The organism is Myxococcus guangdongensis (genome assembly GCF_024198255.1).
Taxonomy (GTDB): Bacteria; Myxococcota; Myxococcia; order Myxococcales; family Myxococcaceae; genus Myxococcus; species Myxococcus guangdongensis.
Window position 1 is genome coordinate 1 of the sequence record NZ_JAJVKW010000001.1, and the last position, 57,460, is coordinate 57,460.

The window sequence follows — 57,460 nt, forward strand, 5'->3', positions numbered from 1 at the left end:
CCCTGCCGGTCTGCGCTTCTCAGCGCTCCCTGACTGGGGCCTTCTCAAAGATTGACTGCGGTTTCCGCAATCCTTCTCTTCTTCTTGGGCTTGCTATTTGGTTTTCAAAGACCGAGTCGCTTGTTTCTACCGCGACTTTTTGCTATCTTTCTTCTTGTCCGCCGCTTGCTGCTTTCGGCGGGCTGCATCTTTTATTCAGGTCCGCGTCAGCTGTCAACTTCGACTTGCGTCCCCTTGGCTCTCTCGAAGTTCTCAGCGCCGCCCAGTGGCTTCCGCTGTTTCTCTTCGTGAGGGGCGCGGCTTCTACCTCTTCGCCGCATCCCGTGTCAACCGCTGCTTCGTTGACCACCCCGTCGTTCCCGCCCGCTTGCTGCCGGGCTTCCTCGTCGGGGCGCGGCTTCTACCACCGCCGCATCTTCTGTCAACCCACTGCGCTGACCGCCGTATTTCCGATGTCGTCCTGCCTTCGCCCGAAAGACTCCGCGCCAGTGCGCGGCTTCGTTGCGAGGGGCGCGGCTTGTACCACCGCCGCGACTGAAGTCAAACCGCTGACAAGCTGCCCTCCCCCGCCGACCCAGCTCAGTGCCGTCTCCCATGAGACGACGTCCTGCCCCACCACCCGCACGCCCACTGAACCACTACCATCCGGTCGACCATGTATGGAGCGCTCCGGAGATTGTCAACTCGCTGTCACGAGCCGCTCCGGACGCTTGCCTGCCCCCTGACAGCCCGCTTAGGGCCACCTTGAGGCGCACGGTCCTATCCATTTTGAATCAGAGAACCACAGCGCCCGAGGCGCTGATTCCACGGCGTTTCCGACGTGGCTCCCGGTGACGCGAAGGCGACCTGCCCTTTCGCGCCTCGCCGTGAGGTGGGCGGCTTATCCACCAAGCCAGGGAGCAGCGCAAGAAGTTTGCTTCTCGTCACTTCCGCGCCACCCGGAGGACACCTTCCCCAGGCTCAGACGCCGAGCTTCAACCGGGAGACGTCCGCGCGACCCCGGCGGCATCCCTCGGCGACGACCACGGCCTTGAGCTCACTGTAGGCCCGGTCGAAGTCGTCATTCACGACCACATAGTCGTACGCGGCGATTCCCCGCTCCATCTCGGAGCGCGCCGCCAGCATGCGCCGACGGATGGTCTCGTCGGAGTCCGTCTGTCGGTCCCTCAGGCGACGCTCGAGTTCCTCCATGGAGGGCGGCAGCACGAAGATGAGGACCGCGTCCGGGTGCTTGCGCTTGATGGCCTGGCCGCCCTGCACGTCGATGTCGAAGATGGCCACGCCCCGGTTGGCCCGGGCGATGTCCACCGTCGACTGGGGGCTCCCGTAGAAGTGGCCATGGACCTCCGCCCACTCCACGAACTCACCGCGTTCGATCTTCGCCTGGAAGGTGGCCACGTCCACGAAGTGGTAGTCGACGCCTTCCTGCTCCTTGCCTCGGGGCCGGCGCGTCGTGACGCTGATGGAGAAGTTCGCCTGGGGCGTCTCCCGGAGGAGTCGGTGGGCCAGGGTGGTCTTCCCCGCTCCCGAGGGGGCGGAGAGGACGAGCAACAGACCGGGCGGAAGGATGGTGGTTTCGCTCATTCGACGTTCTGCACCTGTTCGCGGATGCGCTCGACCTCGGCCTTCATCGAGACCACGCGCGCGGAGATGTCCGCGTGCTGGCTCTTGGAGCCCGTCGTGTTCACCTCGCGGTGCATCTCCTGCACGAGAAAGTCCATGCGGCGGCCCGTGGGCTCCTGGCTCGCCATGAGGGCGCGGAACTGCTCGAGGTGGCTGGCCAGACGCGTCACCTCCTCGGCGATGTCCGTGCGCTCGGCGAAGAGCGCGACCTCCTGGGCCAGCCGCTGCGGGTCCACCGCGACGCCGCGCGCCAGCTCCGCCACGCGCTCGGTGAGCCGCTGCTGGTAGTCCTGCACGGCGCGGGGCGCGAGCTGCGCCACCTCCCGGCTCCAGCCCTCGAGCAGCTTCATGCGCGCGTCCAGGTCGGCGTGGATGGCCTCGCCCTCGACGAGCCGCATCTTCTCCAGGGCCCCGAGCGCCTGGTCCAGCGCCGCCGTCACCGCGGGCGTCGCGGCCTCCAGGTCCACGCCCTTCTCCTCCAGGCGGACCACGCCCTGCTGGTTCGCCACCTGGGACCAGGTGACGTCCTGAGACAGGCCCAGCTCCTTGGCCAGCTCCCGGAAGGTGCGCAGGTACTCGCGCGCCAGGTTGAGGTCCACCGTGGGAACGGTGCCAGAGGCCGTGGAGGACTGCCGCTTCACCAGCAGCTCGACCGAGCCACGCGCCAGCCGGTCCTTCACCTGCTTCGTGACGAGGGGCTCGAGGGAGGCGAGCTCGCGCGGCAGCCGCGCCTTCACCTCGCAGAACTTGTGATTGAGCGAGCGCAGCTCCACGGAGACCTCTTCGTCGCCCACGCGCGCGCGGCCCGCTCCAAACCCGGTCATGCTCTTCAGCATTGGGCGGTTGCTAGGGGCTTTCCGCCCGCAGGTCAAGCAGCGTGCTTGCACGCCTTTCAGTTCTGTGTAGGGTCCGCGCCGCGATGTCCTGGCACAAGCGGCTCGAGTTGTGGGCGAAGCTGGCACTCGCGCTCGTGGCGTCCCTGCTGTTCTGGCGCCCCGGCCGCAAGCTGCGCCCCGGAAGTTCCCTCCCCGTCCCCCGGAAGGTGCTGCTCGTGCGGCCCGACAACCGCGTGGGCGAGGCGCTCCTCACCACCCCCCTGCTGCGCGTCCTCAAGAGCCAGGTCCACCCCGCGCCCGAGGTCCATATCCTGGTCCACGCCAAGGTGGCCCGGGTCCTCGCCAACCACCCCGACGCGGACCAGGTCATCGCCTTCGACCGCCGACGCATCTGGTCAGGGCCCCTGGCCCCCGGCATCCGCGCGCTGCGCCAGGCGAACTACGACCTCGTGGTCGACTGCGCCAACTGGGAGGCCCCGTCCGTGACGAGCGCGCTGGTGGCGCGGCTCGCCGGCCCTCGCGCCGTGGTCGTCGGGCCCAAGATCTGGCCGGTGACGCACCTGCACTCGCTCTCCGTTCCTTCACGGCCCGACACCCGCAGCGAGGCTGTCCAGCGCACCCACCTGCTCTCCCCCGTGGCTGGCAATGCGCTGGCCCGGGAGCTGTCCTTCCGGGAGCCGTACATCCGCGACTCCTTCCGCACGTTCCTGGAGGAGGACGCCTCGAACCCGTGCGCGGTCATCAATCCTGGTGGCCGACTGGGGCCTCGGCGCATCCCCCCGGAGGCCTTCGCCGCCGCGGCGCGGGCGTTGCTGGAGTCGGGCCGCACGCCCATCGTGACGTGGGGGCCCGGAGAGGAAGAGCTCGCGAAGGCCGTGCTCGCCGGCGCGCCCGGGGCTCGACTGGCGCCGCCCACCAACCTGGATGAGCTCGCGGCCCTGATGCGCGCCGCGGGCCTCACCGTGTGCAACAACACGGGGCCCATGCACCTGTCCGTCGCCGTGGGTGCGCCGACGTTGGCGTTCTTCCTCCGGATGGACATGGAGCGCTGGGGCCACGCCTATGGCCCCCACCGCATGGTCGACCTCACGGCCATCGTCGATGGCGCGGGTGGACAGGGGCTCGAGGCTCGCGCCGCCGAAGAGGCGCGGTCCTTCGCCGCGAAGCTCACCGCGTAGGAGCGTCCTCCCGAGTCATCAGCTCGGGAAGCAGCTGCGGCACGCCGTCCTTCACGGGCCACCAGGCCCGGCAGGCCGCGCAGTGGAGCCGCTCCGTGGCGCCAGTCCCCAGGACGACGAGCGCCCCCTTGCATCGGGGGCAGCCCAGCACCGCCAGGAGCCCGGCATCCATGGGCTACTTCGCGTCCTCGCGCCCGAGCCGACGCGCCAGCTCCGTGGTGCTGTGGTTCTTCGGGTCGCCCGACACCGCGGTGCGGCCACCGTACGCGCGGACCTCGTCACCCTCGGGGATGCTGTCAGGCGTGTAGTCCGTGCCCTTCACGTGCACATCCGGCTTCAACACCCGGATGATGGCGCGGACGTTCGGGTCGTCGAAGACGATGACCCGGTCCGTGCACGCGAGGGCGGCGACCAGCTCCGCGCGCTCGTTCTCCGGGATGTGCGGCCTGCCAGGCCCCTTGTAGGCGCGCGTCGAGGCATCCGAGTTCACCGCCACCACCAGCACGTCCGCCAGCTCTCGCGCGCCCTCCAGGTAGCGCACGTGGCCCACGTGCAGCAGGTCGAAGACGCCGTTGGCGAGCGCCACCGTGCGGCCCTCCTGCTTCCAGCGGGCTCTCGCCTCCGCCACCTGCTCGAGCGACTGAATCTTCTCCAGGGTGCTCATCGCGCGCTCCGCAGCTCCGCCAGCAGCTCATCCCGGGACACCGTCGCGGTCCCCGGCTTCTGCACCACCATGGACCCCGCCACGTTCGCCAGCCTCGCCGCCTCGCCGAACGAGGCTCCGGCCGCGACCGCCAGGGAGAAGGTCGCAATCACCGTGTCGCCCGCGCCCGTCACGTCCACCGCGGCCTTCGCGCCGTGCACCGGGATGAGGTCCACGCCGCCGTCCGCGTCGAAGAGCGCCATGCCGTGGCGGCCCCGCGTCACCAGCAACGCACGACACCCCAGCCGGCGCACCGCTTCCTTCCCGGCCAGGAGCAGGTCCTCCTCCGAGCGCACGGGCCGGCCCGCGAGCGCCTCCAGCTCGGGCTCGTTGGGCTTGCACACCGTCACCCCCGAGAACGACGCGAGCGCATAGCGGCTGTCCACGCACACCGGCAGCCCATCCGCCGCGAGCTTCCGGAGCACGCCTCGGACCTCATCGTTCAGCACCCCCGCGCCGTAGTCCGAGACCACCACCGCGTCCGCATCCCGAGCGGCCTGCTCGACATGTCGGGCCAGGGCCTTGCGCGCCCGGGGCGGCAACGCGGAGTGCTGTCCACGGTCCAGGCGCAGCATCTGCTGCCGCGTGGTGCTCACCCCTCCGGCCAGGATGCGCGTCTTCGTCTCCGTCGCGAGGCCTCGACCTCCCACCGCGTGCAACCGGACTCCCGCCTCCGAGAACAGGTGGCGCAGCTCGCCGCCCATCTCGTCCGCGCCGAGCACGCCGACGGCCGTCACCTGTCCCGTCAAGGCACGGACGTTGGCCGCGACGTTCGCGCCTCCGCCCAGCTTCACCTCCGCGGACTCGTAACGGACGATGAGCACGGGCGCCTCGCGGCTCACCCGGTCCGTCTGTCCGTAGATGTAGTGGTCTGCGACGAGGTCCCCGACCAGCAGCACACGACGACGCGAGAACGCGAGCGGCAGGCGAGAGGACAAGGGCGAGGAGCGAACGGGCGAGACCGCGGCCATGGCGGCGGTTTGTCCCACAGCCCCCCTCGTCTCACAAGTCGGCTGACGCGCCCGCCAGCCCGAGCGCCCGACGCAGATGGGCCTCCCCCTCCAGCACCTCCACCCCCAACCGCACCCTCCACGCCTCGAACCCGGATGGCAGCCGCACCGCGTCCTTCTCGGTCGTCACCACCACCACGCCTCGACGCGTCGCCCGCAGGGCCACGTCCTCCAGCTCCTCGGACGTGAAGCGGTGATGGTCCGGGAAGAGCGCCGCGTCGACGACCTCCACGCCCAGCGACCTCAGGGTCTTCAGGAAGCCCCCCGGCCTGCCAAGTCCCGCCAGGGCCAACACGCCCTGCCCTCGCAGGTGCTCGGGTGGATGCGACAGGCCGGCAGGGTCCATCCATGCCGACGGCCCGTAACGCGCGCGCACCCGGGGAATCGGCTCGGATTCTCGCGGGAGGCTCACCACCAGGGGCTCGCCCACGGCCAATGCGGACGTGCGCACCCAAAGGAGCGTGGCACGTCGAATCGATGACGGAGGCTCTCTGAGGGGGCCTCGGGGAAGCATGTGGCCGTTGCCCAGCCCCACGGCTTCGTCCACCACCACCAGGTCCTCGTCCCGCGCGAGGCGACGGTGCTGGAAGCCATCGTCGAGCAACACCGTGTCCAGGCCGAACTCGTCTCGCGCTCGCAGGGCACTGGAGACCCGGTCCGGGTTCACGAAGAGCCTCACGCTCGGACAACGCGTCGCGAGCAGCAGGGGTTCGTCTCCCGCGTCCTCCACCGAGGGCAGCGGCTCCGCTCCCGTGAAGGTCAGCGGCTCTCGTGAGCGCCGGCCGTAGCCTCTCGTGAGGATGCCGACCTTGCGGCCTGCTCGAACGAGCTGCTCCGCCAGGTGCAGAACCGCGGGCGTCTTGCCCGTTCCGCCCACGTTGAGGTTGCCCACGGAGATGACTCGGAGCCCCTCGACACGCTCGGCTCGCAGAAGTCCACCGTCGTACAGGGCTCCTCGCAGATGCACCGCCGCGGCGTAGGTCCACGACAATGCCGTCAACGGCGACAGCAACGCCTTGCGGCCCCAGGCCTCCGGTGTCGGTGGGTAGAAGACCCGCTCGATGGCGGTGGATGACTCGGGGGCAGGAGGACTCAAGACCGATGGGCTCCCATCGCCCGGAGCTCGCGGTGCTCGACGTTCGCCATGGGATTCATCGACGAGCCCCGCTGGCCGCCTCGGCGTACAAGGCGAGCACGTCAGCGGCGATGCGCGCGTTTGTCGGATGAGCCACCGGCGCCAGGACGCCCGAGAGCGCGGCCGTCACGACTGCTTCGGGCGTGGGCTCGGCCACCCTGGCATCCGCCAGGTCCGGCAGCGCCCCTTCGTCCACCGCAACCACTCGGACTCCACACGCTCGCGCCTGGGCCGCGGCCCTCGCGCTCCAGTCATTCCCCAAGCCCAGCAGCCATACCTCGTCCAATGCCTTCAGCCAGCGCGCGAAGTCCGCTCCCTGCTGATAGCCCGCGAAGACCACCGCGTCCGTCAGCCCCAGCGTCGCCACCTGATTGCGCGTCGCTTCCAGCAACGCTCCGTCACCCACGAGGACGAAGCGTGCATGGGGATGGTGCTGACGGTACTTCGCGAAGGCCTCCACGCCGACCGAATGGCGCCTCGATGGCTGGAACGTGGAGACCATTCCCACCAAAGGTCCACCCGTGAGCCCCAGCTCGCGCCGGAGTGACGCACGGTCCGCTTCGGGCTGGAACCTCGGGTCCACCAGCGCCGGGAGCACCCGGGCCCGCTTCCCTCGCTCCAACAGCCTCGGCAACAACGCGCTCGCCGGAACCGTGTACGCATCCGCCGCGGGCAACGACGAACGCAGCGAGCGGGGGGCGTGCAGCGAGCGCAGCAACACCGCGCCTCGGGGACGGCCCCACCTCGCCAGGAAGTGGTCGTGGCTGAAGTGCGAATGCACCACGTCCACCTGCCGCGCGCGCAGACGTCGCGAGTCGCTCCACATGCGCCACGGCGGCGACTTCACGGACAACTCCAGGCCGCCTTCGTCCAACAGGCCGAGTTCCTGGAAGCGAGGCACCGCGGGCTCCTCCGCCGGCACGTCCTTGCGCCGACGGTCCACCGCCACCGTCACCTCGTGCCCGGCATCCCGCTGCGCTCGGGCCAGCAGCGCGACGTTCTCCGCGGGGCCACTGAAGAACGGGCTCGCGAGCAGGTGAAGAATGCGCATCCGCTCAGCGCCTCACCAGCGTGCGGTACAGCGCCTCCAGCGCGTGCGCCTCGTGCTCCACGCCACACCGACGCCGCGCCTCCTCGGCCGCGTTGCGCCCCACTTCGCGCGCTCGCTCCGGCTCGCGCATCAACATGTCGAGGAGCTCTCGCAGCGCCTTCACGTCACCCGGCTCGAAGAAGAAGCCCGTGCGGCCGTGCTCGATGAGCGTGTCCAGGTACGGCAGCTTCGACGCCACCACGCAGCACCCCGACGCCATCGCCTCCACGTGCACCAGCGAGTACCCCTCCGCATAGGATGGGTGCACCAGCACCGTGAGCCCCTGGTACCAGGGCTCGATGACCGACTGCTCTCCCGCCAGCGTCACCCGGCCCTCGATGCCGGCACGGAGGCCGTTCACCCAGTCCAGGTCCGCGCCCTTCGCCAGGCCCACCAGCACGCCCTGCCACTCGGGGTGCTCAGGCAGCAACGGCCGGACCGCCTCCAGGAAGTCGCCCTGTCCCTTCTCCTTCCGGATGCGACCGATGACGCCGATTCCCAGGCGCCCGCCTTGCCCCAGTCGCTCCCAGGCCTTCTGTCGGTCCTCGGGGGGATGGAAGCGCGTCAGGTCGATGCCATGCGAGATGACCGTCGACGGCAGCGCGATGACGTCCGCCACCTGCTTCGTCAACGACACCAGTGCGTCCGCGCCTCGCGCGATGAACCGCGTGAAGCCACTGGGCGCCATCGACGTGTGCCGCGTGAACACCAGCCGCACCTGCCGACCCACCAGCTTCAACAACATCCCCGCCAGCAGCTCGTTGTTCCGGTGCGCGTGCCACACCACCGGCTCCGAGCGCGCCCTGCGCAGCAGCTCCGGCCAGGTGATGCGCGGCAGTCCCTCGCTCAGCCCCGAGCCGATGACCCGCGTCTCCGAGCCCGAGTCCTTCACCAACGCTGGCACCACCGACTCGACGTGACGCGTGACGCCCGTGTACCGGTTGTGGAAATGCGGGTGGATGATGAGCGTCATCGCGGCTCCGCCCTGCCGTGCGGGAAGAGCGACAGCATCGCCTCGGCGTTGCGCTCGCTCGCTCCGGAGATTCGGCCCACCGTCTCCAGGGCTCGGGCCCCGAGTTCATCGATTCGCCGCGGGTCCTCCAGCAGCTCCGAGAGCCTCGCGTGCAGCTCCTCCGCGTCCGCCACCTGGATGCCTCCGTGCCCCGACAATACCGTCACGCTGTCCCGGAAGTTGTCCATGTGCGGCCCGAACAACACCGGCTTGCCCTGCCCCGCGGGCTCCAGGATGTTCTGGCCACCGCGCTTCGTGAACGAGCCTCCGACGAAGACCACCGTCCCCAGTCGGTACGCCCGCGACAGCTCGCCGATGGTGTCCATCACCACCACCTGCGCTCGCTCGGGGTTGCCCTTCGAGCGAAGCGCCACGCTCAACCCCGCGTCCCGCGCGAGCGTCATGACTCGCGCCGCTCGGTCCACGTACCTCGGCGCAATCACCAGCCGCAGCTCCGGCCACTTCGCGAGCAGCCGCCGGTACACACCCAGCAGCGCCTCCTCCTCACCCTCGTGCGTGCTTCCCGCAATCCACACGGGCGCGCCCAGGGGGAGCCCCAGGACCTCGCGCAACGTGGTGTCCTCCGGCGCGGGCCCCGAGGCCAGGGAGTCGAACTTGGTGTTCCCCGTCACCCTCACCCAGTCGGGCCTCGCGCCCAGGCTCCGCGCTCGCTCCGCTTCGTCCTCGTGGCGCATCAACATCAGGTCCAGGTCCTTCAGCGGATTGCCGATGAGGCCGAACAACGCCCGGTAGCGCCCCACGTTCGCCGGGGAGAAGCGTCCGTTGGTCATCACCACCCTCGCGCCTCCGCGCTTCGCCGCGCGGATGAGGTTGGGCCAGATCTCCGTGTACTCGAGGACCAGGATGTCCGGCCGCAGCGCCTTCATCGCCCGCCGCGTCGCGCCCCAGAGGTCATAGGGCACGTAGATGACGCCATCGATGTCCTTGGCCAGTCGCCCCGTCGCCATCGCATGGCCGCTGTCGGTCATCGTCGACAGGATGAGCTGGCAGCCCGGGAAGCGCGCTCGCAGCGGCGCGAACATCGGGGAGAGCGCGAGCAGGTCTCCCGCGCTCGCTCCGTGCAACCACACCACGGGCCCATCGCCTCTCGCGGGCAACGCCCCCGGGGCATAGAACCCCAGTCGCTGCCACAGGCCATGACGCGTCTTCCGGTGCACACACAGCACCGGGAGGAGCAGCGGGAAGAGCAGGTACGTGGCGAGGATGTAGAGGAGTCGCATGGACGGCTCCCCGGCCCTCTATCAGATGCCAGGGCTCCGAGGCAGCACACGCACGGGATTCGGAACAATCCAGGGTCGCCATTCGGACCCGAAGAAGCGCCCAGGCCCCTTCGCCCAGACCTCCACCCGCACCAGCCCCTCCCCCGTCAGCGCCACCGACGTGCCGTCCTCCCCCAGTCGGCCCTCTCCCCACACCTGCACCCGAACCGTGTCCACGTCCGGCAGGCCCGGCAGGCGCACCTTCAGGACATCTCCCACCCGCGCCTCGCGACGCTCCGGGTCCACGCCTTCCAAGGCGAAGCCCTCGGGCTCCCCCAAGGCGCGGAAGGAACAGAGGGCCGAGCCGCCTCGCAGCGCCCGCGTCACCAGCGCGGCGGCGGCCTTCGCATCCTTCGGCAAGGGCGCGGGCACCTGCTCCGGCGGGAGGTACATGGCGAGCGAGCTGAACACGGACTCGTAGGACGGCAGGCCATGCGCGTCATGCGCGCAGAAGGAGCGCTTGGGTTGCTCCCGCGAGAGCCCCATGAAGCGCTCGCCGGGCTCGGGCTCCGGCGCGACGAGCAACATCACTCCGTGCATCGGCTTCGCGAGATACGCGCCCACGGCCGGCAGCAAGCGGCTCAGCGGGTTGCTCATGGCCTGGCGGAAGAACGTGTCCGCCGAGTACAGCTCGAAGCCCTTCGCCTCACGGGCCGTCGGCTCGTCCGTCCACGGGTTCTTCTTCTGCACCGGATGCGCGAGGACCGTCATGCCTCCCGCGGCCTCCACCGCCTTCACCGCATCCGCGGCGGGCATCCATCGCGTCATGCCCTCCAGCGGGCGCTCCATGCCGAACGCGACCAGGTGCCCCGCGGACGTCGAGATTTCAACGCCGGGAATCAGCAGCACGCCATCCCCCCAGGTCGGAGCGGGCGGCGTGAAGTCGTTGTGGTCCGTCAACAACACGAAGTCGAGCCCCGCGGCCTTCGCCGCGAGCACCACATCGAGCGGGCTGCCTCGTCCATCCGAGCGCGTGGTGTGCACGTGGAAGGCGCCACGAACCCACCTCGGCTCGCCCTCCTTCGGGGGCACCACCGGGTACGTCGTGTACGACGCGGGGAGCGCGAAGAAGCCGCACAGGCCCAGGAGGAGGAGCAACAGGCCCACCAGCGCCCGCAGTCCCTTGCCGAGCACCACACGGAGACGGCTGTTCATGTCCACGCGCCTCGAGGGTTCCGCGTGAGCCCTCGACACGATGACGAAACCACCGCCTCGGCGTCGAACCGTCGGGCTCCTGCATGACTCAGCATCATCACGCGGCGCCTCGCTCGAAGGTGCCCTCCGTCTGCATCTTCCACAGCGCGGCGTAGCGTCCACCCCTCGCGAGCAACTCCGCGTGCGAGCCGCTCTCCACCGCTCGCCCCGCCTCCATCACGTGGAGCACGTCCGCGTTCACCACCGTGGACAACCGGTGCGCGATGACCAGCGCCGTGCGCCCCGGCAACACCGCCGCCAGCGCAGCCTGCACCTCGCGCTCGCTCTCGGGGTCCAGGCTGCTCGTCGCCTCGTCCAGCACCAGCACGCGCGCTCGCGCCAGCACGGCCCTGGCGATGCACAGACGCTGCCGCTGACCACCGCTCAACGTCACGCCGCGCTCGCCGATGCGCGTGTCGTAGCCCTGGGGCAACGCGCGGATGAACCCGTCCGCGTTCGCCACCTTCGCCGCCGCCTCCACTTCCTCACGCGTGGCGTCCGGGCGCGCATATCGAAGGTTGTCCAGCACCGTGCCCTGGAACAACAACGGCTCCTGCGTCACCAACGCGAGCTGCTCGCGAAGGCTCGCCGCCGTGTACCGGGCCATGTCCACGCCATCCAGCAGCAGCCTTCCGGACTGGGGACGCTCGAAGCGCAGGAGCAGCGACGTCACCGTGCTCTTGCCTCCGCCACTGCCGCCCACCAGCGCCGTCACCTGCCCCGCCTTCAGCTCCAGCGTCACGCCGTCGAGCGCGCGCCGCTCGCCATACGCGAAGCTCACGTCCTCGAACCGCACCGACTCGGACAAGGGCGGCGCCGACACCGCGTCCGGCGCGTCCTGCACCGGGTGCTTCAAGTCCAGCAACGCGAAGAGCCGCTCACCCGCCGCGCCCGCCTGCATCGCGAACTGCGTCACCCGGCCCAAATCCTTCACCGGCTGGTACACCAGGATGACCGCCGTCAGCAGCGACAACAGCGCCTCCGGCTCCATCAACTTCGCGCTCGCCGCGAAGGCCAACGCCCCCGCCAGCGCCGCCGCCGCCAGCACCTCCATGATTCCGGGCACCCCGCCACGCGCCCACGCCGCCCCGACCACCGCCTCCTCGTGCGCCTTCGCGTGCGAGGCGAACCGCGCCAGCTCCGCCTCCTGCCCGTTGAACGCCTGAATCGTCCTCAAGCCCCCGAGCCCCTCGTGGAGCTGCCCCGCCAGATGCCCCAGCTGCGTCTGCCCCTCGCGCGTGCCCTTGAGCACCTTGCGCGTCAGGCGCGACGCCGGCAGCGCCGCGAGCGGAATCACCACCAGCATCAGCCCCCCCAGCAGCGGGCTCATCGACAACGCCACCCCCGCCAGGATGATGACCTGCAGGCTGTCACGCAGGTACGAGCCCACCGTGTACATCGCCGCCGCCTCCACCGCCGCGACGTCCGACGAGAAGCGACTGAGCAAATCTCCCTGCCGCTCACGCGCGAGCTGGGCTGGCGACAACGACGTGAGCTTCACGAAGAGCTCCCGCCGCACGTCCTTCACCACCCGCTGCGCGAAGAGCCCCATGAAATAGAACTGGCCCAGGTACCCCACGCCCTTCACCGCGCCCACCACCACCATCATCAGCGGGAAGCCCCACAGCGCCGCGTCACGCGGCAGGGACGAGAGCCACGGCACCCGGTTCGCCCCGCCGAAGCCCTCCTCGCCCCCCGACAGCAGGAAGCGCAGCGCCGGGCCCGTGAGGTACGCGTACGCGCCCGTGGCGACCCCCACGAACGCCATGCACACGAACGCCACCACGAGCACCGCCACGTGCGGGCGCGCGTAGCGCAACAATCGCCAGAGTGTCCGCCCCATCTGCCTACCGTCCCACCTTGCGCAACGCCGCCTTGGCCAGCTGCGAGTACGGGTTGTACTCCAGCACCTTCAGCAGCTTCTTTCGCGCCAGCGGCGCATCCCCCAGGTCCGTGTCGATGATGGCCGCGATGATGTGCAGCCGCTCCACGTAAGGCCCCAGGGACAACGCCTTCTTCAACACCTTCTGCGCCTTCTGCGCACGCTGGACCAGCGGACCGCCCGCCCCCTGGTACGTCGCCCAGGCGAGGAAGGAGTAGTACTCCGGCTCACGAGGGTTGAGCGTCACCGCCTCCTCGAACGCGTGCATCGCCGACACGAAGTCCCGCCGCTTCAGCGCGGACTCGCCCCGGCGCAACGCAATCTCGGCGTCCACCACCACCGCCGTGTTGCGCCCCACGTCCAGCTTGCTGAAGAGGTACTGGAGGTACGCCTTGCGCTTCTCCTCCACGCTCAACACCCGGTAGGACGCCGACAGCTTCTCCTGCACGGAGTCCAGCAGGTCCTTCAGGTCCGAGATGTCGTATTCGGCATACGTGTCCGGGTGAAAGCGCATCGCCGTCTCGTGGTACGCGCGCTCCACCGCCTCCGCGTCCGCCGCGATGTCCAACCCCAGGCTGCCGAAGTAGCTGCGGGTGATGATGCGCACCGCCTCCTCGCGCAGCGAGGCCGCCGTCTCCCCAGGCAAGGACTTGCGCTTGCGCGGACCAATCCGGTCCGGCACCACCGCCGCGGACAACACGTCCGCCCCCGTCGCGACTGGCGTCGGCGAGAACGTCACGCCCCCCGTCAGCTTCAAGAACCACAGGAGCGAATACGCCGCGCTCAGCTCCCCGCGGCCATGGGCGAGCAACTCCTTGAGCACGATGCGGCCATTGACCTGCATCGCAATCTTGATGTCGTCCGTGTCCAGCGCCATCGCCTGCAGGTCGCGACCAAAATCGGACGAGCGCACCGGGTACTCGCCCAGGTTCGCCTTCAGCGACGCCGCCATCACCTTCAGCGGGAAGCAGCGCCGCGCGCCTTCCAGAATCTGCGCCAGCGGCGGCAGGTCCACCGATGCCACCTCCGCGGTGAACTCGTCGCCGGAGTAGAAGGCATACCGGCCCTCGCGCATGCCCAACACCCGCGCCAGCTTGTCGCGCGTGTAGTCACGCAACAACTGCGACAACTCTTCCCCCACCAGCTCCACGCCCGCGTCCGCCAGCGCCGAGCCGATGCGCAGCCCCGAGCCCAGCGCCCCCACCACCTGCTCCGCCTGCGCGGGCGTGGCGAGCTTGCGCTCCACGAGGTAGCGCGGCAGCGAGTCCTCCTTCACCGTCGAGTCGAAGCTCACCGGCCCGCCGCGCAGGAAGTACACCCGCCGACTCAGCCCCCGGTGCGCCACCACCAGCACACCCTCCCGACGCAGCCGGTGGATGGAGTGCAACAGGCCCGGCAGCGGATAGCCCTTCAGCTCGCCACTGTTCACCGCCGGACGCGACAGCGTGGACGCCAGGCCCGACAGCGGCACCGCCTGCGCCGCGCGCACGAGCGACTCCAGCCGGGGCACCAGCTCTCCAGGCTTGAGCGGGTCCGCGACGTACGCGTTCACCTTCAAATCCAACACCGAGCCCACGCCCCGCGCCCGTCCCAGGTGCCCCTTGTCGATGGCGACGATGGGCACGCGCCCACCCTGGCTGTGCCCCCGGATGAGCTGCACCACGTGAGCGCCCTCCACGCGCGGCAGGTCCACCGACAACACCATCACATCCGGGTTGTCCGCCGCGAAGTGCTCCAGCGCCGCGATGGGGTCATTCACCGCGCGCACGGAATACCCGGCCTGCGAGAGCAGGCCCGTCAGGTGCTCGAGCGTGGGGGGATGGCTCTCGGCGAGCAGAAGCGTCTTCAAGGGTTGGCGCAGTCTACACCTTCACCCCGGCTTGCATCAGGGTACGATGCGCCCCCCTCACATGACGCCCCCGCCCCGAATCCTCGTCGTGGCCGGCGAGGCCTCCGGCGATGCCCATGCCGCAGAGCTCGTCGCCGCCCTCCAGGCCCGCCGTCCGGACCTCACCTTCTTCGGCATGGGCGGCTCGCGCCTGGCCGCCCGGGGAGTCGAGCTGCTCTTCGACGCCCGCGAGGTGTCCGTCATGGGCATCACCGAGGTGCTCCCCCGCATCCCCCGCATCCTCCAGATCATGAAGGGGCTGGCGAACGCGGCCGCCGAGCGGCGCCCCGACGTCGCCATCCTCGTCGACATCCCGGACTTCAACCTGCGCCTGGCCGAGAAGCTCAAGGCCCAGGACATCCCCGTGGCCTATTACATCTCGCCGATGATCTGGGCGTGGCGCCGCGGCCGGGTGCGCACCATCAAACGCCTGGTGGACCGGATGCTGTGCATCCTCCCGTTCGAGGAGGACTTCTACCGGGAGGCCGGCGTCGCCGCCCGCTACGTGGGCAGCCCCGTCGTCGAGCAGGTCCCCGCTCCCGACAGCCCCGCCGCGTTCCGGGAGCGCCTGGGCCTGGCCAGGGAGGCCCCCACGCTCGCGCTGCTGCCGGGCAGCCGGATGAGCGAGATTCGCCGGCTGCTGCCGTCCATGGTGGCCGCGGCCCGCCGCCTGTCCACCGAGCGGCCCGGGCTCCAGGTCGTGGTCCCCGTGGCCCCCACCATCCCCCGCGAGGAGGTGCTGTCGCGCTTCGAGGGCAGCGGCCTGACGCCAGTGCTGGTGGACGGACACGCCCCGGAGGTGGTGGGCGCCAGCGACGCGGCGGTGGTCGCCTCCGGGACGGCCGTGCTGGAGGCAGGGCTGATGCAGCGTCCCCTCGTCGTCATCTACCGGGTGTCGCTCATCTCCTATTGGGTGGGCCGGCTGATGCTGAAGGTGGCCTTCGTGTCCCTGGTCAACCTGCTGGCCGGGCGGCGGGTGGTGCCGGAGCTGCTCCAGGGGGAGATGACCCCCGAGCGAATCGCCGACGAGGTCCGCAAGGTCTGGCTTCCGGGGACCGCCCGGGACGAGATGCTCCAGGGGCTGGGGGAGGTCCGGGGGCGGCTGGGCGAGGCAGGGGCCGCCACCCGGGCGGCGGAGACCGTCATGGAGCTACTGCCCCCGCGCGCCATTTAGGGTATGTCGGCCCGGCCATGAACCCAGCGCTGGTCTGCATCCCCACCTACAACGAGCGGGAAAACATCGAGGCCATCACCCTGGCGGTGCTCAAGGCCGACCCGCGCGTCGACATCCTCATCGTCGACGACAACTCACCGGACGGCACGGGGCACATCGCCGACCAGCTCGCCGCCAAGGAGCCCCGCGTGCGGGTGCTCCACCGCGAGAAGAAGGAGGGCCTGGGTCGCGCCTACCTCGCCGCCTTCCGCTGGGCCCTGGCGGAGAACTACACGTACATCCTGGAGATGGACGCGGACTTCAGCCATGACCCGCGCTACCTGCCCGGGCTGATGGACGCGGCCGAGGCCGGGGCGGACCTGGTGCTCGGCAGCCGCTACGTCACGGGCGGCGGCACGGTGAACTGGGGCGTGGCCCGCCAGGTCATCAGCCGCGGCGGCAGCTTGTATGCCCGCACCATCCTGGGCGTGGGCGTCCAGGATTTGACCGGGGGATTCAAGTGCTTCCACCGCCGGGTGCTGGAGACCCTCAACCTGGATGCCGTACACAGCACCGGGTACGCGTTCCAGATCGAGCTCACCTACCGCACGCTGAAGAACGGCTTCACCGTGCGCGAGGTCCCCATCATCTTCGAGGACCGCCGCGTGGGGCACTCGAAGATGAGCAAGAAGATTTTCGCCGAGGCGCTCACCATGGTGTGGAAGCTGCGCCTCACGGTGTAGTCGCAAAGGTCGTGCGGTGATGAAGGACTCCCTGACGCAATTCCTCGTCGCCCTGCCGGCGGTCTTCTTCGTGGTGGACCCCATCGGCGTGGTGCCGTTGTTCCTGGCGATGACGGCCGGGGACACGAAGGAGAAGATACGCCGCACGGCGATGCGCGCGTGTCTGGTGGCGTGCGGGCTGATGACCTTCTTCGCCCTGTTCGGCACCATCATCTTCAAGGTGTTCGGCGTGTCGCTGGGGGCCTTCCGCGTGGCGGGTGGAATCCTGCTGCTCATCACCGCGCTGGACATGCTGCGCGCGCGTCCGTCCGAGACGCGCACCACCCCCACCGAGGAACAGGAAGGCGTGGTGAAGGAGGACGTGGCCATCGTCCCCCTCGCGATTCCGCTGCTGTCGGGGCCCGGCGCCATCGCCACCGCCATGGTGCTGATGGCCCGTGGCAACTCCAACTCGATGGCCTCCACCCTTCCGGTGCTGGCGGCCATCCTCCTGACCTTCGTCTTCAGCTACTTCATCCTGCGCGCCTCCGGGCTCGTGCAGCGGGTGCTGCGCCAGTCCGGCGTCGCCATCGTCGAGCGCGTCATGGGGCTCATCCTGGCCGCCATCGCCGTGCAGTTCATCGCGGACGGCGCCAAGGAGTTGCTGAAGTAACCTAGTTGCCGACGACCCAGGTGGGGCCCGCGCGGCGCAGCGTGCCCTGGGGCTGGCCCTCCAGGGTGAGTTCGTCCGGGCCGGAGCGGCGCGCGTCGTACGCGTAGCCCTCGCGAATCTCCTGGAGGTAGACGACGACGGCGTCCAGCACGCTGTCCTGCACCACCTTGAAGGTGGAGTCGCCACAGCGGGGCTCATCTCCCTCGAAGAAGCGCTCCAGCATGGACAGCTCCGGACGGCGCACGTACACGCGCACCGGCGTGGGCTCCTGGCGTCCCTGGGCGGCAATCTCCTCCACCACCCGTGACGGCGTCGGCTCCCTCAGCACGGATTGAACCAGGCTGCACTTGTCCGCCTCCACCTCCCGCCGCACGGCGAGCGGCGCCTGATGCGCGCAGCCTGCCCCCACCAGGAGCGCCATTCCCACCACGCCCCAGGTCCACCGTTGGAATCGGTCCATCCGCTGCTACCTCCTCGGTACGTCGTCCGCTACAGCTTCCTCCACCGCGGCGAGAAGGGAGCGCCGGCGAGCACCGGGTCCTCCACCGCGATGATGTATTCAGCCCGGCGATTGGCAGCCTCCGCCGTCTCGTCTGGAGTCCGCACCGCGGGGGACTCCTCGCCAAAACCCTCGTAGAAGATGGGGACCTTCAGCCCCCGCTGGCGGAAGGCGGCGGCGATGCTGCGCGCGCGCTGGAGCGACAGCGCACGGTTGTCCGCCGTGGGGCCCACGGTGTCCGTGTGGCCCAGGACGTACAGACGAACCGCCGCGAAGCGGCCGTATTTCGCCAGCGCCTCCGCAATCAACGCATGGCTCCTGTCCAGCTTGCCTCGCTCGGCGGCGGGAATGTCCGCGCGCCCCGAGGCGAAGCCCACCTCTTCATGGGGAATGTCCATGCGCCACGGGAAGAGGTCCACACCCGTGTAGAAGTCCGATGTGTCGAAGGCTCGGAGGGAAATCTTCATCACCTTCCCCTCGGCGGCCGGCCAGCTCAAGGACAGCGGCGTGCCCGCCTTCTCTCCCTTGAAGGCCACCTCACCCTCGAAGGCCTTCTTCCCCGTGTCCATCAGCACGGTGAGCTCCACGCGGCCCGCCGGGCGCGACAGCTGGAAGCGGAGCGTGCGCCCCGGCACGTCCACGTCCTCCGGACGCACGTCCAGGCGCAGCGGCCCGTTGAGCTCCGTGTCGAAGGACAACGGCATGCTGCCCGACTCGGCGTTGGCGAAGCGCACCACCAGCTCGCCCTCGTAGTGGAAGCGGCCCTCGGGCTGCTCCAGCTCGATTCGCCGAGTCATGCCTGGCTTCCCGCCGCCCTTCACGTCGACCACCTTCCCGTCGTCGCGTTTGAGCTTCACCTCGAAGCCCGCGATGGGCTCCTCGATGTGCACGAGCAATGCCGGGAGCTTCTCGCCCGCCGCGGCACGGCCCTCCAGGGACACGCGGATGGCGTCGGCGAACGCGGGCAGGGGTGTCGAGGCGACAAGACTGAGCAATAGAACCAGGCGGGCATTCATGGCGCGGCGTCGACCTCTGGCGTCGCGGGTCGCCGTGCAACAGCGCCCCGGATGGGTGGATTCCTCCGCGCCAGGGTAGGACGGTGTCCCCCGCGTGGAAATGCTTCGCGAGCGTGGAAACGCCTCGCGAGCCAGACGCGAGAAGCACGCCGACATTCATTCCCGCGCGCCACACACCCAGGGCAGCCGGGGGGACGGCCACCAGGCCCTCTCCTGCCCGGCCCGGACGCGGGGCGCGCTACCGCACGCCGACGAGCGTGATTCCCGCCGCGCGCGCGTTGGCGAAGAGCTCCGGCGCGTCCAGGAGCACGGTGCGCCCGGCCTCCAGCGCCAGCACCCGGGCGCCCACTTCCTTCATGACCTCCAGCGTGCGGGGCCCCGCCGCGGGCAGGTCGAAGCGCAGGTCCTGCTGCGGCTTGCAGCGCTTGACCACCACGGCGCCCGCGCCTCCCAGCTTGCCGCCCCGACGGATGGCCTCGTCGGTGCCCTCCACCGCCTCGAGCGCCAGCACGTGGCCCTGGTGCACCACCACCGTCTGGCCCACGTCCGCCTGCCCCAGCAACGTCGCCACCTCGCGCCCGAGCGCCACGTCCTGCTCCTGCGTGGGGCTCAGCTGGGGGCCGGCCAGGTGGCCTTCCGGGCACAGCACCTCACCCAGGAAGTCCGTGGGGGCGATGATGGTGATGCCGCGCGACTCGAAGTCCGCGGCCACCGCGCGCAGCAGCGCATCATCCCGGAAGCTGCGCAGCCGGGAGATGATGCGCACCGCGCCCAGGTCGGGTCGGGCCTCGGACAGCGCCTTCACCCGGCCGATGCCGCCCGCCATGGCCGCCTGCTTCACGCCCGCGGCGACGAAGGCCTTCTGGATGCGGTTGACCTGCCCCACCCGCACCCAGGTGAGCGAGCCGACCTCCGAGGCCAGGGCCGGGTTCGTCTCGCCCCTGTGGGCCACGGCCACCACCTCCAGCCCCCGGGCCCGCGCGGCGCGCGCGAACAAGAGGGGAAGCTGACCGTTGCCCGCGATGAGGCCGATTCGACCGTCCGGAGGTGCGTGCTCCATGTCCACAGCCTAGCGCGTCAGGCCGCGCTTGCTCTGGGAGATGAAGTCCACCAGGTGGTCCACTTCCGGGTGGCCGCCCAGCTCCGTGCGCAGCCGCCCCAGCGCCTCCTGCAGCCCCAGCTTGGAGCGGAACAGGATGCGGTGGGATTCCTTGATGCGCTCGATCTGGTCCTTGGTGAAGCCGCCGCGCTCCAGGCCCACGGTGTTGAGCCCCACCAGCTCCGCCCGGTCTCCCTGCGCCGTGGCGTACGGGGGGATGTCCATGGTGACCATGGCCCCGCCGGAGATGAAGGCGAAGCGGCCCAGGCGGGTGAACTGATGCACCGCCGCCAGGCCGCTGATGATGACGTGGTCCTCCATCGTCACGTGGCCCGCGAGCGCGGACCCGTTGCCGATGCGGCACCCGTTGCCGACGACGCAGTCGTGGGCGACATGGCTGTTGGCCATGAAGAGGTTGCCGTTGCCGACGCGCGTGGCGCCGCCGCCGCCCGCCGTGCCCTTGTGCACGGTGACGAACTCGCGAATCTGGTTGTCGTCGCCGAGCGTGAGTTCGGTGTCCTCACCCGCGTACTTGAGGTCCTGCGGGTCCGCCCCCACCGAGGCGAACTGGAAGATGCGGTTGCGCGCACCGAGCGTCGTGCGGCCCTCGATGACGACGTGAGGGCCCACGTGGGAGCCCTCGCCAATCGTCACCTGCGGCCCGATGACCGAGTAGGGGCCCACAAGGACCGACGCGTGCAGACGCGCATCGGGGTGAACCACCGCGGTGGGATGAACCTGAGCCATGTCGTCTCCTCTACCTCGCGGGCCCGCGGTCAGGACGCCGCGCCCTCTTGCGCCGCCGCGTCCTTGTCCTTGTCCACCACCGTGGCCAGGAACTCGCCTTCGGCGACCTTCACGCCGTCCACCGTCGCCGTGCCCTTCGTCTTCCACACGGCGCCCTTGTGGCGCAGCACCTCGATGACGAGCTGCAGCCTGTCTCCGGGGAGCACCGGCTTGCGGAAGCGCGCCCCGTCCACGCCCATCAGGTAGGTCACCTTCTGGCTCGGGTCCATGTTCTCGCTCTTGTACGCGAGGATGGCCGAGGCCTGGGCGAGCGCCTCCAGGATGAGCACGCCCGGCATCACCGGGTGCCCCGGGAAGTGGCCGTTGAAGAAGGGCTCGTTGATGGTGACGTTCTTGTAGGCGGTGATGCGCTCGCCAGGGACGATCTCCACCACCCGGTCGATGAGCAGGAACGGGTACCGGTGCGGCAGCAGGTTCTGGATTTCGCCGATGTCCATCACGGGCCCTTCTCCTTCTCGAGCTGCTCCACCCTTTTGCGCAGGGCGCGCATTTCCTTGAGCAGGTCCGCCACCTGCCCCGAGGCCGCGCTGGCCCGGAGCCATTCACGGTGGGGGATGGCCGGGCTGCCGCTCACGATTTGTCCGTCCGGGACGTCATGGGCCACGCCGGACTGGGCGCCGACCTTGGCCAGGTCACCCACGCGGATGTGGCCCACCACGCCCACCTGGCCGGCCAGCACCACGCCGGTGCCGACCTCGGCCGAGCCGGACACGCCCGCCTGCGCGCAGATGAGCGCCAGCGGCCCCACCCGGACGTTGTGGGCGATCTGCACCAGGTTGTCGAGCTTGGTGCCGCGCCCCACCACCGTCTCGCCCACCGTCGCGCGATCGATGCAGGTGCACGCGCCCACCTCGACGTCGTCCTCGATGCGGACGATGCCGACCTGGGGAATCTTGAAGTGCTGTGGCCCCTGCTCCCCTTCCGGGTCGAAGGCGAAGCCGAAGCCGTCCGCGCCCACCACGCTGCTGGCGTGGAGGATGACGCGCGAGCCCACGACGCAGCGCTCGCGCACCGTGACGTTGGGGTGCAGCACGCTGTCCTCGCCGACGGAGGCGTGCTCGCCCACGTAGGCGCCGGGATACAGCACCGAGCGCGCGCCCACCGTCGCGCCCGCCTCCACCGTCGCGCCGGCAAGCACGGAGGCCTCCGGGTGCACGGTGGCCTCCGGGTGTACCCACGCGCCCGGACGGATGCCGGGGGCGGGACGCACGTCGGGGTGGAACACGCGGAGCAGCCGCGCGTAGGCCAGGTGCGGATTGGACACGCGCACCAGCGCCACGCCCTCGCGGGCCTGCTCGCTGGTGCCCACCAGCACGGCCGAGGCGCGGGAGGCCTCGAACTGGCGGCGGTAGCGCGTGTTTCCGTAGAAGGACACGTCTCCCGGGCCGGCTTCCTCGAGCCCGTTGAGTCCGTGGATGAGCTGCTCAGGGTCGCCGAGAAGCTCGCCACCGACGAGGGCGGCGAGCTCCCCGAGCCGTCGGGGTGCGGGAGAGGTCTTCACGGGAGCGCGGAGCTACTTCGTCGGGGCGTCCTTGGCCGCCGTCGTCTTCTTGCCGGAGCCGTTGTAGGCCCGGATGACCTCGTTGGAGATGTCGTACTGGGCCTTCGCGAAGACGATGCCCGAGTCACGCTTGTCCAGGACCATGCCCAGGTCATCGCGCTGCGCGATGGAGGCCACCACCTGGTCGATCTTGTTGATGATGGGCTCCATCTCCTGGCGCTCCTTGTTGGCCGCCTCGCCCCGGCTCTTCTCCCACTTCTGGGCGAGCACCATCACCTTCTTCTGGAGGTCGCCTTCCTTCTGGGCGCGGACCTCGGCCGTCATGGCGCTCGCCTGCTTGTCGAGCGTCTCCTTCTCGGCGCGCAGGGCGGTCTGCTCCTTGTCGATCTCCTTCTGCTTGTCATCCAACCACTTCTGGAGGCGGGCCTTGGCGGCCTTGCCGTCATCCACCTCGAGCAGGACGCGCTGGAGGTCCACGTAGGCGACCTTCAGTTCGGCGGCCGAGGCGGCCACCGGCAGGGCAAGCGACAGGACGGCGGCCAAGGCCGCGACAGTGGTGCGAAGCGACATGTTCAACAGCTCCTCAGGGAAGGGTACAGGGTCCGACGTCAGACGCCCGGGCTTGTTCAACCCTTCCCGCCAGGGCGGGGCCGGGACGACAGGCGACGGCTTATCAGAAGAAGTTGCCGATAGTGAACTCGAACAGAATCCGGTCATCTTCCGGCCGCCTGGTGAGCGGGATGCCCCACTCGAAGCGCAGCGGGCCGATGGGGCTGAACCACCGGAAGCCGAAGCCCGCCGAGTGGAAGAGGCCGAGCGGCAGGTCGTTCTGTCGGTCCTGGAAGAAGCGCTCGCTCGACGCGAAGGCGTTGCCGGCGTCGTAGAAGAGCACACCCCGGAGGCCGGCCTTCTCGAAGATGGGGAACTCCAGCTCGAAGTTGAAGACGAGCTGCTTGTTGCCGCCGACGAGGAAGTCCGTGACGGTGGCGTCCGGACTGCCGGAACGGGGCACCTTCACCGAGGGGCTGATGCTGCGCAGGTAGTAGCCGCGGACGCTGTTGATACCACCCACGTAGTACAGCTCGGAGATGGGCAGCGGCTTGTTCGAGTCGAGCTGCTGGATGTAGCCGATGGTGGCGTTCGTCTTGAAGACGAAGCCCAGCGGCATCGGGAAGTACAGGCGCGAGTACGCCGTGTACCGGTTGAAGAGGAACGTGCCGCCCAGGAAGTCCGGGGCCAGCTCCACCGAGCCGAAGTGGATGAAGCCGCGCGAGGGGAACAGGCGGTTGTCGCGGCGGTCGAACGAGAGCGACAGGCGCGCCGCGCTGGTGGTGCCGGACAGGAACTGGTTGGCCAGCAGCACCGCGCCCAGGTTGGAGCCCGCCTCCACGTTCACCCATTCCCGGGTGTAGCCGATGGTGCCCAGCAGGTCGTCGATGAACTGGTAGCCGATGGAGACGGTGCCGCCGGTGGAGTTGCGGATGAAGCCGTCGTAGTCGGCCTGGACGCGGAAGAACTCCGCGGACAAGAGGTAGTTCGTGTCCAGGAAGTACGGGTCGTAGAACGACAGCTGCACCAGCGAGCGCAGGCCTGAAATCTGCGCGGACGCGGAGACGCTCTGGCCCCAGCCCAGGAAGTTGTTCTGGGAGATCTGCGCCGTGAAGATGAAGTTCTCCACGTTGGAGAAGCCCAGGCCCACCTGGAAGGTGCCGGTGGCCTTCTCCTTCACCTCCACCTGCAGGACGATGGTGTCGTCGGTGCTGCCGGCGCTCTGGGTGATCTCCACCGTCTCGAAGAAGCCCAGCGCGGTGACGCGCTCCTTGCTGCGGCGCACGCCGGTGCCGCTGTAGAGCTCGCCCTCGTAGACGCGCAGCTCGCGGCGGATGACCTTGTCACGCGTCTTGCTGTTGCCGACGACGTTGATGCGCTCGATGGTGACCTGGGGGCCCTTCTGCACGTCGAAGGTCAGGTCCACCGAGCGCTTGTTGGCGTTGACGCTGGTGACGGGGTTGATGTTCGCGTAGGCGTAGCCCCGGTCGTAATACACGTCCGACAGGCCGACGATGTCCTGCGACAGCTGCGAGCGGTTGAAGCGCTGGCCCGGCGTCGACTTCATCAGCTGCGCCATGCGCTCCTTCGACACGTCGTCGAGCAGGTCGCCGGAGAAGTCGATCTTCCCGATGTCGTAGGCCTCACCCTCCTCGATGCGCAGGGTGATGTAGATGTAGCGCTTGTCGGCGGAGAGCTGGACGGTGGGCTTGTCGATCTTGACGTTGATGAAGCCCCGGTCGAAGTAGGCGATCTGGATGACGGCCAGGTCGCGCTGGAAGGCCTCCTCGCGGTAGGTGCCCTCGCCGGTAAAGAAGGAGAAGTAGCCACCCTCGCGGGTGATCATCGTCTCCTTGAGCTCCTGGGCGGAGACCTTCTCCGCGCCGATGAAGGTGATCTGCTTCACCATCACCTTGGCGTGCTCGTTGATGATGATGATGACGTCCACGCTGCCCCCCGTCTCGGAGGGCTTGATCTGGTGGGTCACCTCGGCGAGGAAGTAGCCCTTCTCCACGTACTTGGCCTGGATCTTCTTCACCGTGCTGCGCACGGCTTCCATGTCCAGGATGGTGTTGGGCTTGGCGTCGATCTCGTCCTTGAGGTCGTCGCGGCTGAGCTCTTCATTGCCCTTGAGCGTCACCGCTCGGACGATGGGACGCTCCTCCACGCGGACCACGTAGGCCACGCCCCGGGGCAGCCGCTGCACGAGCAGCTCCACGTTGGTGAAGTAGCCCAGGGCCCAGACGGCGCGCAGGTCCTCGGCGGACTTGGACGCGTCCAGCGTCTGGCCCACCCGCGTACGCAGGGCGCGGCGGATGGCCTCGGCCTCCACGCGCTTGTTGCCCTCGACGCGAATCTCCACCACCTGGTCGGGGTCACCGTCCTCGGGAGGAGCGTCTTCGTCGACGGGAGCGTCCGGGGGACGCGCGGGAGTCGGAGTTGCGGGCGAGGGAGAGCTCGGAACCGGGGCCTCGGAAGGCGCACCCCCGTTCACCTGCGCCTGGACGGAGCCGGGCACGAGCGACCACAGGACGACCGCTAGCAGCGGGAGCAGTGACTTGCGCGACAGAACGGGGTGCCTCAAGGGGAGACCGGCCAGGAAAAGGCGGGGCAATCTACGAGAAGGGGCCGAAGACCCTCAATCCAAAAGCGCGGAGCCATCAAGCCTCCGACACCTGCCCCCCTGCCAACCGCAGGCGGCGGGGCATGGAACGGGCCAGGGTTTCATTGTGGGTGACGACCACGGCGGTGATGCCCAGGTCCCGGTTGACGTCCCTCAGGAGCTGATGGATGCCCTCGCCGGTGGCCGGGTCCAGGTTGCCGGTCGGCTCGTCGGCGAGCAGGACGGCGGGCTTGAGCACCAGGGCGCGGGCCAGGGCCACCCGCTGGGCTTCACCACCGGACAGTTCCCCCGGCCTGTGGTCCACCCGCTGTCCCAGTCCCACCCGCTCCAGGAGCTCCCGGGCGTAGGTATAGGCCCCGGAGCGGTCCTTGCGCTGGATGAGCGCGGGCATGGCCACGTTCTCCAGGGCGGTGAACTCCGGCAGCAGGTAGTGGCTCTGGAAGACGAAGCCCATCGTCTGGTTGCGGAACTCGGCGATCTCCGCGTCGTTCATGGCGAACACGGAGCGGCCCTCGAAGAAGACCTCTCCGGCGGCCGGCGCGTCCAGGGTGCCCAGCACGTGCAGGAAGGTGCTCTTGCCCGCGCCGGAGGCGCCCACCAGCGAGACGAGCTCTCCCTTGCCGATGTCGAGCGACACCTCGCGCAGCACGTCGATGCGCTTGCCGTGCAGGAAGTAGCTCTTGAAGACGTTGCGGATGGACAACAGCGTCATGGCTACTCCGCCTTCAGCCCTTCCACCGGCTCCACGCTGCTGGCCTTGAGGGCCGGGTAGATGGAGGCCAGGTACGTGACGAGCACCGCGATGACGACGGCCAGCGCGGTCTGCAGGGGTTCCACGCGCACCGGCAGCGCGGGGATGTAATAGACCTCGGGGTCCAGCTTGATGCCGACCTTCTCGATGAAGAGGCACCAGGACAGGCCGGAGAACAGGCCCAACAGGCCGCCGGCGACGCCAATCTGGAGCCCCTCGGCGAGGAATATCTTCACGATGCCGCCATCGGGGACGCCCAGTGCCTTGAGCACGGAGATCTCCTTGCGCTTCTCCAGCACGAGCATGATGACGGTGGCGACGATGAGGCCCGCGGCGACGATGATGATGATGGAGAGGATGATGCCCATCACCAGCTTCTCCAGGCGCAGCGCGGAGAAGAGGTTCTTGTTCATCTCGCCCCAGTCGCGGGCCCGGTAGGGATAGCCACCCAGCGCCTTCACCACCTGCCCGGCGATGCGGCGCGCGTCGTCGATGTCGAGCACCTTCAATTCGATGCCGGACGCGCCCTGGACCCCGAAGAAGTCCTGCGCTTCCTTGAGCAGGATGTAGACGAACTTGGAGTCGTACTCGTACATCCCCGAGTAGAAGATGGCCGCCACGCGGTAGGCGCGGTTCTTGGGGACGGGGCCGGACGGCGACAGCTCGGTGCCCAGCGGGGACACGACGTTGACGCGGTCCCCCACCACCACGCGCAGAGACGCGGCCAGCTCCCGGCCAATCACGATGCCGGGCAGCACGGGCGCCTTCTTCGCGGGGCCCGTGCGGCGGATGATGTCGTCCTCCGCGGGCTCCTCGTCACCCTCCCCCGCCGGCGACCCGGACTCCTCTTCGTCCCCGCCACGCGAGAGGATCTTCTCCGGCGTGTAGAGGATGTCGAGCGAGCCACCGCCCAGGATGTTCCGGGGCAGGTCCGTCACGTCGCCCACCGTCTTCGGGTCGATGCCCTTGATGATGACGCCGTCGACGTTGCCCTCGGACGCGATCATCACCTGGTTGATGATGAACGGCGTCTGACCCGCGATGCCCGGGACCTTGCGGATGGTCTCCATGACCTTCGGGTACTCGGGCAAGTCCCCCGCGTAGCGCGACACCACCGCGTGCGCGTTGGTGCCGAGGATCTTCTGCTGCAGGTCCGCCTCGAAGCCGCTCATCACCGACAGGACGATGATGAGCGCCATCACGCCCACGCCCACGCCGCCCACCGACAGCGCGGTCATCATCATGGTGGGCGACTGCTCGCGCAGCTTCAGCTTGTGCAGCGCCTCGGAAGCGGCCAGCGGGTCGGAGAGCCCCAGCGAGCGGATGCGCGTCTTCTCCACCGCGGCCTCGGCGGCGCGGATGATGAAGTAGACGAGCAGGGGCGGGATGATGCCGAACATCAGCACCGCCAGCGTCCCCAACAGGAGCGACGGGCGGAACACCGCCACGTGGCGGCGCGCGACGAACAGCTCGAAGCCCAGCTTCAGGTCCACGCGCCCGCTGCCGGCGGCGATGAAGCCCGTGTTGATGCCGAGCACCAGCGCCAGCACCAGCCCCGTGAAGGTCAGCCAGTACGCCAGCTCCGGGCGGCCCAGCAGGCCCGCGACATACGTCACCTCGCGCAGCCGGTAGCCGAGCGCGAGCTGGAGCGACGGAATGCGCTCCATCAGCGTGAGCAGGATGGGGACGGGCAGCCCCAGGTAGAAGACGCCGATGGTGGCCTCGGGCAGCGCGAGCCGCTGCGCGCGCGAGGCGCCCACGAAGCCGGAGATGAAGGCCACCATGCCCGCGACGACCAGGGCGATGGCGAACGCCCCCGTGGGCGCGAGCGTCAGCCCGCCGCCCCCCGCGTCACGCGCGGAGGACAGGTCCGTGGAGGGCACGCCGCTGGAGAGCACCGTCTGGAGCAGGATGAGCACCAGCTCCGCCAGCAGCACACCGCCGCCGTACGCCGCCAGGGTGCTCCAGTAGAAGTCCCGGTAGCGGGCCAGGCGCGGATACAGCGGGGCGCCGGCCGCGGGGCTCGGGCCTTCGGTGGACTCAGGGGCGCGGCGGATGCCGGAGGCGATGAGCCCCCAGCCCGCCAGCCAGGCGAGCGCACCCGCCCAGAGCAAGCCGGGGCTGCCCAGGGGGAGCGACTGCTTCGCGGCGGCCTGCGCCGGCAGCAGCATCACGCCGTCGAGGAGCTGGGCCACCCCACCCCAGCCGAAGAGCGACAGGCCCAGGGCCGAGGCCACCTCCGCCCACGCTTCGGAGGCGGAGATGGAGAGGCCGACGAGGATGAGGCCCACCAGGGCCACGAGTCCTCCGGCCCAGATGAGACTCCAGCGATGGACGGTCTGCCGTTCTGCCGAGTGCACTTGGCCTCCTGGCTACTTCGCCAGTGGCTTGAGGAGGGGAAACAGGATGACGTCGCGGATGCTCTGCGAATCCGTGAACAGCATCGCGAGGCGATCAATCCCGATGCCCTCACCCGCGGTGGGGGGCATGCCGTGCTCGAGGGCGCGGATGTAGTCCTCGTCGTAGTCCATCGTCTCCTGCTGCCCGCGCTGCTTGGCGTCGAGCTGGGCCTGGAAGCGGCCCTTCTGGTCCAACGGGTCGTTGAGCTCGGAGAACGCGTTGGCGATTTCCCGACCCGCCACATACAGCTCGAACCGGTCCGCGATTTCCGGATTCTGGTCGTTGCGCCGGGCCAGGGGCGAGACGGCGGTGGGGAAATGGGTGATGAAGGTGGGATGAATCAGGGTGTGCTCGACGTGGGCCTCGAAGAGGGCGCCCACCAGCTCCCCGTGGTTCATCGTGTCCACGGCGCGCCGCTCGGCCTCGCCGCGCGTCGTCTTGAGCAGCTCGTGGCGCAGCTTGTCCGCGTCCGCCATGTCCTTGTCGGACAGCGCGCTGCCCAGCGCCTCGCGGATGGCCTCCGTCATGGAGATGCGCTTCCAGCCCTTGCCGAAGTCCAGCACGTGCTCGCCGTACTTCACCTTGGAGTCGCCGGTGACGGCCTTGGCCGCCTCCGAAATCATCTCCTCGCTCAGGTCCATCAGGTCCTCGTACGTGGCGTACGCCTGATAGAACTCCAGCATGGTGAACTCGGGGTTGTGCCGGGTGCTGATGCCCTCGTTGCGGAAGTTCCGGTTCACCTCGTAGACGCGCTCCAGGCCGCCCACCACCAATCGCTTCAGGTACAGCTCCGGAGCGATGCGCATGTACAAGTCGATGTCGAGCGCGTTGTGGTGCGTGGAGAACGGCCGCGCGGCGGCGCCCGACACCAGCGGGTGCATCATGGGCGTCTCCACCTCGACGAAGTCACGGCCGTCGAGGAAGGAGCGGATGAAGCGGATGAGCTTGTTGCGCCGCAGGAACGTCTGCTTCACGTCCGGGTTGGACACCAGGTCCAGGTAGCGCTGGCGGTAGCGGATCTCCACGTCCGTCAGGCCGTGCCACTTCTCCGGCAGGGGGCGCAGCGACTTGGTCAGCGGGGAGAACTTCGTCGCGGCCAGCGTCAGCTCGCCCGTCTTCGAGCGGAACAGCGTGCCGGTGACGGCCAGGAAGTCGCCCAAGTCACACAGCTTGAAGACCTCGTACGCGTCCGCCAACGCGTCCTTCTTCATGTGGACCTGGATTTCGCCCGAGCGGTCCCGCAGCTTGATGAAGGCGGCCTTGCCGAACGAGCGCATGGCGACCAGCCGACCCGCGACGTCGTAGGTGACGGGGGTCTGCTCGAGCGACTCCGGGGTGGAGTCCGCGTGTTTGGCGAGGATGTCGGCGGCGAGGTGCTGGGGAGCGTGGCCGTTGCCGTACGGGTTGAAGCCGGCCTCGCGCCACTTCGCGGCCTTCTCCAGCCGCTGCTCGTAGATTTCCTGCTCCTTCGAACCCAGGTCGTTGTTCTGGTCTTCAGCCATCGCGCGCCCTTCCAAGAGGCGCGGCACCGTAGCCAAGGCTCCCCCGGGACGCAACGCAACACATCGGGAAGCTTCAGGGGGCCGCCATCACCAGGAAGGCGGCCACGGCGGCGGCCAGCAGCAGGGGGATGAGGATCTCCACCGGGAAGCGGTGGTTCATATGCGCCATGTGCAGGCCCTTGAGGCCGAAGCGGCGCTGGCGGCGCACGCGCGTCATCACCAGCGACGCCAGGGCCGGGGGGGCCTTCTCCTTCTGCACACCCCGCACGCGCTGGACGGTGCGCGCATAGCCCTCCCACCCGTGGCGGCACTCGTCGCAGCCGTCCAGGTGCGTGCGCACCGCCTGCGCCTGGGGGGCGGGCAGCTCGTCGTCGGCGAGCGCGAGGAACAGGGCCCTCGCCTCGCGGTGGTTCATCCGCGGGTCCACGTCCGGGAGTCTGCGATGGAATTGGCTCATGGCTCAAGCCGCCCCAGGAGATTGGCCAGCTTCTCGCGCGCGCGGTGCAGCCGGCTCTTCACGGTGCCCTCGGGCAGCTCCGTGATGTCCACGATTTCGTCGTAGCTCAACCCTTCGATGTCGCGCAGCGCCACCAGCACGCGCGCGTCGGGGTCCAGCTGGGAGATGGCCCACTGCACCCGGGCCCGCTCGCGCGCGGACTCCAGGGCGGCGTCCGGCGTGGGTGGGGCGCCCGGGCCATCCACCCACGCTTCGCTCGTCTCGTCGTACTCCTCCGAGCGGCCCCGGCCCCGGCGCTTCAAGTACTTCAGCCGGTTGATGCAGTGGTTCTTCGTGATTCGGAACAGCCAGGTGGACAGCCGCGCGTCCTCGCGGAAGCGGCGGACGTTCTGGTGCACGCTGACGAAGATCTCCTGCACCAGGTCATGCGCCTCCTCGCGGTCCCCCAGCATGCGGACGCAGAAGTCGTAGACGCGGTCCTGGTGGGTGCGCACCAGCTGCTCGAAGGCCTCCGAGTCCCCCTGACGAAGGCGCGCCAGCAGGGCCGCGTCCTCACGCCGGGAGTCAGCCGCCTCGGCGGCCGGCCCGTCCTGTCCGATTTCGAGCACGCCGCCCGGTGACACCGGTGTCCTCCCGCGACGGCCCCTCCGTTCCAGGAGGAGCCACTGCCCCAGAAGCCTACCCCTTTGCCCTGCCCCGCCGCCTTCCGACAGCGGGGCCGGCAAAAGGTTCCACCGGACCTGTGACTAATCCAACGCCGCGTTGCGGTTGGGGTTCTTCACGCCCAACAACTGCGCGGTGATGAACTCCTCCAAGTCACCGTCCAGCACCGAGTCCACGTTGCCCGTCTCCACGCCGGTGCGCAGGTCCTTCACCATGCGGTAGGGGGCGAGCACGTAGGAGCGGATCTGCGAGCCGAAGGAGATGTCCTTCTTGGCGGCCTCGGCGGCGTCGCGCGCGGCCTCGCGCTTCTTCATCTCCAGCTCGTACAGGCGGCCGCGCAGGATCTTGAAGGCCATTTCCTTGTTGGCCGACTGGGAGCGCTCCGTCTGCGTGGTGACGATGATGCCCGTGGGGATGTGGCGCAGCTGCGCGGTCGAGGAGGTCTTGTTGACCTTCTGTCCACCGGCGCCGCTGCCTCGGATGAACTTCAGGTCGATGTCCTTCTCCGGCAGGTCGATCTGGATGGCGTCATCGACCTCCGGATAGACATCCACGGACGCGAAGGCCGTCTGGCGGCGCGCGTTGGCGTCGAAGGGGGAGATGCGCACCAGCCGGTGCACGCCCACCTCGGCCTTGAGGTAGCCGTAGGCGAAGTCGCCCTCGATGCGCAGCGAGACGTTCTTGAAGCCCGCCTCCTCGCCCGGCACCTCGTCGTTAATTTCGACCTTCCAGCCCTTGGTCTCGCAGTAGCGCGTGTACATGCGCAGCAGCATGGCCGCCCAGTCCATCGAGTCCGTGCCACCGGCGCCGGCGTTGATGTCCATGAAGCAGCTGCTGCGGTCCTGCTCGCCGGAGAGCATGCGCGCCAGCTCCAGCTTGGCGACCTCGCCGTCCAGCCCCTCGAGTGAACCTTCCGCCTCGCGGGCCGTGTCCTCGTCACCAGCCTCCGCGGCCAGCTCCAGGAGCGTCTGCGCGTCATCCAGCCCGCGCATCACCTTGTCGTAGGCGCCCACGCTCAGCTCCAGCGTGGACTTCTCCTTCAACATCGCCTGCGCCTTGGTGTTGTCGTCCCAGAAGTTGGGCAGCGTGCTGTCCCGCTCAATCAGCGCGATGCGGGAGCGCTTGCGGTCGAGGTCAAAGATGCCCCCGGAGCGCCAACACCCGCTCCCTGAGGCCGTTGATCTTCTCCATCGAATCGTTCGCCATGGTGTGTCGTTCCTCGTCTTCGGACGCGCGCGGCGACGCTCGTCGGCCGCCGCGGTGAAAGGGTTGAAGGTGAAGGCCTCAGGGCGCCCCGAGCCGAGCGACGGGCCCGTCCCGCCCCGCTGACGTCCGCGCCCCGCCCGGCAGCCGCGCCAGGAGCCGCTCCAGCCCGAAGGCCCCCGCCATCCCCAGGGAGATGGGCAGGATGAGCGCGATGAGCCGCCAGTTGTCCTGGTCGAACGGTGGAAGCACCTTGAGCACCACGCCCAAGACGCCGCTCGCCGCCAGCACCGCCCAGAGCTTGAACAGCCGCGTGCGCGCCTTCGGGTTCTTCCCTCGCAGGAGAGACACGCCGAAGGGGATGGCGAGCAGCGTCAGCGGGTTGGCCAGGAAGAGGTTCTCGTTGCGGTACGTCACGGTGTGGTCCGTCACCAGCCACATGACGAAGAGCGCCGTGCCGGGGATGCCCAGCACCAGCCCGAGCAGCGCGTTCTCCAGCCCGAGCAGCACCCGGGGCAGCCGCCCGCCCTTCTTGCGCTCCCAGGCGGCCAATCCCAGCGCCGCGCCTCCGAGCCCCAGCCCGAGCGCCAGAATCCAGGGCCCCCAGGGCGGCGGCTCGACGGGGGGACGCGGGCGGTTGGACGCCTCGTAATAGTTCCACTGCCGGGCCACCAGCGGACGCAGTTGGCCATCCGCGCCCTTCAGCTGGAGCGAGGCGACCTGCAGCTCGAGCTCGTCCGGAAGGAAGGCCTCCTCCCAGCGCGTGATCGGGTGGTCGATTTCATCGTTCATCATGAAGTCGAGCAGCACGCTCATCGGCGGGTTCACCGCGGTGTAGCGCCGCGTGTGCTCGCGCAGCGTCATCCGCCCCGGCGCCCGGTCCGCCTCGCGCAGCTGGCCCCCCGTGGCCACGTCGATCATGTCCCGCAGACGCGTGACGCAGTTGTCGTTGTAGTGGTGATACAGATACTCGCGGTTCTCCGGCAGGACGTTGTCGGCCAGGCGCTTGGCGACCTTCTCCCGCTGCTCCGGGGTGAGGTTCAGCTCCTGGATGCGGACGTCGCGGTCCTCGGCGCGGTAGTAGCGGTAGGTGGCCTCCACGCGGGCCTGCCCCACCCAGAACTCCAGGCGGCCCATGGCGAAGCGGGCCAGCATGGCGTCGTCGAAGGAGAACATCCCGTAGTTGTAGAGCCGGGAGACGCCGAGCTTGCGGTCCTCGACCACCAGCGAGCCGTGGCCCCACCAGGAGGGCACGTCATCCCCTGGGCTGAACGTGGCCAGCGAGATGGCCAGGTCCTCGCCCTGGCTCTCGCCCGTCCCCCAGGGGGGCGTGAGCCCCGACTGCGCATGCGCGGGAGACGCGAGCAACAGGCCGAGCAGACCGAAGGCGATGAGCGACAGGCGGAGCATGGCTGTGTCCAACACGCGGGAGGCGGCCTACCTATCATGCGCGATGGCCGACTCAATCGACAGGATGCCGGATTGTCCGACAGGGAGCCGTGCGAGGCCTACATCAGGCTGCGCGCCCGGCGGGCCTTCGCGTCCACCTGGAGCGAGTCCGCCACCATGCCGCGCTCGCCCAACAGCTCCTCCTCGAGCGCCGCCATCCGCTTGGCGTCGCGCGGGCGCTCGTGGTCGTGCCCCAACAGGTGGAGCAGCCCGTGCGCCAGGTAGCGCGCCATCTCCGACTCCAGCGGGCGGTCGTACTCCTTGGCCTGCCGCTTCGCCGTGTCCAGGGAGATGACCACGTCGCCCAGGGGCCGGGGCCCCGGAGTCCCCTTGGGCAGGTCGCCCGCGGGGAAGCTCAGCACGTCGGTGGCCTTGTCCTTGTCGCGCCAGGTGCGGTTGAGCCGGCGGATGGCCCGGTCGTCGACGAGCGACAGCGACAGCTCGCAGTGCGCCAGCGACAGGCGCGTCAGGTAGTCGCGCGCCCACGTCGTGAGCAGCCGGCCGAACTCCTTGCCCTGGGGGTGCGCCACCTGCAGCGTGACGATGTTCTCCGTCTTGGGCGGCGCGGGGGCCTCCATGTGCGCGCGCTCGGGACGGAAGGCAGGGGCGCAGACGGACCAGTAGTCACACGCGCCCTTGCCGTCGTTGCGGTACACCACGCGCTTGCCGCGCGGCACCAGGCCCACCTCGCCCGCGGCGATGCGCTCGCGGCGGCCCTCGATGACGAGCGTCAGCTCCCCCTTGAGGACCAGGACGACCTCGTCGAACTCCGGCCGCTGCGCCGGCTCCGCCCAGCCCGGCGGCGCCAGCATGCGCGCCACGGAGGCCGCGTCCGTGCCGGTGGTCGCCGCGCCCACGAACTCCTCGATGCGCTTGCCGTCGTCCCTGGGGATGACCTTGCCCTTGCGCAGTCTCACGCCGTCACTCCTCGCACCCCTGTCACGAAGCCCCCGCCGAGCGGGCCTTGTCCTTGGTCTCCACGGCCTTGCCCCCCGCCACCACCAGCGGCGGCGCCTTGCCGCCTCCCACCGCGCCCGCCGGATACACCGGACGCGTGTGATAGATGCCCTCGAGCGTGTGCAGGAAGGACTGGGAGATGAGGTTCAGGTCCTTCAGCGTCAGGTCGCACTCGTCGAGCTGCCCCTCGGAGAAGATGAGGTTGATGATCTTCTGCAGCTGGCCCTGGAGCTTGGGCGTGGTGGGCTCCGACATGGAGCGCGTGGAGGCCTCCACCGCGTCGGCGATCATCACCAGCGCCGCCTCGCGGAACTGGGGCTTCGGTCCCGGGTAGCGGTAGATGCTCTCGTCGATGGGGGGCGCGCCTTCCTTGCCCTCCTGCTCCTTCAAGGCCTTGTGGTAGAAATAGCCCACCGTGCGGGTGCCGTGGTGCTGCGGAATCGCGTCCGCCACCAGCTTGGGCAGCCGGTACTGGCGCGCCATCTCCAGCCCTTCTGTCACGTGGCGCTTGATGATGACGGCGCTCATCGCGGGGGCCAGCGAGTCGTGGCGGTTCTCGCCCTTCTGGTTCTCACCGAAGTAGAGCGGATTCCGACCCTTGCCGATGTCGTGGTAGTACGCGCACGAGCGCGCCAGCAGCGGATTGGCGCCGATGGTCTCCGCCGCGTTCTCCACCAGCGTGCCGATGATGATGGAGTGGTGGTACGTGCCGGGCGCCTGGACGATGAGCTCCTTGAGCGCCGGGTGGTTGAGGTTCGCCAGCTCCAGCAGCTTGATGTCGGACGCGTAGCCGAACGTCATCTCGATGAGCGGCGTGAGCGCCATCACCATCACCGGCACCGCGAGCGACGAGCCGATGAACGCGCTCAGCGCGGTGATGGCCGTGTCGGCCGTCAGGCCCTTGCCCTCGACGAGGAACAGGAACAGCACCGCCACCGTGTTGGCCGCGCCGGTGACGAGCCCCGCGCGGAAGATGCCCACGCGGTCCTTCGCCCGGACGATGCGGTCGGCCGCCACCAGCGAGCCGACCAGCGTGTAGATGCCGAACGCCAGCGAGTTGCCCAGCATCACGCCCGCCAGGCACGCGAACACCATGGCGAAGAAGAGCGCCAGCTCCTGCGTGAGGATGAAGCGCACCAGCATGGCGCCCGCCGCCACCGGGAACACGTAGTACAGCGCTTCAATCGGCAGCGCCGTGTACCGGTCCTGGATGGCGTCCGCGATGGACACCCAGAGCTGCAAGAGCGCCAGCGTGCCCACCAGCAGCACCCCCAACAGGACGCCGTCCTTGCGGGTGGGCCGGAAGCGGCGGAACGCCGTCATGCAGAAGAAGTACGAGGCCACGATGAGCAGCGCCACCAGCCCGGTGCCGCCCAGCTGCACCTGCACCAGGTCCAGCCGGTCCGTCTCCGCGCGCATGCCGCGCAGCACCACGAGGTGCCCCTCGTTCACCAGCTCGCCGTCACCGATGACGCGCTGGCCCTTCTTGATGGAGATGACGGCGTCCTTCACCGCCTGCGCGGCCTGGTGCCGGCGCGCGTCCGTCTCCGCGATGTTGATGGTGAGGTTGGCGCGGACCAGCCGCTTGGCCAGCCGCAGCACCGCGCGGCGCTGCACACCGGGCGCGTCCGGAAGGAGGTTGCCGGGGATGGACGCGAAGCGCTCCATCTCCTGGTGCGCCTCGCGGATGTCCGCCACCTGGGGCGCGCCGTTGGGCAGGGTCTCCTCGCCCTTGTTCACCACGTCCCGCACGGTGAGGCCCTGCGGGGCCTCGCGAGCCAGTTCCTCCCGGGAGCCCGCCACGTTCACCGGGCCCTGCTCAGAGCGGTACGCCCGCTCCAGGAGCAACAGGGTGGCCGTCTCCACCTCGTCCGAGAACCCCTTCGCGTAGAGCGCCTGGAAGTCCTCCGCCTCCAGCCCCGCGTCGCGCTGGCCGAAGAGCAGCTCCTGCAGCTCCGCCTGCATCTCCTCGCGGGTGCGGCGCTCGCGCTCCTGCTGCTCGGGCGTCAGCACCGGGGCCTTGCGCGACTTGCGCGGAGCGGCGCCCTCCTCCGGCTCCAGCTCCGACTGGGCCTCCGCCAGCTCCGCGAGCCGCTGGCGCATGGTCGCGAAGGACGCGCGCACCACGGTGCGCAGGTGTCCCACCACGGCCGGATTCAAGTCGTACACCGGCTTGACGGCGGAGCGGGCCTCCAGGCGCCGCTGGGCCGTCATGGCGCGGTGGACGACCTCGTAGTCGCGCGCGGCCTTGAAGCCCGCCGGAGAGCTGGCGCGGAAGGGCTTGCCGAGGTTCTCCTCGGAGAGGGCGGGGATCTGCTGGCTGTACAGCCCGGGAGAGATGACGAAGCCCGCCCCCACCGACACGAGGAGCAGGAGGAACACCTGGACCGCACGCCGCCCCCACACGCCCCGGCCGAGGCCAAAGCGTGCTGCGAGCGCGTCCAACGGACTGGGCGCGGGGTGCTGTGGTTCCGGTTCGTCCATGGAGGTCCTCACCCTAGATAGGGGCCGTGGCTCCATCAAGGCCGCAGCGCCCCGGAATATTCACGGGGCCTGAAATACGAATGCCCGCCCGCCAGGGTAGGCGCGGGTGGGCATACGTAAGCCTCGACAGGTGCTCAGCCGACGGCGGACTCCGGCGGAATGGCGACCAGGGGAGCGGACTCCGAGGTGGAGGCCGGGGCCTGGGCGGTTTCGCGAGCAGGCTGGGCCCCGCGCTGCGCCAGCTCCGCCCTGTCGTACGCGCGGATGACCTCCTGGACCAGCGGGTGGCGCACGACGTCCACGTCCGAGAACTCCGCGAAGTGGATGCCGTCGATGTTCTTGAGCACCGCGCGGGCGTGGTTCAGGCCGGACAGCTTCCCGGTGGGGAGGTCCACCTGCGTCACGTCGCCGGTGATGACGGCCTTGCTGTTGTAGCCCAGGCGCGTCAGGAACATCTTCATCTGCTCCACGGTGGTGTTCTGGGCCTCGTCGAGGATGACGAAGGCGTCGTTGAGGGTGCGGCCGCGCATGAAGGCCAGCGGTGCCACCTCCACCACGCCCTCCTCCACCAGGTGCGCCGCCCGCTCGGCGGCCATCATGTCGTGGAGCGCGTCGTAGAGCGGCCGCAGGTACGGGTTCACCTTCTCCTGCATGTCTCCGGGCAGGAAGCCGAGCTTCTCACCCGCCTCCACCGCGGGGCGCGCGAGGATGATGCGCTTGACCTTGCGCTCCTGGAGGAAGGCCACCGCCATGGCCATGGCCAGGTACGTCTTGCCCGTACCGGCGGGGCCGATGCCGAAGACGATGTCGTGGGCGCGGATGGCGTCCACGTAGCGCTTCTGCGCGATGCTCTTGGGCGCGATCTGCCGGTTGCCGGAGCTCTTGAGGACCGGGCCGAGCATGACCTCCTGCAGGGACTCGGCGCCGCGGCCGAGCACCTTGATGCCCTGCTCGACGTCCTCGCGGTAGATGGGGCGACCGGCGCGGATCATCCCCTCCAGGTTCTCCAGGAGGCGCACCGTGAAGGCCACCGCGTCGGAGGGGCCGGACAGGTGGAACTCCGTCCCCCGTTGTCCCACACGGACCCCGAGGCGGCGCTCCATCAGTTTGAGGTTTTCGTTCTGGTTGCCGCACAGCGCCAGGGCCGTCTCGTTGTCACGGACGTCCACCTTGGCGGAGGAGGCGGTGACGGCGGCTGCGGGCGCGTCCAACGTGGCGGGGTTTCGCAATGCGGGTCGTTCCTCGGTCGGTACCAGTTGTCTTCAACGTAACGCCGCCCCCCCGGCTCCGAAAGACGACTTCACGCAGAGGCTAGCGCAAGGGTGGCAGGAGGACGAACCGCCGAGCGGCCAGCCGCCGGTAGTAGTACTCCTCCCGCCAGGGGTATCTGAGTTCCTCCGCGCTCAACAATCCAGCCTGGACCAGAGCATCCAATCGCTCCGGCAACTCACCCCGTTCCAGACGGAACACTTCGAGCGCGGCCTCGATGCGGACGCGTTGGGCATCGGAAACATGACGCTGGGCCGCCGCGTCCGCGAACGACGTGGCCCCGCGCGTGCGCTCCGGATCAGCGAGCGCCACCCGGAAGACGACCACCGCCAGCACCGCCAGCACCAGCATGGTGGCCACCACGCGCCCCACCGCGCCCACCAGCCGTGAGAGCAGCCGCTCGTCGCCTGGAGCCGGGGCCCGGGCGCCCTCGGGGTGGATGACCCGGACGTACTCGCCCTTCACCAGGTTGTGCAGCGCCTTGCAGGTCTCGAACTCGCCCAGGCAGCAGACATCCACCAGCTTGCGCAAATCACGCCCGGGCGCGATTTCGTCGTACACGCGGCGCTCGGTGCTGGCGATGACGCCCAGCTCGCCGCCCTCCTCGCCCTCGCGGGGCGGGGGCAGCGCCTTGAGCCGCTCGAAGGAGAGGTCGTCGCGGTGGATGGACTTCCGGATGACGGGCCACTCGTCCACCATCCGGAAGCCCTCCATGAGCACCGTCTCGGCGCGCAGGGGGCGGATGGCCTCGGCGTCGGGCTCCACCGGCTCCTGGATGAACTCGTAGGTGCCGGCCTTCCACGTGAAGAGGCGGTAGAGCGTCTCCGTGGCCTGCAGCTGCATCATCGACTGGAAGCGCTCGGTGGTGAGCGCCTGGCTGGAGACGAGCACGTCGCCCAGCCGCTTCAGGGTGCGCCGCTGGGTCTCCAGCGCCGCCTCCAGCTGCGTCTCGGTGATGAGCTCGGCGCGCACCAGCATGGCGCCGATGAGGTCCTTGCGCTTCCGGGTGACGCTCTCGACCTTGATGATGTGGCCGTCCCGGAAGCCGATGCGGACCTCCTGGTCCTTGTTCTCCAGTTGCAGCGTGCCCGTCTTCTGCTGCTGGCCGATGAGCTGGAGGATGTCGCCGATGCCGAAGTCCTTGAGCGTTCCCTTCAGGGCCATGGCTACTCCTCCTCCCTGCGCAAGCGGACGAGGCCTCGCAGCGACATCAGGTGGATGCCCACCAGCAGCAGCACGGCCGGCACCAGCTTGAGGTACAGCGGCGCGTCCGCGTACGGCGCCCGCACCAGGCCCCGGTAGAGCAGCGAGGCGGCCAGCGCGAAGAGGAACAGGAAGGCGTACAGCGCGCCGCGCACCGTGCCGCCGGAGAAGACGTGGCCCGCGCCGGACAGCACCGCGCCCACCGCGTACGTCACCCGACCCACCCAGGCCTGGTGACGCTGCACCTCATCCGCCTTGCGCTGACGCAGCTGCTGGGGAACCAGGCCCCGGCGGCTGAAGACATTCACGCACTGGCCACACTGGTTGCTGCCCACGCCCAGCTCCGGGTCGCACCGGGTGCACACCGGACGGCCGCAGCGCTCGCACACCTTCGCGGCCTTGAGGCGCCGCGCCGCCAGTCCCCAGAGGATCAACAGTCCGGCGACACCCGCGGGAAGCAGCCACGACACGGGGCCCGGCGCCACGCCCGGCAACACCCAGCGCGACAGCTGCGCCTCCACCCGCCGCCCCGCCTCCGAGCCGTCCGCGAGCGACAGCCACTCCGACGCCGGCACCGTGGGCGCGAGCGTCAAGAGGTTCAGCAGCAGCCGGTCGTCCGGAGGAGGCTCGCGGCGGAGCAGCTCGCCATCGAGCGCCTGCGCGGACGCGGTCGCCGTGGCCGCCCGGTCCAGCTCCTTGCCCACCTCCGAGTCCGGCAGCGTCTTGGCCCGCCGGCGGTAGAGCTGCGCCAGGTTGTAGTGCGGCGCGGCCATCCGAGGGTCGGCCTGCGAGGCCTGCACGTAGAGCTGCGCGGCGCCGTCCACGTCCCCCAGCCCGACCAGCGCGTTGCCGAAGCGGGTCAACAGGCGCGCATCCCCGCTGCGCACGGCCGAGGCCGCCTTGAAGTGCGTGCGGGCGTCCTCCAACAGCCCCCGGCGCGACTCGTACTGCCCCAGCGCGTTGAGCTCCGCGAAGGTGGCCGCGCGCGACTCGTGCCGCGCCTTGACGCGGGCCACGGCGCCCTCGGCGGACAGGCCTCCTCGCTCCAGCAGGTAGACGTCCTCGGCGGGCGTGCCCGCGAAGGCCGTCACCCGGGTGAGCTGCCCCGCCGCGAGCGGCGTCAGGCCGAGCCCCGCGACCAGCACGGCGGAGACGACGCGCTCCCGGTTCGTCAGGTACGCCGCCACCACGGCGAGCAGCACCAGCAGCCGGGGCGCCAGGCCCCACGGCAGGGTCAGCGGCAGCCCGAGCAGCAGCACCCCGAGCAGCGCCGACTGCCAGCGGGCGACGGCTCGCGGCAGCAGGTGGTGGAAGTCGTGCAGCGCGTAGCGCACGCGCCTCAGGAACAGCAGCGCGACGAAGAGCACGGCCGTGGCCGACCAGGCCAGGAGCAACAGCGAACCCAGGTCCGCCAACGCGGGGCCCCGGTAGCGAGGGTCCAACGCGATGGCCAGGAAGGCGGCGCGAAGCTCGCCCAGCACCCGACCCACGGCGGTGAAGTCCTCCTGGGCATAGAGCTCCGCGAGCTCGAAGTGCGCGAGCGGGAGCCGGGGCGACAGCTCCACCGCGAGCCGGGCCAGCCGCACCGCGCCGCCCATGTCTCCGGCCCGACGGCGCACGTCGGACTCGCGCAGGAAGCCGACGCTGATGGGCTCCAGGTCCGCGGCGAGCAGCTCCTGCTTGAGCGTCACCAGCTCCTGTTGCGCCTTCTCCGCCGTGGCGACGTCGTTCGTCGAGCGCGCTTGCCGCCAGCGGTCCCACACCGCGAGCACCTCCTCGTCCGACACGCGAGGCGTCAGGACGGGGCTCAGCACGGGCCGGGGGACGATGACGGGGGCCGGCGTGGGCTCAACGACGGGAGGGGTGGGCGTGGCGGTGCGCGCGGGGGGCGCCTTGGCCTTCTCGCCCCGGCCCGCGCGCCGGGAGGCCGGATCCTGCTCGTCGTCGACGTCGAGTTCACCGTCCTCGACGGGGGTGTCGTCCTCGGGTCCGGCCGCGTCGTAGGACTCATCCTGGAGGTCGGGCTCGAGCGGGCCTGGATCCACCTCCTGGAGGCGCGTGGGCGCCTCGAGCTGCGCGAGGGCCGACGCAGGGGACAGGAGCAGCAGGCCCGAGAGGAGGAGGGAGGGAAGCAGGAAGCGGATCATCCAGGGCTCGGATGATAGGCGAGCCGGGCCGAACCACGAAAGACAACGCCACCTGCCCGGTCAGGACCGGCTTTCCAGGACGGCGGGCCAGGGCCACGTGCTACAGGGACGGCATGTCGCGGGACGGCCCCGCGCGAGGGAGGCGTGAACGACATGGGGACCCCCGGGACCGAGCTGGAACGTCTGGTGGACATCATGCGGCGGCTGCGGGCCCCGGACGGCTGCCCCTGGGACAGGGAGCAGACCCTGGGCACGCTGCGGCCCTACCTCCTCGAGGAGGCCTTCGAGGTCCTGGACGAGATGGACCGCGTCACCGAGGGCGGCCCCTGGCACCCGCTGTGCGAGGAGCTGGGAGACCTGCTCTTCCAGATTGTCTTCCACGCCCAGCTCGCCGCGGAGCGGGGCGAGTTCACCATGGCCGACGTGAGCCGGGCCATCAGCGACAAGCTCACCCGCCGCCACCCCCACGTCTTCGGCGAGCAGCGCGTGGACGGCTCCGAGCAGGTGCTGGCCAACTGGGCGAAGCTCAAGGCCGAGGAGCGCAAGAAGAAGACCGGCAGCGAGGGCTCCGTCCTGGACGGGGTGCCCACGGCCGCGCCCGCCCTGCTGCGCGCCGAGCGGCTCACCGAGAAGGCCAGCCGCATCGGCTTCGACTGGCCGGACCTGGCCGGCGTGCGAGGCAAGCTGGCCGAGGAGCTGGACGAGCTGGACGAGGCCATCGCCTCCGGGGACAAGGCCGCCATCGAGCACGAGCTGGGGGACGTCCTCTTCTCGCTCGCGAACCTCGCGCGCTTCGTGAAGACCCCCGCCGAGGACGCGCTGCGCCTGGCCAGCCTGCGCTTCACCCGACGCTTCCAGCACATCGAGGCGGCACTCCGGGACGAGGGGGTCCCCTTCGGCGGCGCCACCCTGGAGCACATGGAGCGCCACTGGCAGGCGGCCAAGGCCCAGGAGAAGTCCCTCCCGCCCCCCACCACCCTGCCCCGCGCCCCCCTCTCCACCCTGCGCCTGGGGGTGGTGGATCTGGAGGCGCAGGCCGCCTTCTGGACGCCGCTCGCGGCCGCGCTCGGGTGGATCATCCCGGCCCGCGTCCCGGCGGACGAGGCCCGCTACGAGAGCGGATCCATCCGGCTCGTCTTCCGGCGGGCGAAGACAGCGCCTCCGGAGGCCACCCTCACCCTCGAGGCACCCTCCGAGCACGCGGTGGAGATGATCCGCCAACAGGTCGAGCGGATCTCGCCGGGCGCCATCCTCGAATCGGGCGCCGGGCGGCTGACCTTCCGGGACCCCGCCGGGCTGGTGTGGGAATACACCCCCCAGGCTGGGTGATTCCCTCCGCCAGAGCCCTCTGATCGCGTCCGGAGCCCGGAAAACCCGTCCGAACGCGCACGCCCGTCTTGACGCCTGCGAGGCGTCGCAGTAAGGACGGCCCCTCTTTTTAGCCTGCCTTTCGCTGGAGATTTCTCTTGGCCAACACCAAGTCCGCAGAGAAGCGTCACCGTCAGTCCCAGAAGCGCCGCGCCCGCAACGTCTCCGTCCGCACGGACGTGAAGAGCGCCGTGAAGTCCGCCCGGGAGGCCATCGGCACCAAGGACGGCGCCAAGAAGACGGACGCGCTCAAGTCGGCTTCCAAGGCGCTGAACAAGGCCGCGACCAAGGGCGTCATCCACAAGCGCACCGCCGCGCGCCGCATCTCCCGCCTGGCCAAGGCCGCCGCCAAGAGCGCGCGTCAGGCCTGATGCACCCGGGGGCTCCTCGACGAGTCCCCACTCAGTCCTCGAAACAGGCTCCCCGGGAGGAGGCTTCTCGCCTCCTCACCAGGTGCTTGCGAGCCGATCGAACCCATCCCGCATGAGCACCTGCGCCAGCCGGTCCAGGGCCGCCTGACGGTTGGACTCGGCCTCGAGGATGTCTCCACTCCCCGGCAGGTAGTCCTCGGTCCCCGAGATGACTGTCTCCTGGGGTGGCTGTCCTTCCCGCACCAGCCGCAGGCGCACCGTCGCGGCGACGCGGAAGAAGCGCCCCACAATCGTGGGCGAGCTCCACAGCGACAGCACCGCCCCCTCCACCTTCGCGTCGCACGACGCCCCGCTGCCCAGCCGCCCCACGCGCGTCAGCTCCTGGCGGAAGTAGCGCGTGAAGAGCGTCTCCAGCGCGGGCTCTGGCGTGTCGTTGGTGAAGATGGGCGCGCACACGGACTTCACGCCTTCGGGCAGTCCCTCGCCCCGCGGCGTGAAGCGGTAGCCACACCCGGACAGCAGCGCCGTCCCCATCCCCAAGCCCGACAGCAACACGGCCACGTGGAGACGCCGTGAGGCGGGCTTCGAGCGGAGCGACATGGGGCGGCACCCTACCCGCCCCGGCCCTTGCGTCAAGCGGGAGGCCCGTCCACCGGGCGCCCGTCCGCGTCCGTCACCACCACGCCCCGCGCCTTCAGCGCGCCCGCCAGCGTGCGCCAGGACTGGAGCAGCCGCGCGTCCCGCTCCGAGCCACGCCGCGCGAGCCCCAGGGACCAGCGCGTCGTGCCGCCACGGGACGTCTCCAGCACCAGCGTGTGCACGCGGCACACGGCCGCCAGCAGCACCCCCAGCGCCGTCAATCCGAAGGCGACGACTTTGAGCACGAGCACCGAGGCCACGGCCCCCAGCGCCCCGAAGCCGCAGAGCATCAGCGCCTCCAGGAAGGGCCGTGACTCGAGCGTCAGCGCGCGCAGGTGGACCAGCTCCACCACCCGGGGGGCCACCCCGTCCGCCATGCGATAGGACAGCCGTCCCGCCTCGCCGACGAGCTGGCGGCCTCCCCCCAGGTCCGCCGTCAGGAACGGCCCGGGAGGACTCGGCGGTGGCACGTCCGCCGGCGGTGGGGCCGGCAGCGGCGCGTCCGGCAGGGGCGCGCCACACGCGATGCACCGCGCGCCGCCCGCCGCCTGGGGCCGACCGCACGCGGTGCACATGACGAGGACCTCGGTGGGCACCCGACTCCCCGCTCAGCCGACGACGAAGTTCACCAGCCGCTTGGGCACGAAGACGAACTTGCGCAGCGTCTTGCCGGTGATGGCGGACTTCACCCGCTCGTCCGCCTCCGCCGCCGCGCGCACGTCCGCCTCGCTCGCGTCCGCCGCCACCTGAATCTCCGCGCGCAGCTTGCCGTTCACCTGCACCGCGTAGGGGATGACGTCATCCACCACCAGGGCCGGGTCGAACTCGGGCCACGACTGCGAGACGGTGAGCTGCGTGCTCCCGTAGGCCTCCGCGATTTCGTCCGCGATGTGCGGCGCGAAGGGCGTGAGCATCATCGACAACAGGCGCACCGCCTCCGCCATGGCCGCCTTCTCCGCGGGCGTCTCCGGCGTGCCCGCGTCGGAGAGCGCGTTGAGGCACTCCATGATGCCCGCGATGGCGGTGTTGAAGGACAGCCGCTCGATGGCCTCCCCCACCCGCTTCAGGCCCTTGTGCGCCGCGCGGCGGATCTCCAGCGCCTTGCCCTCGAAGGGGCCCGCGTGCGTGGCGCCCGCGACGGCCGCCTGGTGCGTGGAGGCCAGCACCCAGACGCGCTTCAGGAAGCGGAACACGCCCTCCACCTGGGCGTCGGACCAGTCGAAGTCACGCTCCGGCGGGCCGGCGAACGCCACGTACGCGCGCGCGGTGTCCGCGCCGTACTTCTCGATGATGGAGGCAGGCGCGACGACGTTGCCCCAGCGCTTGGACATCTTGCGCTTGTCGGGGCCGTTGACGATGCCCTGGGTAATCAGGCGCTTGACGGGCTCGTCCACCGGGCTCAAGCCCAGCAGCTTCATCACCCGGGTCCAGAACCGGAAGTACAACAGGTGCATCACCGCGTGCTCGGGCCCGCCCACGTAGATGTCCACGGGCAGGAAGCGTTGGGCCTCCTTCGGGTCGAACGGCGCGGCGTCGTAGTGCGGCGACAGGTAGCGCGCGAAGTACCAGCAGGAGTCGACGAAGGTGTCCATCGTCTCCGCCTCACGACGGGCGGGGCCACCGCACTTGGGGCACGTGGTGTTCACCCACGAGGCGACCTTGGCCAGCGGGGGCTCGCCCTTGCCGGTGAGCACCTCCTGCACGTCGATCTCCGGCAGCTTCACGGGCAGCTGCGCCTCGGGCACGGGGATGCCGTGGCGCTCCGGGTCGCACTTCTCGCAGTAGACGATGGGGATGGGCGTGCCCCAGTAGCGCTGGCGGCTGAAGCCCCAGTCCTTCTGGCGGTACGTCACCGTCGCGCGGCCCTTGCCCTCCGACTCCAGCTTGCGCGCCATCTCCTGACGCGCCGCCTCGGACGTCTTCCCGCTGTACTCACCCGAGTCCACCAGCACGCCGTACTCGGTGTAGGCCGCCTCCAGCACATCGCCCGCGGGCAGCTTGTCGCCCGTGGCCGGCTGGATGACGACCTTCACGGGCAGGCTGTACTTGCGCGCGAAGGCGAAGTCGCGCTCGTCGTGCGCGGGCACGCTCATCACCGCGCCGGTGCCGTAGTCGCTCAACACGAAGTTGGCGATCCACACGGGCACCGGCTGGCCGGTGAAGGGGTTGAGGGCGTGGGCGCCCGTGAAGACGCCCTCCTTCTCCGTGTCCTCGCCCGTGCGCTCCGTCTTGGACTGGGCCGCCATCTTCTTCACGAAGGCGTCCACGTCCGCGCGGCGCTCGGGCGTCGTCACCTGGGCCACCAGCTTGTGGTCCGGCGCCAGCACCACGTAGGTGCAGCCATGGATGGTGTCCACGCGCGTGGTGAACACGCGGATGGAGGCGTCATGCCCCTGGACGCGGAAGTCCGCCTCCGCGCCATCCGAGCGGCCAATCCAGTTGCGCTGCATGGAGGTGATGCGGTCCGGCCACTCCTTGAGCGTGTCCAGCGCGTCCAACAGGTCCTGCGAGAAGGCGGTGATGCGGAAGGCCCACTCGGGCATCTCGCGGTCCACCACCGGCGACGAGCAGCGCTCGCACACGCCGTCCTTCACCTGCTCGTTGGCGATGACGGTGTGGCAGCCGGTACACCAGTTCACCTTGCTGAAGCGGCGATAGACGAGCCCCTTCTCCAGCATCTTGATGAAGAACCACTGGTTCCAGCGGTAGTACTCCGGCTGGCTGGTGTTCACCTCGCGGGACCAGTCGTAGCTGTAGCCCAGGCTCTTCATCTCCGCCTTGAAGGAGACGATGTTCTCCTGGGTGCGGATGGCCGGGTGCACGCCGTCCTTGATGGCCGCGTTCTCCGCCGGCAGGCCGAAGGCGTCCCAGCCCATGGGGTGCAGCACGTCGTAGCCGCGCATCAGGAAGTAGCGCGCGTACACATCCCCGATGAGGTAGTTGCGCACGTGCCCCATGTGCATCTTGCCACTGGGGTACGGCAGCATCTCGAGCACGTACTTCTTCGGTGCGCCCGGACGCTCGCCCGCCCGGAAGATGCCGGCCTCGTCCCAACGGGCCTGCCACTTACCTTCAATCGCCTGCGGCTCGTAACGCTCGTTCATCGCCATATCCGCTGCGCCTCTTATGGGAGGGCCGGCCCTGGGGGCAACCAATCTCGCCGGCCACTCCTGGCCGACGGAGCCCGTTTTCTCCGGCTGACCCGATAGAACCCCCGGCGCCGCCGTTCTGTGCCCGGCGCGCGCGGTGGAACCGGGCGGCCGCAGGCACGGATGCACCGCGCCAACACAACCCGCTACAGCCCCGACGTGCGGGGGCCCGGTCCGGTTACGCCACCACCCCTCCCACCACGTCGACCTGGCGGAGATCCACGACATCTCCCCTCGGGCAGGCCCTCCCGTGTCCCTCGTGGAGCCGGTCCATCGCGCTTCGCGTCAGTCGGCCCTCGATACGAGATCGGAATATTTCCGTTTGGATGGATTTGGCCAACATTCTTGAAAAACAAGTCTTACCATTGACTTGGTTCAGTTCACCCACCGACGATTCGCGCCCACGGCACCTGCAGGGGGGGCCGCTCCCACGTTGCGAGGAAAGATCCGAATGACGCTTAAGAGAGCGTTGATTCCGGGGTGCGTGATCGCACTCTTCTCGTTGGAAACCATGGCGCAGGAAGCCACGCCTCCGGCTCCCGAGCCGCAGGCTCCCGCGGCGCAGGCTCCGGCGACCCCGGCACCCGCTCCCGCGCAGGACCCGGCCGCCACGACTCCGACCTCCCCCCCGCCCGCCGCGGCGCCCGCGCCCTCCTTGGGCCGCACGGTGAAGGGCCGCGTCGCGGACCGGCTGACGAACGAGGGCCTGCCCCTGGTGCGCGTCATCATCAAGGGCACCACCCAGGGCGTGGAGACGGAGCTGGACGGCACGTTCTCGCTGCCCAACGTCCCGCCGGGCGCCACCACGCTGCTGTTCTCCAGCCAGGACTACGGCGAGCGTGAGGTGCGCGTCGGCGCCGGGCAGACCAGCGTGAACGTGGCGCTCGACAACGTCTTCTCCGAGGAGATGGTCGTCGTGGGCCGCGCCTCGGAGCTCGCGCGCAAGCACCTGGCCAACTCGGTGGCCTCGGTCAGCGCGGAGGAGATGAACCGCGCGCCCGCGCAGACGGTGGACCAGGCCCTGCAGGGCAAGATCGCCGGCGCCAACATCCAGCAGAACTCCGGCGCCCCGGGCGGCGGCATCCAGATGCGCCTGCGCGGCGTGTCCACCATCAACGGCTCCACCGCGCCGCTCTACGTCATCGACGGCGTGCTCGTCAGCGACGTGGCCATCGCCTCGGGCGTGTACGTGGTGACCGACTCGGTGGGCGGCTCCAACCCGAACCCCACCCAGGACAACCAGGTCAACCGCATCGCGGACATCAACCCCAACGACATCGAGAGCATCGAGGTCCTCAAGGGCGCGTCCGCCGCCGCCATCTACGGCTCCAAGGCCGCCAACGGCGTCGTCATCATCAACACCAAGCGCGGCCGCGCCGGTGAGCCCAAGGTGGAGCTCACCCAGCGCGTGGGCATGTACACGCTGGCCAACAAGCTGGGCACCCGCCGCTTCGAGACGGTGGAGGAGGCCGTGGAGGCCTTCGGCCCGGCGGCCGCCGACTACTGGACCGGCAGCCGGTATGACCACGAGGCCAAGCTGAGCGGCCGGCGTGATTTGTCCACGGAGACGCTCGCCAGCGTGAGCGGCGCCAGCGGCAACACGCGCTACTTCGCGTCCGCGATGCTCCGCAACGACGAGGGCATCATCAAGAACACCGGGTACGAGAAGGAGTCGTTCCGCCTCAACCTGGGTCAGACGATTGGCGAAGTGGTGGAGGTGAACGTCGCCACCAACCTCATCCACACGCTGGGGCAGCGCGGTCTGACGAACAACGACAACCAGACCATCACCAACTACATGGTGCTGCCCAACGTGCCCGAGTTCCTGAACATGGACCCGGACGCGGCCGGCGTGTACCCGGTCAACCCGTTCCTGCAGAACGGCGCCAACCCGCTGCAGACGGCGGCGCTGGTGAAGAACGACGAGGACGTGTGGCGCTTCATCGGGTCCGGTGACGCCACCCTCCACCTGATGAAGACCGACGAGCACCACCTGCGCGTGCTGGCCAACGCGGGCGTGGACCGCTTCCAGCAGGAGAACCGCCTGCTGTTCCCGCCCGAGCTCAACTTCGAGCCGGCGGACGACACCTTCCCGGGCACGTCGCTGTTCGGCACCAGCCAGGTGCGCAACCTCAACGGCGGCCTCAACCTGGTGCACAGCTACAAGCCGGCCTCCAAGTTCCTCAGCGCCACCACGTCCGTCGGTGTGCAGCTCGAGGAGCGCCGCATCGACTCCACCTACGTCATCAGCGAGAACCTCAACGCCGGCCAGCCCGGCGTGGACAACGGCACGGTGATTGGCGTCCGCGACGACGCCAACCACGTGCGGGACCGCGGCTACTACCTGCAGGAGGAAGTGCTCCTGCTCGAGGAGCGGCTGACCCTGGTGGGCGCCATCCGCGGCGAGCAGTCCAGCGTCAACGGCAACCCCAACAAGCTCTTCTTCTTCCCCAAGCTGGCGGCCGCGTACCGCATCCCCACGACGCCCGCGTTCATCAACGAGCTGAAGGTCCGCGCGGCCTACGGCGAGACGGGCAACCTGCCCCAGTACGGCATGAAGTTCAGCGGCATGAGCGCGCTGAACAACGTGCAGGGCACCCCGGGCCTCATCGGCACGGGCGTGGCGGGCGACCCGAACATCCGTCCGGAGCGCCAGCGTGAAGTCGAGGCCGGTGTCGACGCGCTGCTGTTCGGCGGTGACCTGACGCTGGAGCTGTCCGTGTACCAGCGTGGCATCAGCGACATGCTGCTGCGCCGCGCGCTGCCCACCTCCACGGGCTTCACCACCCAGTTCGTCAACGGTGGCTCGCTGCGCAACCGCGGCGTCGAGGCCATGGTGCAGGTGACGCCGCTGAGTGGCCCCTTCGAGTGGACCAGCTCCGCGACCTTCGCGCTCAACCGCAGCAAGGTGACCAACCTGCCGGTGGCCGGCTTCCAGGCGGGCGGCTTCGGCAACTCGCTGGGCTCGTTCTTCATCGAGGAGGGCGCGTCCGCCACCCAGATTGTCGGCAACGTGGGTCGCGACGCGAACGGCAACCCCATCGTCCGCAAGATTGGCGACACGGAGCCCACCTTCACCATGGGCTTCGCCAACACGCTGCGCTACGCGGACGTGACGCTGTCCTTCCTGTGGCACTGGCAGCAGGGCAGCGACATCATCAACCTGACGCGCTACCTGTATGACAGCGCGGGCACCACCGTGGACTTCGAGACGGCGGGCCGCGAGCGCGTGGCGAACCGCCGCGGCAACGCGACCATCTACATCGAGGACGCGACGTTCCTGAAGCTGCGCGAGGTGACGGTCAGCTACAACCTGCCCAAGAGCTGGGTGTCGTCCATCCCGAAGCTGCAGAACGCGCGACTGAGCATCAGCGGCCGCAACCTCCTGACCTTCACCGGTTACTCGGGTCTGGACCCCGAGGTGAGCAACTTCGGCAACCAGGCCATCGCGCGCAACATCGACGTCGCCCCGTTCCCTCCCAGCCGCAGCTTCTGGACGTCGCTCGACGTCGGGTTCTAAGCCATGAACAAGTACCAGACGAAGAAGACCCTCTTGGCGTTGTGCGCGGCGGTGGGCCTGGGCGGCTGCGGCAGCCTGGACATCGGCGACCTCAACAACCCCAGCCTGGACGCCTTCCGCGACAACCCCACCGTCTCCGGCATCAACAGCGCGTCCACGGGCCTGCTCCTGGGTCACCGCGCGGGCGTGTCGGCGCCGAACGGCTACGTCGCGCAACTGGGCGTCATCGGCCGCGAGGCGTACGTGTTCGACCCCGCGGACCCGCGCGCCATCGACGAGATGCTCGGCCCCATCCTGGACCCGGGCGCCGCCGCCTTCGGTGGCAACTACTGGACCGGGCCCTACGCCAACATCCGCAACGCCAACACGCTGCTGGCGGCGCTGGAGAAGGTGGCGGGCCTGTCGGACGCGCAGAAGGAGGGCGTGCGCGGCTTCGCGAAGACGATGCAGGCGCTCGACTTCCTGGTGGTCATCAACACGCGTGACACCAACGGCGCCCCCATCGACGTGGACCGCCCGCTGGGCGCGGACCTGGCCCCCATCGTGGGCAAGGCCGAGGTGTTCGCCCACATCGCCGGGCTGCTCGACACGGCCGCGGGCCACCTGGACAACGCCGGGGCCAGCTTCTCGTTCCGGCTGAGCACGGGCTTCAACGGCTTCGACACGCCGGCGACGTTCCGCACGTTCAACCGCGCCGTCCGCGCGCGCGTGGCCGTGTACATGGGCCGCAACGAGGACGCGCTCACCGCGCTGAGCCAGTCCTTCATCGCCTCCAACGCCCCAGCCGAGGACGGCGCGAAGGCGGCGGCGCTCGCCTCGCTCAACATCGGCGTCTACCACGTCTTCCGCGCGGCCTCCGGCGACGCGGACAACGGCCTGCTGGCCACCACCGTGTTCGCCCACCCGTCCATCGCGACGGACGCGGAGACCGTGGGCGCGGGGGGTCCGGTGGATGACCGCGTGACGCGCAAGACGACCAAGCTCGACGCCCCTGTCAGCGCGGCGGACGGCAAGCTGACGACGGACCTGCGCTTCACGCTGTACACGTCCGCGGACGCGTCGGTGCCCATCATCCGCAACGAGGAGCTCATCCTCCTGCGCGCCGAGGCCAACCTCGGCCTGGGCCAGATTGGCCCCGCCGTGGATGACATCAACTACATCCGCACCCGCTCCGGCCGCCTGCCGGCGCGCGCGGACATCACCGCGGAGAACGCCCTGGACGAGCTGCTCAAGCAGAAGCGCTACTCGCTGATGTTCGAGGGCGGCCACCGGTGGATCGACATGCGCCGCTACGGGAAGCTGGACGAGCTGCCGCGCAACCTGGACCCCAACGTCCCGCCGCACTCGTTCTTCCCCATCCCCGTCGCCGAGGTCAACGGACGGCAGTAGCCGTCCTGCGGGGCTCCAGCGCCAACGCCTGGAGCCCCCTGTCGTCCCCCGCCCCGGGTGCGCGCCTCGTCGCTCGCCCGGGGCGTTTCATTTCAACGAGGAGGCTTGCCCAGCCCCGCGCGCTCCGCGACGAGCGCGCCCAGCGCGGACCAGTCCAGGTCCCCATGTCCCTGGGCCACGCCGCCCAGGTACTGGTCCTTCACGAGACTGGCCAGCGGCATGGGCACCTCCGCCGCGCGCGCCGCCTCCAGCACCAGCCCCACGTCCTTGAGCCCCAGCCGCAGGGCGAAGCCCGCCGGGGAGTAGCGCTCCTCCGCGATGGCGCGGGCGTAGTTGGCGAAGATGGGAGAGCCTGCGAAGACGGACTGGAACACCTCCAGGAACTGCCGGGGTTCGACGCCGGACTTGCGCGTGAAGGCGAACGCCTCCGCGAGCGCCTCCATCATCGACGCGATGAGGAAGTTGCCCGACAGCTTCACCACGTTGGCCATGGAGGCGCGCTCACCCAGCACGGTGAGCCCCCGGCCCAGCGACTGGAGCAGCGGCTTGACGCGCTCCACGTCCACCTGCGCGCCCGCGGCCACCACCCACAATTGCTTCGCCTCGGCGGCCTCGGGACGGCCGAACACGGGCGCGGCCACATAGCCCTGCCCCGCGCTGGCGTGCGCGTCTGTCAGGCGCTGGGAGAGCGCCACGGAGATGGTGCTGGAGGAGACGTGCACCGCGCCCTTGCCCAGGCCCTCGAGGATGCCCTGGGGGCCCACGGACACGGCCTCCGCCGCCACGTCGTCCGCGAGCATGCTGAACACCACGTCCGCGCCCCGGGCCGCGTCCGCGGGCGTCGCCGCCATGCGCGCGCCCTGCTTCACCAGCGGCTCGCCTCGCGCCGGCGAGCGGTTCCACACCGTCAGCGCATGTCCGGCGCCGAGCAGGCTCTTCGCCATGGGCAGCCCCATGTTGCCCAGTCCCACGAATCCCACCTTCATGTCGCGCTCCCGTCAGTTCGGTCCGCGACTACCTGCGCGCCTGGGCCCGCCGCTCGCAACCCTTTCCGGGCGCGAGTCCAGGAGCCGACGCTCGGGCCTACTCCGGGCGGTCCTCGGAGACGTCCAGGTGTTCGAAAGCGCGGCCCAGCCAGAGCACGCCCAGCCCCACCTCCGTCAGCAGCACGGCCGCCGCCGACAGCCCCGCCAGCGGCAGCGCCCAGAGGTCCAGCGAGCTCCAGGCCACGAAGGCCACCAGCGAGCCCACCAGCGCCGCGGGCACCAGCCCCAGCAGGGACACCACGAGCGAGCCCACCAGCGTCAGCAGGCGCTGGCCCAAGGCCTCGATGCCGCGCGCGCTGCCCATCCGGTCCGCGGGCACCCACGCGGGGAACAGCACCACCGCCCCGTTCTGGACGAACAGCCCCGCCAGCGCCACCGAGGGCAACAGCGGCGCCAACGCCAATCCACCGGGCCACCAGTACGTCGTGAGCCAGTCGTCCTCGGCGCCCGGGCCACAGACGAGGCCCACCGCGAGCAGCCCCAGTTGCAGGCCGCCCACCACCAGCGCCGACGCCGCCAGCTCCGCGCCCACCACCTGCCAGCCCGAGAGCGGCAAGGCGCGCAGCAGGTCCAGCTTCGGCAGGTCCATGCGCAGGTCCATGCGGAACGCGCTCGGCCCCACCACCGTCATCATCACCGCCAGCAGCGTGGCCATGGGCCCCACCACGCGGCGCGTGTCGGTGAACACGTTCGACTCGCCCATCACCGACACGATGACGGCGGCGAGCAGCAGCGGCGCCATCACCGTCCACACCCCGCCCGCCATCCGCTTGCGGGTGATGAGGTTCTTCCAGATGAGCGCCACCTCGGGGCGCCCCCGCGCCGACAGCGTGAAGGGCGCCTTGCGAGCCCCCAGCCCGCCCTTGCGCACGAGCACCCCGGCGAGCCGCTGGGACTGCTCGCGCACGCGCGCCTCCGCCTGCGTCACCGCCGTCTCCTCGAAGGGCACCTCCGCCAGTCGCACCCAGACGTAGTGCGCCACGGCCAACACCAGCACGGGCGGCAGCGCGCTCCAGAAGGCCGACGTGTCGCGCGCCAGCGAGGGCGCCACCAGGAGCCTGCCGGGCCACAGCACCGCGCTCAGCCCTGGTGAGGCCATCACCGCCTCCACCCAGTGCCGCAACGCCCCCGGCGTCCCCACGGTCCTGGGGAACGGGTGCGTCTCCAGCGTGGCGAACACCCCCATCACCACCGCGGCGAGCACCAACCCCACGCCCACCCAGCGCTCCACCTGCCCTCGCCGTCCCCGGGCCGCCCAGCGCGTGCGCATGAAGGACGCCGCGATGCCGTGCAGGTACAGCGTGCCGAGCGACAGGAAGGCCCCGGTGAAGAAGAGCGCGGGCTCGGGGCTCACCACGCGGCCGACGAACAGCGTGGCGAACAGCGCGCCCATCGCCGCGCCCATCGCCCCTCGGGCCAGCTTGTAGTGCAACAGCGAGCGCCGGGTGACGGGCGCGGGGAACAGCTGCACCACCTCCGTCTCCGTGAAGGTCAGCGAGGGCCGGTCCGGCCCCAGCGCCCACGCGGAGAACAGCGTGACGAGCACCGAGCCCACCAGCGACAGCTCCGCGAACAGCCTCACGCCCGGAGGCACCGCGCCCACCGGCCCCGTGAAGTCCAGCCGGCGCAGGAAGAGCGAGTAGATGTAGAACAGGCCCACCGCCGCGCCCACGAGGTAGCGGGGCTTGCGCAGCCGCAGCACCTGGAGTCGGAGGCGGTTGCGCGTGGACGCAAGCCAGAGGAAGAGCACCGCGCCCGGGAAGCTCACGGCCCGGACATCTCCGTCCCCGCGCCGCTGGTGATGCGCACGAAGAGGTCCTCGAGCGACGCGCTGCCCGCGTCCGGTCCACTCAGCCGCGCGCGAATCTCCTCCAGGCTGCCGAGCGCCATGGCCCGCCCTCCGGCAATCACCAGCAGCCGGTGACACAGCTCCTCCACCAGCGGCAACAGGTGCGAGGACAACACCAGCGCCGCGCCCTCCTCCGCGCGCCGCCGCAGCGAGTCCTTCATGCGCCGGATGCCGATGGGGTCCAGGCCCGTGAGCGGCTCGTCGAGCAGGATGAGCCGGGGCGAGTGCAGGAAGCCGCACGCGATGGACAGCTTCTGCTTCATGCCGCGCGACAGCTCTCCGGGCAGCGCCTTCTCCTTACCCGTCAGCTCCATCTCCTCCAGCAGCGCGCGACCCCGCGCCTCCCAGTCCTCCACGCCGTAGAGCCGCGCGGTGAAGTTCAGGTGCTCCCACACCGTGAGGTAGTCGAAGAAGCGCGGCTCGTCGGGCAGGAAGGCCAGCTCGCGCTTGGCCTCCACCGCGTCCTTGCCCAGGTCATAGCCCGCCACGATGACCTTGCCCGCCGAGGGCGGGAGGATGCCGGCCAGACAGCGCAGCGTGGACGTCTTCCCCGCGCCGTTGGGCCCCACCAGGCCCAGCACCTCGCCGGGCGCCACGTTGAAGTGCAGGCCCTGCACCGCCGTCACCGCGCCGTAGCGCTTCTCCAGGCCCGCCACCCGCAGGACGAAGTCCATTCGCACGCCCCTCGGCTCAGGCCAGCTTCAGCAAATCCTTGACGGTGTCCATCACCACCTTGGCCTGCACGGGCTTGACCAGGTACGCACTGGCCCCCAGCGCCAACGCCCGCTCCCGGTCCGCCGCCGCGCCTTCCGTCGTGATGACGACGATGGGCACGCCGCGATGGTCCGTGGCCTGACGGATGTGGTGGATGAGCTTCAGCCCGTCCATCAACGGCATGTTGATGTCCGTGAGCACCAGGTCGAAGCGGCCCTGGGTCAACTTCTTGAGCCCCTCGGCGCCATCCTGCGCCTCGGTGCAGACCATCCCGCTGATGCGCTGCAACGCGTACATGATGCTGCGTCGCATCGCCTGCGAGTCGTCGACGACGAGGGCTCGAATCTGCTGCGTCATGGCCCGCGCACACTAACACCCGACCCCGTCGCCCCGCCCGGCCATCTCACCGTCGGCGGCGGGCCAGCGAGGCGAGCGCGGGTCCGATTTCCCCCAGTCGCAGCACCCGCTTCACCGCCCCGGTCGCCACCGCCTCGCCCGGCATGCCGTACACGACCGCGGTCTCCTCCGACTCCGCCCAGACCTCGCCCCCCGCGCGCTGCACCTCGCGCGCCCCCTGCGCCCCGTCCGCCCCCATGCCCGTCAGCACCACCGCCAGCGCGCGCGAGCCCAGCACCTGCGCCACGCTGGTGAAGAGCCGGTCCACGCTCGGCGCGTACTTGTCCACGGGCGTCGGCGGGGGCGTGTGCAACTCCAGACGCGTGCCCCGGTCCACCACCACCAGGTGCCGCCCCCCGGGCGCGATGTACACGTGGCCGGGCTGCACCACGTCCCCCTCGCTCGCCTCCGTCACGATGAAGGGGCCAATCCGGTCCAACCGGTCCGCGAAGGCCCGGGTGAACTGCGCGGGCATGTGCTGGCTCACCAGCACGCAGGGCGTCGGCTCCGCGGCCAGCCCCTCCAGCACGCGCTGCACCGCCGGAGGGCCTCCCGTGGACGCGCCGATGGCCACCACCAGGGGCAGCTCGCCAGCCACCGCCAGCGCGCGCGCCCCGGGCGACGCATGGCGCTGTCCCGGCCGCACGTGCAGGGCCGCGCGCACCTTGTCGAGCAGCTCCACGCGCAGCCCTTCCAGCTCCTCGGGCGTGCCGCGCGCGGGCTTGGCGATGAAGTCGAAGGCGCCCAGCTCCAGCGCCTTGAAGACATCCGAGCGATGCGCGTAGCTGGAGATGACGATGACGGGCGTGGGCGCCGTGCGCATGAGCAGCCGCAGGAACGTGTAGCCGCCCAGCTTGGGCATCTCCAAATCCAGCGTCACCACGTCCGGCTTGAGCTCCAGGACCTTCTTGAGGCCCTCCTCGCCGTCGGCCGCGCGGTCCAGCACGCGCACGTCCGGCGCGGACTCCAGCAGCGTGGTGAGCGTGTGCCGGTTGTGCGCGGAGTCGTCGATGACGAGCACCGAGACCGTGCCCCGCTCGCTCATCGGACCTCACCGCCCA

49 protein-coding genes (1 of these 49 cut by a window edge) are annotated in these 57,460 nt (G+C 69.9%); 8 read left to right on the plus strand and 41 right to left on the minus strand.

Annotation, left to right across the window (positions count from 1 at the left end; genetic code table 11):
- Positions 1-960: 960 nt before the first annotated feature.
- Positions 961-1,584: a guanylate kinase gene (gmk, locus tag LXT21_RS00005; RefSeq protein ID WP_141331814.1), complete on the minus strand. Its 624-nt coding sequence runs from the start codon at positions 1,582-1,584 to the stop codon at positions 961-963.
- A complete protein-coding gene (locus LXT21_RS00010) occupies positions 1,581-2,459 on the minus strand; it encodes a YicC/YloC family endoribonuclease (protein WP_254036028.1) in 879 nt (292 codons plus the stop codon). The genes gmk and LXT21_RS00010 overlap by 4 nt, the downstream gene beginning before the upstream one ends.
- Positions 2,460-2,542: 83 nt before the next feature.
- Here LXT21_RS00010 and LXT21_RS00015 point away from each other — a divergent pair, with 83 nt between their 5' ends.
- Entirely contained in the window at positions 2,543-3,637 is a 1,095-nt protein-coding gene (locus LXT21_RS00015; protein ID WP_254036029.1) for a glycosyltransferase family 9 protein, read from the plus strand.
- Here the strand turns inward: LXT21_RS00015 and LXT21_RS00020 are convergent.
- The 10 genes from LXT21_RS00020 to LXT21_RS00065 all read right to left on the minus strand — a co-directional run bounded on the left by LXT21_RS00020 (position 3,627) and on the right by LXT21_RS00065 (position 14,792).
- Positions 3,627-3,809, minus strand: a complete 183-nt coding sequence (locus LXT21_RS00020) for a Trm112 family protein (protein ID WP_254036030.1) — start codon at positions 3,807-3,809, stop codon at positions 3,627-3,629. The two genes, LXT21_RS00015 and LXT21_RS00020, sit on opposite strands and share 11 nt — an antisense overlap.
- A gap of 3 nt (positions 3,810-3,812) precedes the next feature.
- Positions 3,813-4,301, minus strand: a complete 489-nt coding sequence (locus LXT21_RS00025) for an adenylyltransferase/cytidyltransferase family protein (RefSeq protein WP_254036031.1) — start codon at positions 4,299-4,301, stop codon at positions 3,813-3,815.
- The gene (locus tag LXT21_RS00030) at positions 4,298-5,311 is read right to left on the minus strand and encodes a bifunctional heptose 7-phosphate kinase/heptose 1-phosphate adenyltransferase (protein WP_254036032.1); all 1,014 of its coding nucleotides are present in this window, start codon (positions 5,309-5,311) and stop codon (positions 4,298-4,300) included. Before LXT21_RS00030 ends, LXT21_RS00025 begins: the two co-directional genes overlap by 4 nt.
- Before the next feature lie 31 nt (positions 5,312-5,342).
- The gene (gene lpxK / locus LXT21_RS00035; RefSeq protein ID WP_254036033.1) at positions 5,343-6,446 is read right to left on the minus strand and encodes a tetraacyldisaccharide 4'-kinase; all 1,104 of its coding nucleotides are present in this window, start codon (positions 6,444-6,446) and stop codon (positions 5,343-5,345) included.
- A 55-nt stretch (positions 6,447-6,501) separates the two neighbouring features.
- Positions 6,502-7,536, minus strand: a complete 1,035-nt coding sequence (locus LXT21_RS00040; protein ID WP_254036034.1) for a glycosyltransferase — start codon at positions 7,534-7,536, stop codon at positions 6,502-6,504.
- Positions 7,537-7,540: 4 nt separating this feature from the next.
- Entirely contained in the window at positions 7,541-8,548 is a 1,008-nt protein-coding gene (locus LXT21_RS00045; protein ID WP_254036035.1) for a glycosyltransferase family 4 protein, read from the minus strand.
- Positions 8,545-9,828, minus strand: a complete 1,284-nt coding sequence (locus tag LXT21_RS00050; protein ID WP_254036036.1) for a 3-deoxy-D-manno-octulosonic acid transferase — start codon at positions 9,826-9,828, stop codon at positions 8,545-8,547. Before LXT21_RS00050 ends, LXT21_RS00045 begins: the two co-directional genes overlap by 4 nt.
- A 21-nt stretch (positions 9,829-9,849) precedes the next feature.
- Complete coding sequence (locus LXT21_RS00055) at positions 9,850-11,022, minus strand: PHP domain-containing protein (protein ID WP_254036037.1); 1,173 nt, start codon at positions 11,020-11,022, stop codon at positions 9,850-9,852.
- A gap of 97 nt (positions 11,023-11,119) precedes the next feature.
- The gene (locus tag LXT21_RS00060) at positions 11,120-12,904 is read right to left on the minus strand and encodes an ABC transporter ATP-binding protein (protein ID WP_254036038.1); all 1,785 of its coding nucleotides are present in this window, start codon (positions 12,902-12,904) and stop codon (positions 11,120-11,122) included.
- A 4-nt stretch (positions 12,905-12,908) separates the two neighbouring features.
- Positions 12,909-14,792 carry a DUF4388 domain-containing protein gene (locus tag LXT21_RS00065; RefSeq protein WP_254036039.1) on the minus strand — a complete coding sequence of 628 codons (1,884 nt, stop codon included), beginning with the start codon at positions 14,790-14,792 and terminating at the stop codon, positions 12,909-12,911.
- Positions 14,793-14,853: 61 nt separating this feature from the next.
- Between LXT21_RS00065 and lpxB the strand changes: the two genes are divergently transcribed.
- Genes lpxB through LXT21_RS00080 form a run of 3 tightly spaced genes read left to right on the plus strand, consistent with a single transcriptional unit; the run spans position 14,854 to position 17,379 of the window.
- On the plus strand, positions 14,854-16,005 hold the full coding sequence (lpxB, locus tag LXT21_RS00070) for a lipid-A-disaccharide synthase (protein ID WP_254036040.1): 1,152 nt from the start codon (positions 14,854-14,856) through the stop codon (positions 16,003-16,005).
- Between the two features lie 17 nt (positions 16,006-16,022).
- The gene (locus LXT21_RS00075) at positions 16,023-16,727 is read left to right on the plus strand and encodes a polyprenol monophosphomannose synthase (protein WP_254036041.1); all 705 of its coding nucleotides are present in this window, start codon (positions 16,023-16,025) and stop codon (positions 16,725-16,727) included.
- A 19-nt stretch (positions 16,728-16,746) separates the two neighbouring features.
- Complete coding sequence (locus LXT21_RS00080; protein WP_254036042.1) at positions 16,747-17,379, plus strand: MarC family protein; 633 nt, start codon at positions 16,747-16,749, stop codon at positions 17,377-17,379.
- A gap of 1 nt (position 17,380) precedes the next feature.
- On the opposite strand, the gene LXT21_RS00085 is transcribed toward LXT21_RS00080, so the two are convergent.
- The 20 genes from LXT21_RS00085 to LXT21_RS00180 form a co-directional block, all read right to left on the minus strand.
- Positions 17,381-17,839 carry a hypothetical protein gene (locus tag LXT21_RS00085; RefSeq protein ID WP_254036043.1) on the minus strand — a complete coding sequence of 153 codons (459 nt, stop codon included), beginning with the start codon at positions 17,837-17,839 and terminating at the stop codon, positions 17,381-17,383.
- A 29-nt stretch (positions 17,840-17,868) separates the two neighbouring features.
- A complete protein-coding gene (locus LXT21_RS00090; RefSeq protein WP_254036044.1) occupies positions 17,869-18,894 on the minus strand; it encodes an OmpA family protein in 1,026 nt (341 codons plus the stop codon).
- Between the two features lie 238 nt (positions 18,895-19,132).
- A complete protein-coding gene (locus LXT21_RS00095) occupies positions 19,133-19,954 on the minus strand; it encodes an LpxI family protein (RefSeq protein ID WP_254036045.1) in 822 nt (273 codons plus the stop codon).
- A gap of 9 nt (positions 19,955-19,963) precedes the next feature.
- Positions 19,964-20,740 (minus strand): acyl-ACP--UDP-N-acetylglucosamine O-acyltransferase, encoded by a 777-nt coding sequence (gene lpxA / locus LXT21_RS00100; protein ID WP_254036046.1) that lies wholly within the window; start codon positions 20,738-20,740, stop codon positions 19,964-19,966.
- 29 nt (positions 20,741-20,769) lie between these two features.
- Complete coding sequence (gene fabZ / locus LXT21_RS00105) at positions 20,770-21,237, minus strand: 3-hydroxyacyl-ACP dehydratase FabZ (protein ID WP_254036903.1); 468 nt, start codon at positions 21,235-21,237, stop codon at positions 20,770-20,772.
- Positions 21,237-22,301 (minus strand): UDP-3-O-(3-hydroxymyristoyl)glucosamine N-acyltransferase, encoded by a 1,065-nt coding sequence (gene lpxD / locus LXT21_RS00110; protein WP_254036047.1) that lies wholly within the window; start codon positions 22,299-22,301, stop codon positions 21,237-21,239. Before lpxD ends, fabZ begins: the two co-directional genes overlap by 1 nt.
- Positions 22,302-22,313: 12 nt before the next feature.
- On the minus strand, positions 22,314-22,871 hold the full coding sequence (locus tag LXT21_RS00115; RefSeq protein ID WP_254036048.1) for an OmpH family outer membrane protein: 558 nt from the start codon (positions 22,869-22,871) through the stop codon (positions 22,314-22,316).
- A gap of 103 nt (positions 22,872-22,974) precedes the next feature.
- On the minus strand, positions 22,975-25,215 hold the full coding sequence (gene bamA, locus LXT21_RS00120; protein ID WP_254036049.1) for an outer membrane protein assembly factor BamA: 2,241 nt from the start codon (positions 25,213-25,215) through the stop codon (positions 22,975-22,977).
- A gap of 295 nt (positions 25,216-25,510) precedes the next feature.
- Positions 25,511-26,185: an ABC transporter ATP-binding protein gene (locus LXT21_RS00125; protein WP_254036050.1), complete on the minus strand. Its 675-nt coding sequence runs from the start codon at positions 26,183-26,185 to the stop codon at positions 25,511-25,513.
- Between the two features lie 2 nt (positions 26,186-26,187).
- The gene (locus LXT21_RS00130) at positions 26,188-28,584 is read right to left on the minus strand and encodes an FtsX-like permease family protein (RefSeq protein ID WP_254036051.1); all 2,397 of its coding nucleotides are present in this window, start codon (positions 28,582-28,584) and stop codon (positions 26,188-26,190) included.
- A 12-nt stretch (positions 28,585-28,596) separates the two neighbouring features.
- On the minus strand, positions 28,597-30,126 hold the full coding sequence (lysS, locus tag LXT21_RS00135; protein WP_254036052.1) for a lysine--tRNA ligase: 1,530 nt from the start codon (positions 30,124-30,126) through the stop codon (positions 28,597-28,599).
- A 73-nt stretch (positions 30,127-30,199) separates the two neighbouring features.
- The gene (locus LXT21_RS00140) at positions 30,200-30,583 is read right to left on the minus strand and encodes an anti-sigma factor family protein (RefSeq protein WP_254036053.1); all 384 of its coding nucleotides are present in this window, start codon (positions 30,581-30,583) and stop codon (positions 30,200-30,202) included.
- Positions 30,580-31,206 carry an RNA polymerase sigma factor gene (locus LXT21_RS00145; protein WP_254036054.1) on the minus strand — a complete coding sequence of 209 codons (627 nt, stop codon included), beginning with the start codon at positions 31,204-31,206 and terminating at the stop codon, positions 30,580-30,582. Before LXT21_RS00145 ends, LXT21_RS00140 begins: the two co-directional genes overlap by 4 nt.
- Positions 31,207-31,329: 123 nt before the next feature.
- Positions 31,330-32,452, minus strand: a protein-coding gene (gene prfB, locus LXT21_RS00150) for a peptide chain release factor 2 (RefSeq protein ID WP_254036055.1) whose coding sequence is annotated in 2 segments (ribosomal slippage) — positions 31,330-32,382 and positions 32,384-32,452 — 1,122 coding nt in all. Because the reading frame shifts where the segments join, the coding sequence is not laid out codon by codon here.
- A 78-nt stretch (positions 32,453-32,530) separates the two neighbouring features.
- Positions 32,531-33,859: an Lnb N-terminal periplasmic domain-containing protein gene (locus LXT21_RS00155; RefSeq protein WP_254036056.1), complete on the minus strand. Its 1,329-nt coding sequence runs from the start codon at positions 33,857-33,859 to the stop codon at positions 32,531-32,533.
- 98 nt (positions 33,860-33,957) lie between these two features.
- Positions 33,958-34,815, minus strand: coding sequence for an rRNA maturation RNase YbeY (gene ybeY, locus LXT21_RS00160; RefSeq protein WP_254036057.1), 858 nt, complete (start codon positions 34,813-34,815; stop codon positions 33,958-33,960).
- Between the two features lie 22 nt (positions 34,816-34,837).
- Positions 34,838-37,339, minus strand: a complete 2,502-nt coding sequence (locus LXT21_RS00165) for an HD family phosphohydrolase (protein ID WP_254036058.1) — start codon at positions 37,337-37,339, stop codon at positions 34,838-34,840.
- Between the two features lie 134 nt (positions 37,340-37,473).
- A complete protein-coding gene (locus tag LXT21_RS00170; protein ID WP_254036059.1) occupies positions 37,474-38,568 on the minus strand; it encodes a PhoH family protein in 1,095 nt (364 codons plus the stop codon).
- An 82-nt stretch (positions 38,569-38,650) separates the two neighbouring features.
- Positions 38,651-39,772 (minus strand): DUF4388 domain-containing protein, encoded by a 1,122-nt coding sequence (locus LXT21_RS00175; protein ID WP_254036060.1) that lies wholly within the window; start codon positions 39,770-39,772, stop codon positions 38,651-38,653.
- 2 nt (positions 39,773-39,774) lie between these two features.
- Positions 39,775-41,958, minus strand: a complete 2,184-nt coding sequence (locus LXT21_RS00180; protein WP_254036061.1) for a tetratricopeptide repeat protein — start codon at positions 41,956-41,958, stop codon at positions 39,775-39,777.
- A gap of 153 nt (positions 41,959-42,111) precedes the next feature.
- On the opposite strand from LXT21_RS00180, the gene mazG reads away from it, so the two are divergent.
- Both mazG and rpsT read left to right on the plus strand, forming a co-directional pair.
- Positions 42,112-43,287, plus strand: coding sequence for a nucleoside triphosphate pyrophosphohydrolase (gene mazG, locus LXT21_RS00185; protein WP_254036062.1), 1,176 nt, complete (start codon positions 42,112-42,114; stop codon positions 43,285-43,287).
- 137 nt (positions 43,288-43,424) lie between these two features.
- A complete protein-coding gene (gene rpsT / locus LXT21_RS00190; protein ID WP_254036063.1) occupies positions 43,425-43,697 on the plus strand; it encodes a 30S ribosomal protein S20 in 273 nt (90 codons plus the stop codon).
- 75 nt (positions 43,698-43,772) lie between these two features.
- On the opposite strand, the gene lptE is transcribed toward rpsT, so the two are convergent.
- Genes lptE through leuS form a run of 3 tightly spaced genes read right to left on the minus strand, consistent with a single transcriptional unit; the run spans position 43,773 to position 47,446 of the window.
- The gene (lptE, locus tag LXT21_RS00195; RefSeq protein ID WP_254036064.1) at positions 43,773-44,297 is read right to left on the minus strand and encodes an LPS assembly lipoprotein LptE; all 525 of its coding nucleotides are present in this window, start codon (positions 44,295-44,297) and stop codon (positions 43,773-43,775) included.
- Positions 44,298-44,329: 32 nt separating this feature from the next.
- The gene (locus LXT21_RS00200; protein WP_254036065.1) at positions 44,330-44,932 is read right to left on the minus strand and encodes a hypothetical protein; all 603 of its coding nucleotides are present in this window, start codon (positions 44,930-44,932) and stop codon (positions 44,330-44,332) included.
- Positions 44,933-44,944: 12 nt separating this feature from the next.
- The gene (gene leuS, locus LXT21_RS00205; RefSeq protein WP_254036066.1) at positions 44,945-47,446 is read right to left on the minus strand and encodes a leucine--tRNA ligase; all 2,502 of its coding nucleotides are present in this window, start codon (positions 47,444-47,446) and stop codon (positions 44,945-44,947) included.
- Positions 47,447-47,996: 550 nt separating this feature from the next.
- Between leuS and LXT21_RS00210 the strand changes: the two genes are divergently transcribed.
- Together LXT21_RS00210 and LXT21_RS00215 are read left to right on the plus strand one after the other, a co-directional pair.
- A complete protein-coding gene (locus LXT21_RS00210; protein ID WP_254036067.1) occupies positions 47,997-51,005 on the plus strand; it encodes a SusC/RagA family TonB-linked outer membrane protein in 3,009 nt (1,002 codons plus the stop codon).
- Positions 51,006-51,008: 3 nt separating this feature from the next.
- Complete coding sequence (locus LXT21_RS00215; RefSeq protein ID WP_254036068.1) at positions 51,009-52,394, plus strand: RagB/SusD family nutrient uptake outer membrane protein; 1,386 nt, start codon at positions 51,009-51,011, stop codon at positions 52,392-52,394.
- A 92-nt stretch (positions 52,395-52,486) separates the two neighbouring features.
- On the opposite strand, the gene LXT21_RS00220 is transcribed toward LXT21_RS00215, so the two are convergent.
- From LXT21_RS00220 to LXT21_RS00245, 6 genes are all read right to left on the minus strand, one after another.
- A complete protein-coding gene (locus LXT21_RS00220; RefSeq protein ID WP_254036069.1) occupies positions 52,487-53,380 on the minus strand; it encodes an NAD(P)-dependent oxidoreductase in 894 nt (297 codons plus the stop codon).
- Between the two features lie 97 nt (positions 53,381-53,477).
- Positions 53,478-55,208, minus strand: a complete 1,731-nt coding sequence (locus LXT21_RS00225) for a putative ABC exporter domain-containing protein (RefSeq protein ID WP_254036070.1) — start codon at positions 55,206-55,208, stop codon at positions 53,478-53,480.
- The gene (locus LXT21_RS00230; RefSeq protein WP_254036071.1) at positions 55,205-55,963 is read right to left on the minus strand and encodes an ABC transporter ATP-binding protein; all 759 of its coding nucleotides are present in this window, start codon (positions 55,961-55,963) and stop codon (positions 55,205-55,207) included. Before LXT21_RS00230 ends, LXT21_RS00225 begins: the two co-directional genes overlap by 4 nt.
- A gap of 16 nt (positions 55,964-55,979) precedes the next feature.
- Positions 55,980-56,360, minus strand: a complete 381-nt coding sequence (locus LXT21_RS00235; RefSeq protein ID WP_046714838.1) for a response regulator — start codon at positions 56,358-56,360, stop codon at positions 55,980-55,982.
- Between the two features lie 46 nt (positions 56,361-56,406).
- Positions 56,407-57,444, minus strand: coding sequence for a protein-glutamate methylesterase/protein-glutamine glutaminase (locus tag LXT21_RS00240; protein ID WP_254036072.1), 1,038 nt, complete (start codon positions 57,442-57,444; stop codon positions 56,407-56,409).
- Positions 57,441-57,460, minus strand: the 3' portion of a protein-coding gene (locus LXT21_RS00245; RefSeq protein WP_254036073.1) for a CheR family methyltransferase. The gene runs 862 nt beyond the window's last position; the window shows 20 of its 882 coding nt (coding positions 863-882); its start codon lies beyond the right edge, outside the window — the gene reads right to left on this strand; the stop codon is at positions 57,441-57,443. Before LXT21_RS00245 ends, LXT21_RS00240 begins: the two co-directional genes overlap by 4 nt.

What these genes read in the sequence shown, in the direction of transcription:
- gmk (WP_141331814.1), bottom strand. Translation starts at nt 1,584, where the DNA reads ATGAGCGAAACCACCATCCTTCCGCCCGGTCTGTTGCTCGTCCTCTCC.
- LXT21_RS00010 (WP_254036028.1), bottom strand. Translation starts at nt 2,459, where the DNA reads ATGCTGAAGAGCATGACCGGGTTTGGAGCGGGCCGCGCGCGCGTGGGC.
- LXT21_RS00015 (WP_254036029.1), top strand. Translation starts at nt 2,543, where the DNA reads ATGTCCTGGCACAAGCGGCTCGAGTTGTGGGCGAAGCTGGCACTCGCG.
- LXT21_RS00020 (WP_254036030.1), bottom strand. Translation starts at nt 3,809, where the DNA reads ATGGATGCCGGGCTCCTGGCGGTGCTGGGCTGCCCCCGATGCAAGGGG.
- LXT21_RS00025 (WP_254036031.1), bottom strand. Translation starts at nt 4,301, where the DNA reads ATGAGCACCCTGGAGAAGATTCAGTCGCTCGAGCAGGTGGCGGAGGCG.
- LXT21_RS00030 (WP_254036032.1), bottom strand. Translation starts at nt 5,311, where the DNA reads ATGGCCGCGGTCTCGCCCGTTCGCTCCTCGCCCTTGTCCTCTCGCCTG.
- LXT21_RS00040 (WP_254036034.1), bottom strand. Translation starts at nt 7,536, where the DNA reads ATGCGCATTCTTCACCTGCTCGCGAGCCCGTTCTTCAGTGGCCCCGCG.
- LXT21_RS00045 (WP_254036035.1), bottom strand. Translation starts at nt 8,548, where the DNA reads ATGACGCTCATCATCCACCCGCATTTCCACAACCGGTACACGGGCGTC.
- LXT21_RS00050 (WP_254036036.1), bottom strand. Translation starts at nt 9,828, where the DNA reads ATGCGACTCCTCTACATCCTCGCCACGTACCTGCTCTTCCCGCTGCTC.
- LXT21_RS00055 (WP_254036037.1), bottom strand. Translation starts at nt 11,022, where the DNA reads ATGAACAGCCGTCTCCGTGTGGTGCTCGGCAAGGGACTGCGGGCGCTG.
- LXT21_RS00060 (WP_254036038.1), bottom strand. Translation starts at nt 12,904, where the DNA reads ATGGGGCGGACACTCTGGCGATTGTTGCGCTACGCGCGCCCGCACGTG.
- lpxB (WP_254036040.1), top strand. Translation starts at nt 14,854, where the DNA reads ATGACGCCCCCGCCCCGAATCCTCGTCGTGGCCGGCGAGGCCTCCGGC.
- LXT21_RS00075 (WP_254036041.1), top strand. Translation starts at nt 16,023, where the DNA reads ATGAACCCAGCGCTGGTCTGCATCCCCACCTACAACGAGCGGGAAAAC.
- LXT21_RS00080 (WP_254036042.1), top strand. Translation starts at nt 16,747, where the DNA reads ATGAAGGACTCCCTGACGCAATTCCTCGTCGCCCTGCCGGCGGTCTTC.
- LXT21_RS00085 (WP_254036043.1), bottom strand. Translation starts at nt 17,839, where the DNA reads ATGGACCGATTCCAACGGTGGACCTGGGGCGTGGTGGGAATGGCGCTC.
- LXT21_RS00090 (WP_254036044.1), bottom strand. Translation starts at nt 18,894, where the DNA reads ATGAATGCCCGCCTGGTTCTATTGCTCAGTCTTGTCGCCTCGACACCC.
- LXT21_RS00095 (WP_254036045.1), bottom strand. Translation starts at nt 19,954, where the DNA reads ATGGAGCACGCACCTCCGGACGGTCGAATCGGCCTCATCGCGGGCAAC.
- lpxA (WP_254036046.1), bottom strand. Translation starts at nt 20,740, where the DNA reads ATGGCTCAGGTTCATCCCACCGCGGTGGTTCACCCCGATGCGCGTCTG.
- fabZ (WP_254036903.1), bottom strand. Translation starts at nt 21,237, where the DNA reads ATGGACATCGGCGAAATCCAGAACCTGCTGCCGCACCGGTACCCGTTC.
- LXT21_RS00115 (WP_254036048.1), bottom strand. Translation starts at nt 22,871, where the DNA reads ATGTCGCTTCGCACCACTGTCGCGGCCTTGGCCGCCGTCCTGTCGCTT.
- LXT21_RS00125 (WP_254036050.1), bottom strand. Translation starts at nt 26,185, where the DNA reads ATGACGCTGTTGTCCATCCGCAACGTCTTCAAGAGCTACTTCCTGCAC.
- lysS (WP_254036052.1), bottom strand. Translation starts at nt 30,126, where the DNA reads ATGGCTGAAGACCAGAACAACGACCTGGGTTCGAAGGAGCAGGAAATC.
- LXT21_RS00140 (WP_254036053.1), bottom strand. Translation starts at nt 30,583, where the DNA reads ATGAGCCAATTCCATCGCAGACTCCCGGACGTGGACCCGCGGATGAAC.
- LXT21_RS00155 (WP_254036056.1), bottom strand. Translation starts at nt 33,859, where the DNA reads ATGCTCCGCCTGTCGCTCATCGCCTTCGGTCTGCTCGGCCTGTTGCTC.
- LXT21_RS00165 (WP_254036058.1), bottom strand. Translation starts at nt 37,339, where the DNA reads ATGGACGAACCGGAACCACAGCACCCCGCGCCCAGTCCGTTGGACGCG.
- LXT21_RS00175 (WP_254036060.1), bottom strand. Translation starts at nt 39,772, where the DNA reads ATGGCCCTGAAGGGAACGCTCAAGGACTTCGGCATCGGCGACATCCTC.
- LXT21_RS00180 (WP_254036061.1), bottom strand. Translation starts at nt 41,958, where the DNA reads ATGATCCGCTTCCTGCTTCCCTCCCTCCTCCTCTCGGGCCTGCTGCTC.
- mazG (WP_254036062.1), top strand. Translation starts at nt 42,112, where the DNA reads ATGGGGACCCCCGGGACCGAGCTGGAACGTCTGGTGGACATCATGCGG.
- lptE (WP_254036064.1), bottom strand. Translation starts at nt 44,297, where the DNA reads ATGTCGCTCCGCTCGAAGCCCGCCTCACGGCGTCTCCACGTGGCCGTG.
- leuS (WP_254036066.1), bottom strand. Translation starts at nt 47,446, where the DNA reads ATGGCGATGAACGAGCGTTACGAGCCGCAGGCGATTGAAGGTAAGTGG.
- LXT21_RS00210 (WP_254036067.1), top strand. Translation starts at nt 47,997, where the DNA reads ATGGCGCAGGAAGCCACGCCTCCGGCTCCCGAGCCGCAGGCTCCCGCG.
- LXT21_RS00215 (WP_254036068.1), top strand. Translation starts at nt 51,009, where the DNA reads ATGAACAAGTACCAGACGAAGAAGACCCTCTTGGCGTTGTGCGCGGCG.
- LXT21_RS00220 (WP_254036069.1), bottom strand. Translation starts at nt 53,380, where the DNA reads ATGAAGGTGGGATTCGTGGGACTGGGCAACATGGGGCTGCCCATGGCG.
- LXT21_RS00230 (WP_254036071.1), bottom strand. Translation starts at nt 55,963, where the DNA reads ATGGACTTCGTCCTGCGGGTGGCGGGCCTGGAGAAGCGCTACGGCGCG.
- LXT21_RS00235 (WP_046714838.1), bottom strand. Translation starts at nt 56,360, where the DNA reads ATGACGCAGCAGATTCGAGCCCTCGTCGTCGACGACTCGCAGGCGATG.
- LXT21_RS00240 (WP_254036072.1), bottom strand. Translation starts at nt 57,444, where the DNA reads ATGAGCGAGCGGGGCACGGTCTCGGTGCTCGTCATCGACGACTCCGCG.